Source organism: Pseudomonas sp. 910_23 (genome assembly GCF_052850795.1).
In genome coordinates this window covers 1-56692 of the sequence record NZ_VXCZ01000022.1, presented here as the reverse complement: position 1 = coordinate 56692, position 56692 = coordinate 1, and the positions used below count along the sequence as shown (strand labels likewise).

General features: G+C 59.4%; 54 protein-coding genes and 1 pseudogene (1 of these 55 cut by a window edge). 37 read left to right on the top strand and 18 right to left on the bottom strand.

The window, feature by feature from the left end; all coding sequences use genetic code 11:
• The 13 genes from ccmA to FW800_RS23175 all read left to right on the top strand — a co-directional run.
• Positions 1 to 155, top strand: partial view of a cytochrome c biogenesis heme-transporting ATPase CcmA gene (gene ccmA, locus FW800_RS23235; protein WP_223018405.1) — the 3' portion only. It extends 481 nt beyond the left edge of the window; the window shows 155 of its 636 coding nt (coding positions 482–636); its start codon lies off the left edge, out of view; it ends in the stop codon at positions 153 to 155.
• Positions 152 to 820, top strand: coding sequence for a heme exporter protein CcmB (gene ccmB, locus FW800_RS23230; protein ID WP_005786500.1), 669 nt, complete (start codon positions 152 to 154; stop codon positions 818 to 820). Before ccmA ends, ccmB begins: the two co-directional genes overlap by 4 nt.
• An 88-nt stretch (positions 821 to 908) precedes the next feature.
• Positions 909 to 1664, top strand: a complete 756-nt coding sequence (locus FW800_RS23225; protein WP_248133341.1) for a heme ABC transporter permease — start codon at positions 909 to 911, stop codon at positions 1662 to 1664.
• Positions 1661 to 1837: a heme exporter protein CcmD gene (gene ccmD, locus FW800_RS23220; protein WP_446438544.1), complete on the top strand. Its 177-nt coding sequence runs from the start codon at positions 1661 to 1663 to the stop codon at positions 1835 to 1837. The genes FW800_RS23225 and ccmD overlap by 4 nt, the downstream gene beginning before the upstream one ends.
• Positions 1834 to 2292: a cytochrome c maturation protein CcmE gene (gene ccmE, locus FW800_RS23215; protein ID WP_005786506.1), complete on the top strand. Its 459-nt coding sequence runs from the start codon at positions 1834 to 1836 to the stop codon at positions 2290 to 2292. Before ccmD ends, ccmE begins: the two co-directional genes overlap by 4 nt.
• 3 nt (positions 2293 to 2295) lie before the next feature.
• A complete protein-coding gene (locus tag FW800_RS23210) occupies positions 2296 to 4284 on the top strand; it encodes a heme lyase CcmF/NrfE family subunit (RefSeq protein ID WP_032877111.1) in 1989 nt (662 codons plus the stop codon).
• On the top strand, positions 4281 to 4817 hold the full coding sequence (locus tag FW800_RS23205; RefSeq protein ID WP_446438543.1) for a DsbE family thiol:disulfide interchange protein: 537 nt from the start codon (positions 4281 to 4283) through the stop codon (positions 4815 to 4817). Before FW800_RS23210 ends, FW800_RS23205 begins: the two co-directional genes overlap by 4 nt.
• Positions 4814 to 5287 (top strand): cytochrome c-type biogenesis protein, encoded by a 474-nt coding sequence (locus FW800_RS23200; RefSeq protein ID WP_005786512.1) that lies wholly within the window; start codon positions 4814 to 4816, stop codon positions 5285 to 5287. Before FW800_RS23205 ends, FW800_RS23200 begins: the two co-directional genes overlap by 4 nt.
• Complete coding sequence (gene ccmI, locus FW800_RS23195; RefSeq protein WP_446438542.1) at positions 5280 to 6470, top strand: c-type cytochrome biogenesis protein CcmI; 1191 nt, start codon at positions 5280 to 5282, stop codon at positions 6468 to 6470. The genes FW800_RS23200 and ccmI overlap by 8 nt, the downstream gene beginning before the upstream one ends.
• Positions 6471 to 6480: 10 nt before the next feature.
• On the top strand, positions 6481 to 6876 hold the full coding sequence (locus FW800_RS23190) for a hypothetical protein (RefSeq protein WP_005786516.1): 396 nt from the start codon (positions 6481 to 6483) through the stop codon (positions 6874 to 6876).
• Positions 6877 to 7121: 245 nt separating this feature from the next.
• Positions 7122 to 7709, top strand: a complete 588-nt coding sequence (phnN, locus tag FW800_RS23185) for a phosphonate metabolism protein/1,5-bisphosphokinase (PRPP-forming) PhnN (protein WP_446438541.1) — start codon at positions 7122 to 7124, stop codon at positions 7707 to 7709.
• Positions 7710 to 8115: 406 nt separating this feature from the next.
• Positions 8116 to 9597, top strand: a complete 1482-nt coding sequence (locus tag FW800_RS23180; protein ID WP_446438540.1) for a M10 family metallopeptidase C-terminal domain-containing protein — start codon at positions 8116 to 8118, stop codon at positions 9595 to 9597.
• Positions 9598 to 9776: 179 nt separating this feature from the next.
• Entirely contained in the window at positions 9777 to 10181 is a 405-nt protein-coding gene (locus tag FW800_RS23175) for a type II toxin-antitoxin system HicB family antitoxin (protein ID WP_446438539.1), read from the top strand.
• On the opposite strand, the gene FW800_RS23170 is transcribed toward FW800_RS23175, so the two are convergent.
• The 9 genes from FW800_RS23170 to gcl form a co-directional block, all read right to left on the bottom strand.
• A complete protein-coding gene (locus FW800_RS23170; protein ID WP_446438538.1) occupies positions 10178 to 11374 on the bottom strand; it encodes an MFS transporter in 1197 nt (398 codons plus the stop codon). The genes FW800_RS23175 and FW800_RS23170 overlap by 4 nt on opposite strands.
• A gap of 242 nt (positions 11375 to 11616) precedes the next feature.
• Positions 11617 to 12618, bottom strand: a complete 1002-nt coding sequence (locus FW800_RS23165; protein WP_446438537.1) for a sulfate ABC transporter substrate-binding protein — start codon at positions 12616 to 12618, stop codon at positions 11617 to 11619.
• A gap of 94 nt (positions 12619 to 12712) precedes the next feature.
• A complete protein-coding gene (locus FW800_RS23160; RefSeq protein ID WP_005786531.1) occupies positions 12713 to 13537 on the bottom strand; it encodes an ion transporter in 825 nt (274 codons plus the stop codon).
• 31 nt (positions 13538 to 13568) lie between these two features.
• On the bottom strand, positions 13569 to 14444 hold the full coding sequence (locus FW800_RS23155) for an urea transporter (protein ID WP_446438536.1): 876 nt from the start codon (positions 14442 to 14444) through the stop codon (positions 13569 to 13571).
• A gap of 119 nt (positions 14445 to 14563) precedes the next feature.
• Positions 14564 to 15979 (bottom strand): pyruvate kinase, encoded by a 1416-nt coding sequence (gene pyk, locus FW800_RS23150; protein WP_446438535.1) that lies wholly within the window; start codon positions 15977 to 15979, stop codon positions 14564 to 14566.
• Positions 15969 to 17249: a glycerate kinase type-2 family protein gene (locus FW800_RS23145; protein WP_005786538.1), complete on the bottom strand. Its 1281-nt coding sequence runs from the start codon at positions 17247 to 17249 to the stop codon at positions 15969 to 15971. Before FW800_RS23145 ends, pyk begins: the two co-directional genes overlap by 11 nt.
• Before the next feature lie 179 nt (positions 17250 to 17428).
• On the bottom strand, positions 17429 to 18319 hold the full coding sequence (locus FW800_RS23140; RefSeq protein ID WP_446438534.1) for a 2-hydroxy-3-oxopropionate reductase: 891 nt from the start codon (positions 18317 to 18319) through the stop codon (positions 17429 to 17431).
• 128 nt (positions 18320 to 18447) lie between these two features.
• Positions 18448 to 19230 (bottom strand): hydroxypyruvate isomerase, encoded by a 783-nt coding sequence (hyi, locus tag FW800_RS23135; RefSeq protein WP_032877100.1) that lies wholly within the window; start codon positions 19228 to 19230, stop codon positions 18448 to 18450.
• A gap of 10 nt (positions 19231 to 19240) precedes the next feature.
• Positions 19241 to 21016: a glyoxylate carboligase gene (gene gcl / locus FW800_RS23130; RefSeq protein ID WP_446438533.1), complete on the bottom strand. Its 1776-nt coding sequence runs from the start codon at positions 21014 to 21016 to the stop codon at positions 19241 to 19243.
• Between the two features lie 255 nt (positions 21017 to 21271).
• Between gcl and FW800_RS23125 the strand changes: the two genes are divergently transcribed.
• Positions 21272 to 21712, top strand: coding sequence for a GlcG/HbpS family heme-binding protein (locus FW800_RS23125; protein WP_005786547.1), 441 nt, complete (start codon positions 21272 to 21274; stop codon positions 21710 to 21712).
• Between the two features lie 131 nt (positions 21713 to 21843).
• On the opposite strand, the gene FW800_RS23120 is transcribed toward FW800_RS23125, so the two are convergent.
• Both FW800_RS23120 and FW800_RS23115 read right to left on the bottom strand, forming a co-directional pair.
• Positions 21844 to 22302, bottom strand: a complete 459-nt coding sequence (locus FW800_RS23120) for an REP-associated tyrosine transposase (RefSeq protein WP_032877097.1) — start codon at positions 22300 to 22302, stop codon at positions 21844 to 21846.
• Positions 22303 to 22505: 203 nt separating this feature from the next.
• Positions 22506 to 23111 carry a TetR/AcrR family transcriptional regulator gene (locus tag FW800_RS23115; RefSeq protein WP_032881048.1) on the bottom strand — a complete coding sequence of 202 codons (606 nt, stop codon included), beginning with the start codon at positions 23109 to 23111 and terminating at the stop codon, positions 22506 to 22508.
• 134 nt (positions 23112 to 23245) lie between these two features.
• Between FW800_RS23115 and FW800_RS23110 the strand changes: the two genes are divergently transcribed.
• On the top strand, positions 23246 to 24160 hold the full coding sequence (locus FW800_RS23110) for a DUF808 domain-containing protein (RefSeq protein WP_078820720.1): 915 nt from the start codon (positions 23246 to 23248) through the stop codon (positions 24158 to 24160).
• Positions 24161 to 24215: 55 nt separating this feature from the next.
• On the opposite strand, the gene FW800_RS23105 is transcribed toward FW800_RS23110, so the two are convergent.
• Positions 24216 to 25004: an MlaA family lipoprotein gene (locus FW800_RS23105; RefSeq protein WP_005786555.1), complete on the bottom strand. Its 789-nt coding sequence runs from the start codon at positions 25002 to 25004 to the stop codon at positions 24216 to 24218.
• The gene (locus tag FW800_RS23100) at positions 24997 to 26295 is read right to left on the bottom strand and encodes a serine/threonine protein kinase (RefSeq protein ID WP_032877094.1); all 1299 of its coding nucleotides are present in this window, start codon (positions 26293 to 26295) and stop codon (positions 24997 to 24999) included. Before FW800_RS23100 ends, FW800_RS23105 begins: the two co-directional genes overlap by 8 nt.
• 234 nt (positions 26296 to 26529) lie before the next feature.
• On the opposite strand from FW800_RS23100, the gene FW800_RS23095 reads away from it, so the two are divergent.
• Positions 26530 to 26898, top strand: a complete 369-nt coding sequence (locus tag FW800_RS23095; protein ID WP_005786559.1) for a hypothetical protein — start codon at positions 26530 to 26532, stop codon at positions 26896 to 26898.
• Positions 26899 to 27004: 106 nt separating this feature from the next.
• On the opposite strand, the gene FW800_RS23090 is transcribed toward FW800_RS23095, so the two are convergent.
• Positions 27005 to 28558, bottom strand: a complete 1554-nt coding sequence (locus tag FW800_RS23090) for a glycoside hydrolase family 17 protein (RefSeq protein ID WP_446438532.1) — start codon at positions 28556 to 28558, stop codon at positions 27005 to 27007.
• A gap of 333 nt (positions 28559 to 28891) precedes the next feature.
• Here FW800_RS23090 and FW800_RS23085 point away from each other — a divergent pair, with 333 nt between their 5' ends.
• From FW800_RS23085 to FW800_RS23075, 3 genes are all read left to right on the top strand, one after another.
• Positions 28892 to 29743: a glycine betaine ABC transporter substrate-binding protein gene (locus FW800_RS23085; RefSeq protein ID WP_032877092.1), complete on the top strand. Its 852-nt coding sequence runs from the start codon at positions 28892 to 28894 to the stop codon at positions 29741 to 29743.
• A gap of 258 nt (positions 29744 to 30001) precedes the next feature.
• Entirely contained in the window at positions 30002 to 30313 is a 312-nt protein-coding gene (locus FW800_RS23080) for a DUF485 domain-containing protein (RefSeq protein ID WP_005786564.1), read from the top strand.
• On the top strand, positions 30310 to 31968 hold the full coding sequence (locus tag FW800_RS23075; protein WP_005786566.1) for a cation acetate symporter: 1659 nt from the start codon (positions 30310 to 30312) through the stop codon (positions 31966 to 31968). Before FW800_RS23080 ends, FW800_RS23075 begins: the two co-directional genes overlap by 4 nt.
• Positions 31969 to 32205: 237 nt before the next feature.
• Here the strand turns inward: FW800_RS23075 and gltA are convergent, their stop codons facing one another.
• Complete coding sequence (gltA, locus tag FW800_RS23070) at positions 32206 to 33495, bottom strand: citrate synthase (protein ID WP_446438531.1); 1290 nt, start codon at positions 33493 to 33495, stop codon at positions 32206 to 32208.
• Between the two features lie 365 nt (positions 33496 to 33860).
• Here gltA and sdhC point away from each other — a divergent pair, with 365 nt between their 5' ends.
• The 11 genes from sdhC to FW800_RS23015 all read left to right on the top strand — a co-directional run bounded on the left by sdhC (position 33861) and on the right by FW800_RS23015 (position 47977).
• On the top strand, positions 33861 to 34235 hold the full coding sequence (gene sdhC, locus FW800_RS23065; RefSeq protein WP_003190005.1) for a succinate dehydrogenase, cytochrome b556 subunit: 375 nt from the start codon (positions 33861 to 33863) through the stop codon (positions 34233 to 34235).
• Positions 34229 to 34597, top strand: a complete 369-nt coding sequence (gene sdhD / locus FW800_RS23060; protein WP_003172805.1) for a succinate dehydrogenase, hydrophobic membrane anchor protein — start codon at positions 34229 to 34231, stop codon at positions 34595 to 34597. The genes sdhC and sdhD overlap by 7 nt, the downstream gene beginning before the upstream one ends.
• A gap of 3 nt (positions 34598 to 34600) precedes the next feature.
• Entirely contained in the window at positions 34601 to 36373 is a 1773-nt protein-coding gene (gene sdhA, locus FW800_RS23055; protein WP_005786572.1) for a succinate dehydrogenase flavoprotein subunit, read from the top strand.
• Between the two features lie 11 nt (positions 36374 to 36384).
• On the top strand, positions 36385 to 37089 hold the full coding sequence (locus tag FW800_RS23050; RefSeq protein WP_005786573.1) for a succinate dehydrogenase iron-sulfur subunit: 705 nt from the start codon (positions 36385 to 36387) through the stop codon (positions 37087 to 37089).
• 261 nt (positions 37090 to 37350) lie between these two features.
• The gene (locus tag FW800_RS23045; RefSeq protein ID WP_005786575.1) at positions 37351 to 40182 is read left to right on the top strand and encodes a 2-oxoglutarate dehydrogenase E1 component; all 2832 of its coding nucleotides are present in this window, start codon (positions 37351 to 37353) and stop codon (positions 40180 to 40182) included.
• Between the two features lie 44 nt (positions 40183 to 40226).
• A complete protein-coding gene (odhB, locus tag FW800_RS23040) occupies positions 40227 to 41456 on the top strand; it encodes a 2-oxoglutarate dehydrogenase complex dihydrolipoyllysine-residue succinyltransferase (protein ID WP_032877091.1) in 1230 nt (409 codons plus the stop codon).
• A gap of 99 nt (positions 41457 to 41555) precedes the next feature.
• Positions 41556 to 42992, top strand: a complete 1437-nt coding sequence (gene lpdA, locus FW800_RS23035) for a dihydrolipoyl dehydrogenase (RefSeq protein ID WP_005786578.1) — start codon at positions 41556 to 41558, stop codon at positions 42990 to 42992.
• Between the two features lie 204 nt (positions 42993 to 43196).
• Complete coding sequence (gene sucC / locus FW800_RS23030; RefSeq protein ID WP_003190011.1) at positions 43197 to 44363, top strand: ADP-forming succinate--CoA ligase subunit beta; 1167 nt, start codon at positions 43197 to 43199, stop codon at positions 44361 to 44363.
• On the top strand, positions 44363 to 45244 hold the full coding sequence (sucD, locus tag FW800_RS23025) for a succinate--CoA ligase subunit alpha (protein WP_003190013.1): 882 nt from the start codon (positions 44363 to 44365) through the stop codon (positions 45242 to 45244). Before sucC ends, sucD begins: the two co-directional genes overlap by 1 nt.
• 422 nt (positions 45245 to 45666) lie before the next feature.
• Positions 45667 to 46980: a branched-chain amino acid transport system II carrier protein gene (gene brnQ, locus FW800_RS23020; protein WP_148852276.1), complete on the top strand. Its 1314-nt coding sequence runs from the start codon at positions 45667 to 45669 to the stop codon at positions 46978 to 46980.
• A gap of 256 nt (positions 46981 to 47236) precedes the next feature.
• Positions 47237 to 47977 (top strand): DUF599 domain-containing protein, encoded by a 741-nt coding sequence (locus FW800_RS23015; RefSeq protein WP_005786585.1) that lies wholly within the window; start codon positions 47237 to 47239, stop codon positions 47975 to 47977.
• 83 nt (positions 47978 to 48060) lie between these two features.
• Here the strand turns inward: FW800_RS23015 and FW800_RS23010 are convergent, their stop codons facing one another.
• On the bottom strand, positions 48061 to 48318 hold the full coding sequence (locus FW800_RS23010; protein ID WP_005786587.1) for a hypothetical protein: 258 nt from the start codon (positions 48316 to 48318) through the stop codon (positions 48061 to 48063).
• A gap of 156 nt (positions 48319 to 48474) precedes the next feature.
• On the opposite strand from FW800_RS23010, the gene FW800_RS23005 reads away from it, so the two are divergent.
• The 4 genes from FW800_RS23005 (at position 48475) to FW800_RS22990 (ending at position 52188) form a co-directional block, all read left to right on the top strand.
• Entirely contained in the window at positions 48475 to 48951 is a 477-nt protein-coding gene (locus tag FW800_RS23005; protein WP_005786588.1) for a PaaI family thioesterase, read from the top strand.
• Positions 48948 to 49400, top strand: coding sequence for a PaaI family thioesterase (locus tag FW800_RS23000; RefSeq protein WP_005786590.1), 453 nt, complete (start codon positions 48948 to 48950; stop codon positions 49398 to 49400). The genes FW800_RS23005 and FW800_RS23000 overlap by 4 nt, the downstream gene beginning before the upstream one ends.
• An 89-nt stretch (positions 49401 to 49489) precedes the next feature.
• Positions 49490 to 51394 (top strand): molecular chaperone HtpG, encoded by a 1905-nt coding sequence (gene htpG / locus FW800_RS22995; protein WP_005786592.1) that lies wholly within the window; start codon positions 49490 to 49492, stop codon positions 51392 to 51394.
• Positions 51395 to 51459: 65 nt separating this feature from the next.
• Positions 51460 to 52188, top strand: coding sequence for a dienelactone hydrolase family protein (locus FW800_RS22990; protein WP_248091845.1), 729 nt, complete (start codon positions 51460 to 51462; stop codon positions 52186 to 52188).
• Between the two features lie 98 nt (positions 52189 to 52286).
• Here FW800_RS22990 and FW800_RS22985 read toward each other — a convergent pair whose 3' ends face one another.
• Together FW800_RS22985 and FW800_RS22980 are read right to left on the bottom strand one after the other, a co-directional pair.
• The gene (locus FW800_RS22985; RefSeq protein ID WP_032877088.1) at positions 52287 to 53153 is read right to left on the bottom strand and encodes a pirin family protein; all 867 of its coding nucleotides are present in this window, start codon (positions 53151 to 53153) and stop codon (positions 52287 to 52289) included.
• A 64-nt stretch (positions 53154 to 53217) separates the two neighbouring features.
• Positions 53218 to 53634: an OsmC family protein gene (locus FW800_RS22980; RefSeq protein WP_005786596.1), complete on the bottom strand. Its 417-nt coding sequence runs from the start codon at positions 53632 to 53634 to the stop codon at positions 53218 to 53220.
• A gap of 137 nt (positions 53635 to 53771) precedes the next feature.
• Between FW800_RS22980 and FW800_RS22975 the strand changes: the two genes are divergently transcribed.
• The 3 genes and pseudogenes from FW800_RS22975 (at position 53772) to FW800_RS22965 (ending at position 56517) form a co-directional block, all read left to right on the top strand.
• Complete coding sequence (locus tag FW800_RS22975; RefSeq protein WP_446438530.1) at positions 53772 to 54794, top strand: amidohydrolase family protein; 1023 nt, start codon at positions 53772 to 53774, stop codon at positions 54792 to 54794.
• A gap of 67 nt (positions 54795 to 54861) precedes the next feature.
• A pseudogene (locus FW800_RS22970) lies at positions 54862 to 55662 on the top strand (MCP four helix bundle domain-containing protein); the annotation flags it as partial.
• Positions 55654 to 56517 (top strand): methyl-accepting chemotaxis protein, encoded by an 864-nt coding sequence (locus FW800_RS22965; RefSeq protein WP_371920281.1) that lies wholly within the window; start codon positions 55654 to 55656, stop codon positions 56515 to 56517. The pseudogene FW800_RS22970 and the gene FW800_RS22965, both read left to right, overlap by 9 nt.
• The last annotated feature ends 175 nt before the right edge of the window (positions 56518 to 56692 follow it).

Sequence of the window (56692 nt, the reverse complement as noted above, 5' to 3'; positions counted from 1 at the left end):
TCACCGCTCTCGACAAACAGGGCGTAGCCCAACTCGAAGAGCACCTGGCCCGGCATTGCGAGCAGGGCGGCCTGGTGGTGCTCACCACCCACCATACCCTGGCGCGCAAGCCGGGTGGTTACCGGGAGCTGGATCTCGGACGGTGGTCGGCATGAGTGTGTTTGCCCTGTTGGTGGCCCGTGAAGCGCGGCTGTTGTGCCGTCGCCCGGCCGAGCTGGCCAACCCGCTGGTGTTCTTTGCGATTGTGATCGCGCTGTTTCCGTTGGCGGTCGGCCCGGAGACTAAACTGTTGCAAACCTTGTCCCCGGGACTGGTGTGGGTCGCGGCGCTTTTATCGGTCCTGCTCTCGCTGGACGGGCTGTTTCGCAGTGATTTCGAAGACGGATCCCTGGAGCAGTGGGTCCTTTCGTCGCACCCCCTGCCACTTCTGGTACTGGCCAAGGTACTGGCACACTGGGCTTTTTCCGGTCTGGCGCTAGTCTTGCTCTCGCCGCTGCTGGCGATGATGCTGGGCTTGCCCGTCGAATGCCTGCCCGTGTTGCTGGTGTCCTTGTTGCTCGGTACGCCGGTGCTCAGCCTGTTGGGGGCGGTGGGCTCCGCCTTGACTGTGGGCCTGAAAAGGGGTGGCCTGCTGCTGGCTCTGTTGATTCTGCCTTTGTATATCCCGGTGTTGATCCTGGGCAGCGGCGCTTTGCAAGCCGCGCTCATGGGGATGCCGGCGACCGGTTACCTCTTGTGGCTTGGTAGCCTGACCGCCCTGGCGGTAACCCTGACACCCTTTGCTATAGCCGCCGGCCTGAAAATCAGCGTCGGTGAATAATGAGGTCTGACTCGGCGTTAATGACGTTGAGTCAGTAAAGACCCTAAGCTTTTCGCCACGACGAAAAGCACCCGTGATGGAAAATGCAATGAACTGGACCTGGTTTCACAAGCTCGGCTCGCCCAAATGGTTTTATGGCATCAGTGGCAAGCTGCTGCCGTGGTTGAGCGTCGCCGCCGTATTGCTGATCGGCACCGGCCTGGTCTGGGGCCTGGCCTTCGCGCCGCCGGACTACCAGCAAGGCAACAGCTTTCGCATCATCTATATCCACGTCCCAGCCGCGATGCTGGCCCAGTCCTGCTACGTGATGCTGGCGGTTTGCGGCATCGTCGGCCTGGTGTGGAAGATGAAACTGGCCGATGTGGCCCTGCAATGCGCTGCACCTATAGGTGCGTGGATGACCGCCGTGGCGCTGGTCACCGGCGCGATCTGGGGCAAGCCGACCTGGGGTTCCTGGTGGGTGTGGGATGCACGCCTGACCTCGATGCTGATCCTGCTGTTCCTGTACTTCGGCCTGATTGCCCTGGGCAACGCCATCAGCAATCGCGATAGTGCCGCCAAGGCCTGCGCGGTGCTGGCGATTGTCGGCGTGATCAACATCCCGATCATCAAATACTCGGTAGAGTGGTGGAACACCCTGCACCAGGGCGCCACCTTCACCCTCACCGAAAAACCGGCGATGCCCGTGGAAATGTGGGCGCCACTGCTGCTGATGGTGCTGGGGTTCTACTGCTTCTTCGGCGCCGTGCTGTTGCTGCGCATGCGCCTTGAAGTGCTCAAGCGCGAAGCTCGCACCAGTTGGGTAAAAGCGCACGTGCAAACCAGCCTGGGAGCGCGGGGATGAGCTTTGCTTCTTTCAGTGATTTTCTCGCCATGGGCCACCACGGCCTGTATGTCTGGAGCGCCTACGGCATCTGCCTGGCGGTGCTGGCCCTCAACGTTGCCGCGCCGATCCTGGCCCGCAAGCGTTACCTGCAACAAGAGGCGCGACGTCTGCGCCGGGAGATCGAAAAGTGAATCCGCTGCGTAGAAAGCGTCTGTTGATCATCCTTGCCATCCTGGTCGGCGTCGGCATTGCCGTGGGCCTGGCCTTGAGCGCCCTGCAGCAGAACATCAACCTGTTCTACACCCCCACCCAGATCGCCAACGGCGAAGCCCCGCTGGACACGCGCATCCGCGCCGGCGGCATGGTGGAGCAGGGCTCGTTGAAGCGTTCCGGCGATTCTCTGGACGTGACCTTCGTGGTCACCGATTTCAACAAGGCCGTGACCATCACTTACCGCGGCATCCTCCCGGACCTGTTCCGCGAAGGCCAGGGCATCGTCGCTCTGGGCAAACTCAACGCCGATGGTGTGGTAGTGGCGGACGAAGTGCTGGCCAAGCACGATGAAAAGTACATGCCGCCCGAGGTCACAAAGGCCCTGAAAGACAGTGGCCAGTCCGCGCCCGCGACCCCAGCCAAGGAGGGCTAAGTGATGACGTCCGCATTGTTTATTCCTGAACTGGGCCAACTGGCGATGATCCTCGCCCTGTGCTTTGCCGTGGTCCAGGCTGTGGTGCCGTTGCTCGGTGCCTGGCGCGGCGATCGTTTGTGGATGAGCCTGGCGCAGCCGGCCGCCTGGGGTCAGTTTGCCTTCCTGCTGTTCGCCTTCGGTTGCCTGACCTATGCCTTCATGACCGACGACTTTTCCGTCGCCTATGTCGCGAACAACTCCAACAGCGCCTTGCCCTGGTACTACAAGTTCAGCGCCGTGTGGGGCGCCCACGAAGGTTCGTTGCTGCTGTGGGCGCTGATCCTCGGCGGCTGGACCTTTGCCGTGTCGGTATTCTCGCGCCAACTGCCGCAAGTGATGCTGGCGCGAGTCCTGGCGGTGATGGGCATGATCAGCATCGGCTTCCTGCTGTTTCTGATCATGACCTCCAATCCATTCAGCCGCATCCTGCCGCAGATCCCCGCAGACGGGCATGACCTCAACCCACTGTTGCAGGACATCGGCCTGATTGTGCACCCGCCGATGCTCTACATGGGTTACGTGGGCTTCTCCGTAGCTTTTGCGTTTGCCATCGCGGCCTTGCTTGGCGGGCGGTTGGATGCGGCGTGGGCGCGTTGGTCACGGCCATGGACCATCGTCGCCTGGGCTTTCCTCGGTATCGGTATCACCTTGGGTTCGTGGTGGGCCTACTACGAACTCGGCTGGGGCGGCTGGTGGTTCTGGGACCCGGTGGAAAACGCGTCCTTCATGCCCTGGTTGGTGGGCACGGCGCTGATTCACTCCCTGGCAGTGACCGAAAAGCGTGGCGTATTCAAAAGCTGGACGGTATTGCTCGCCATCGCCGCGTTTTCCCTCAGCCTGCTCGGCACTTTCCTTGTGCGTTCGGGGGTGCTGACGTCAGTGCATGCGTTTGCCTCCGACCCCGAACGCGGCGTGTTCATCCTGATCTTCCTGCTGTTTGTGGTGGGCGGTTCCCTGACCCTGTTCGCCCTGCGCGCGCCGGTGGTCAAGAGCCAGGTCGGTTTCAACCTGTGGTCGCGCGAAACCCTGTTGCTGGGCAATAACCTGGTACTGGTGGTAGCCGCGTCAATGATCCTGCTCGGCACCCTCTACCCGCTGGTGCTGGATGCCTTGAGCGGCGCCAAGCTGTCCGTGGGCCCGCCGTACTTCAATGCGTTGTTCATCCCGTTGATGGGCCTGTTGATGGTAGTGATGGCGGTCGGTGTGCTGGTGCGCTGGAAAGACACCCCGGTGAAATGGCTGGCAGGCATGTTGATGCCGGTGCTGTTGGGCAGCGTGGCCCTGGCAGTGATCGCCGGGTTCGCCTACGGCGACTTCAATTGGGCGGTACTCGCCACGTTCCTGCTGGCAGCCTGGGTGTTGCTGGCCGGCGTGCGGGACATCTTCGACAAGACGCGCCACAAAGGCCTGATCAAAGGCTTGCCCACCCTGACCCGCAGTTACTGGGGCATGCAGATCGCTCACATTGGCATCGCCGTGTGCGCTTTGGGCGTAGTGCTCTCCAGCCAGAACAGCGCCGAGCGCGACCTGCGCCTGGCGCCGGGTGAGTCCATGGACCTGGCCGGTTACCAGTTCATCTTCGAAGGTGCCAGGCACTTCGAAGGGCCGAACTTCACCTCGGATAAAGGCACCGTGCGCGTAGTGCGCAATGGCAAGGAAATCGCCGTATTGCACCCTGAAAAGCGCCTGTACACAGTGCAAAGTTCAATGATGACCGAAGCCGGTATCGACGCCGGTTTCACCCGTGACCTGTATGTGGCGCTGGGTGAACCCTTGGGCGACGGCGCCTGGGCTGTGCGGGTGCATGTCAAACCCTTCGTGCGCTGGATCTGGTTCGGCGGGTTGCTCACAGGCTTTGGCGGTTTGCTCGCCGCGCTGGATCGGCGTTATCGGGTCAAGGTCAGCAGCCGTGTGCGTGAAGCATTGGGCCTTTCAGGAGCGGCAGTATGAAACGTTGGTTGATGGTGGTGCCGCTGGCATTGTTTCTGCTGATGGCAGTGTTCTTGTATCGCGGGCTGTACCTGAACCCGGCCGAGTTACCCTCGGCGATGATCGGCAAGCCGTTTCCCGCGTTCAACCTGCCGACGGTGCAGGGTGACAAGACCCTGACCCAGGCAGACTTGCAGGGCAAACCGGCGTTGGTCAACGTGTGGGCCACCTGGTGCATCTCCTGCCGCGTCGAACACCCGGTGCTGAACAAGCTGGCCGAGAAGGGCGTGGTGATCTACGGCATCAACTACAAGGACGACAATGCGGCGGCCTTGAAATGGCTGGCCGAGTTTCATAACCCTTACCAGCTCGATATCCGTGATGAAGACGGCAACCTGGGTTTGAACCTGGGCGTCTATGGCGCGCCGGAAACCTTCTTCATCGACGCCAAGGGCGTGATCCGTGACAAGTTCGTCGGCGTGATCGACGAGGTAGTCTGGCGTGAGCAACTGGCCGCCAAGTACCAGGCCCTGGTCGATGAGGCCAAGCCATGAAGCGTTGGTTGACCGCTGCTGTTTTAGCCCTGGGCCTGGCCGGTGTGGCCCATGCCGCCATCGACACCTATGAATTTGCCAATGACGCCGAGCGTGAGCGTTTCCGCGACCTGACCAAGGAACTGCGCTGCCCCAAGTGCCAGAACCAGGACATCGCCGACTCCAACGCGCCCATCGCCGCTGACCTGCGCAAAGAAATCTTCCGCATGTTGGGGGAGGGCAAGGATAACCAGCAGATCATCGACTTTATGGTCGACCGCTACGGTGATTTCGTGCGCTACAAACCGGCCCTTACCGGCAAAACCGCGCTGCTCTGGTTCGGCCCCGCCGGGCTGCTGCTGGCCGGCGTTGTGGTGATGGCGGTGATCGTGCGCCGTCGCCGCGCCGCGCCTACCGATGGTTCCGATGCGCTGTCCCCTGAAGAGCGTAAACGCCTCGACCAATTGCTGGACACCAAGACTGATGATTGATTTCTGGCTCGCAGCCGGCTTGCTGCTTCTGATTGCCCTGAGTTTCCTGTTGATTCCTGTACTGCGTGACCGTCGCGCCCAGCGTGAAGAGGATCGTACCGCGCTGAACGTGGCGCTGTATCAGGAACGCGTCGCCGAGCTGCAAGTGCAGCAGGACGAAGGTGTATTGAACGCCGTGCAACTGGATACGGGCCGCGCCGAGGCGGCTCGCGAGTTGCTGGCCGATACCGAGGGCGTGGAAAAGCCCCGTGAATCGCGCCTGGGCAAACCGCTGCCGTTTTTGGCGGCGTTTCTGGTGCCGGTGCTTGGCGTTGCGCTGTACCTGCATTATGGGGCAAGCGACAAGGTCGAACTGACCCGTGAATTCTCACAGCCTCCGGTGTCCATGGCCGACATGACTCAGCGCCTGGAGCGTGCCGCGGCAGCCCAGCCGGATTCGGCCGAGGGCCTGTATTTCCTGGGGCGCGCCTACATGGCTCAGGACCGTTCCGCCGATGCCGCCAAAGTCTTTGAACGCACCGTAGCCTTAGCCGGGCGCCAGCCGGAATTGCTTGGCCAGTGGGCCCAGGCACAATACTTTGCCGACAATAAACAGTGGTCGCCCAAGGTGCAGGCGCTGACCGACGAGGCGTTAAAGCTCGATCCCAAGGAAGTCACCAGCCTTGGCCTGTTGGGGATCGCGGCTTTTGAAGGCCAGCGTTATCAGGAAGCGATCGATTACTGGAACCGTCTGCTGGCGCAACTGCCACCGCAGGACAACTCCCGTGTAGCGCTGCAAGGCGGTATTGACCGGGCTGGCGAGAAGCTTAAAGAGAGCGGCGGTACGGTCGCGCACAAGGCGGTAATGACCGTGCACGTGGACCTGTCCGCCGAAGCGAAAGCCAAAGCCTTGCCGACCGACACTGTGTTCATCTTCGCCCGTGCAGTCAGCGGCCCACCGGCACCCTTGGCGGCCAAGCGCGTCACCGTTGCCGAACTGCCCATCACCGTCGAACTGGGCGATGCCGACGCGATGATGCCGCAGTTGAAACTGTCCAACTTCCCCGAAGTCCAACTGGTTGCGCGCATATCCCGGGCCGGCCAACCGACCACTGGCGAATGGATCGGCCGCAGCCAACCGCTGGCCAGCAGCACCACTGCCCTGCAGCAATTGACCATCGACACTCCGGACAAGTCATTCTGAGGAAACGCCCATGACCGCATTTGCACGCATCACCCTGCTCAGCCTGGTACTCGGCCTGAGCGCCTGTGCGGTCCACCGCCCACCTGCGGCACCCACCGGCCCGACCATCCCGCCATCGGGCCCGTCGACTCAGCCGAGTACCAAGCCTTCCGGCCCGGTGACCCCGCCGCCAAAGCCACTGCCAAGCAAGTCACCCACCTTTGCTCCACCACCGGGGGCTGCCAGCCACTGGGACGGCAAGATGCAGGTGTACGTGCTCGACGACCAGCCCGACACCTTCTACCGCCAGCGTACCTACTACCGCTGGAGCAACGGCTGGAGCCGTTCCATCAGCCCCAACGGGCCCTGGGAAGAAACCAATGTGCAAGGCGTGCCGCCGGGGTTGAGCAAGCAGTACGCGCAATGACCTGTGGCGAGGGAGCAAGCTCCCTCGCCGCAGTTGCCAGTTCTGTCTTAACTGACTTGCATCAGGGCTTGCCCCCTCCCACAGGTGCGCGGCAGCGCGCACTCGGGTAATGTGGCCGCCGCCGGCCTGGCTGGCGAAAAATTGCTGGATATACTTTCCAGTGGCCGCTACCTGGCGCAGGTCGGTTGCTGCGAAGCGTTGCCGGGGGCGCAACAAGCCTGGAGACAAGCCAAGAGGGTGTTTTGATGACGGGCAGGTTGATCTATCTCATCGGGCCATCGGGTTCGGGCAAGGACAGCCTGCTGGATGCCGCACGCCTGCGCTTGCAGGCGCGTGGTTGTCGCATGGTGCGCCGGGTGATCACACGCTCCGCGGAGGCAGTCGGCGAAGCGGCGCAAGGGGTGAGCCCGCAGGAGTTTGCGCGGATGGACGCCGAGGGCGCGTTTGCCTTGAGCTGGCAGGCCAATGGCTTGTCGTATGGCATCCCCAGGGAAATCGACGAGTGGCTGGCCGCAGGGGACGATGTGCTGGTCAATGGCTCTCGCGCCCACCTGGCGCAGACCCGTGAGCGTTACCCGACATTGTTGGTGTTGCTGCTGACGGTCGATCAAGCCGTATTGCGCCAACGTTTGATCGCACGCGGGCGTGAGTCATTGGCGGACATCGAAGAGCGATTGGCGCGCAACGCGCGATTTACCGCTGAGCTGATTGCCGGAAACGGCGCAGGTTTGTTTGTGTTGGATAATTCCGGGCCCTTGGAGCATACCGTCGAACGCTTGCTGTGCTGCCTGGATCAGGCGCACTCGGTAGCTGCGGGCAATCAAGTTGTGTAGGCATTGATCATGTTTCAGATCAGATAAAGGCCTTCACCTCAAGCGTGTTTTCTTCGGTATGTTTGAGTGGGTTTCTTGATGTTGTTAAGTAAAACTCTTGATTGAATTAAGTTGATTTGTTGAAGTCTGTTTCTTCTGTTGCTTAACGCTTTTGTGGCGATTGATATGTAGGGGTGTGTCGATCCGATTAATACTTGTACGGACTTTTTGCTGTTGTGTTTAATAAGCGCTTTCGCAAAAAAATAATGGTAGTTAAGGTGTTTTTGATATGGGATTTTTATCGGGCTGGCCACGGATAAGTCAGTGTCGGTAATTCATGTATGGACGGTTAACTCTTCACTGTTCAGAGTATCAATACACCATGCAAATCCCTGTTAGGCATTCTTCCCGTACGCGCGCTTCGGCGATGTCGCAGTCCCGTTTATCAGCCGCTGAGAACGCAGTTGTTCTCTGGGCAAACAATAAAAAAACCTTCACCACGGATCAGGCGGCGAAACATATTACGCGCAGTGGTTCCAAGTTTCATGATCTCAATAAAGATGGCAAGGTTATCGTCGGTTTTAACTTCGCCGGCGGTTTCAATGCCGCGCAGAAAGAGCGAGCCAGACAAGCCCTGCAATACTGGGCGGATGTCGCCAATATCGAGTTTGTCGAAAACGGCTCGAACACCGATGGCACCATCAGTATCAGGGGCACGTCGGGTTCGTCAGGCAAGGCGTGGCTGCCTAACAGGCATTACTCCAGAGTCCAGGCCAACATCGGCACCAGCGGTGCGCAAAACCCGACAATGGGCAGTCAATTCCTGGGTTTGTTGATCCATGAACTGGGGCACACCCTCGGGTTGAGTCATCCGGGTGGATACGATGGTGGTGGCTTCAATTACGAGCGCTCTGCCGAATATGCCCAGGACACCAAGGCACGCAGTGTCATGAGTTATTGGGCGGAGACTTATCAGCCTGGGCATAATTTTGCCAGGCACAGCCCGGTAGCGCCGATGATGGATGATATCGCCGCTGCCCAGCGGCTTTACGGGGCGAATAGCAAAACCCGCAATACCGATACCACCTACGGCTTCAACTCCAACTCCGCTCGGGAGTTCTATAGCCTCAAGCGCGGGAGTGACAAACCGATTTTCACCGTTTGGGACGGCGGTGGTAACGACACGCTCGACTTCTCCGGGTTCACCCAGAACCAAACCATCAGCCTCAAGGCCGAAACGTTCTCGGATGTAGGTGGCTTGCGGGGGAATGTGTCGATTGCCAAGGGCGTGAGCGTGGAAAATGCCATTGGTGGTTCCGGCGACGATACATTGATAGGCAACGAAGCTGGCAATCGTCTTACGGGCGGCCGGGGGGCGGATAAGCTTCACGGTGGTGCTGGGGCGGACACGTTCGTCTATCACCGTGTCGTCGATTCAACGCCGCAGAACCCGGACATCATCCAGGACTTCCAAAGCGGGATCGACAAGATTGACCTGACCGGAGTGCTTCAGACTGCGCAGCTCAAGTCGCTGAATTTCTCCGACCGATTCAAAGGCCGGGCGGGGGATGCGGTGCTCGGGCATGACTCGGCGACGGGGCGTTTCACCCTGGCGGTGGATACGACTGGCACTGGCACAGCTGATCTGTTGGTGACCAGCCAAGGCCAGATCAAACAGACGGATGTGGTGTGGAGCGGGCAGGCCCCAACGGTGATTCCTTTCCCCGCCCCTGAAACCATTGTCGCGCCTGTTCCAGAACCTCTCCCGATGCCCATTCCAGAACCGACTCCGACTCCAGACACAGACCAGCCGCACGAACCGGGTCCCAGGCCAGGGGGGAGCTTTATCCAGAACGTTTTTTCATCGTTCACGGGTTTAATAAGCAGGCTGTTTTCGATTTTTTCGTGAGTTTTCAACATTCGGTAAAACAGTCGCCAGTCCGGGCGATGCTTTTTGTGCTTGAGTAATGGTAACTCTAGGGTTACTTTTATTCAGGCCAAGCCAAGGAGGCAGCGGTGCAGAGCAGGCTATTGATCAAGGAGTTGCAGGAAGCGCGCCGGGTTGTTTCAGTTTTAAGGAGAGCATTCATGCAATACCCAATCTGTATCGAATGGGGCGATGATTTCACCGCCACCGGTATCCAGATCCCTGATATCCCAGGCGCGGTCACTGCCGGGGACAGTTTCGAAGAAGCCTACAATGCCGCCATGGAAGTGGCGCATATCCTTTTGCAGGAAATCGCCGCAGAGGGTGGGGTGATTCCGATGCCAACCTCGGTCGCCACTCATCACGCTCATGAAGACTATCTGGGCATGGGCTGGGGCATGTTGGAACTGGACATCTCGCCTTATCTTGGCAAGACCGAGAAGGTCAATGTGACCTTGCCCGGCTATGTCATTCAGCGCATTGACCGTTATGTGCGCGAGCACAAGGTCAAAAGCCGGTCCTCCTTTCTGGCGGATGCGGCGCTGGAGAAGTTGGTGCGCTCTTAGGCGGTTGCCACCTTCACCTGGCGCGATGCAGAAAGGAAACGCAACAACGCCACCAGTGGGAAAGCGCTGCCTACCAGCATCACGCTCAGCCAGCCGCCGTGTTCATACACGCTGCTGGCAATTGCCGAACCGAACGCACCGCCGATGAAGATGCTGGTCATGTACAGCGCGTTCAGGCGGCTGCGGCTGTGGGCATCGAGGGCGTATACAGCGCGCTGGCCGAGGACCATGTTCATCTGCACGCAGAAGTCCAGAACCACGCCGGTCACTGCCAGGCCGATCACGCTGTACAATGGATGCACGAACGCGGGCAGGAAACTCAACGCGCCAAACAGCATTGCCAGCAGCGAGGCGCGGTGGGTGTGGCCGGCATCGGCCAGGCGACCGGCGATGGGCGCGGCGATGGCGCCCAGGGCACCCACCAGGGCGAACAGCGCGATTTCACTTTGGCTCAGGCCATGGTTGCGCGCCAGCTCCAGTGGAGCAGCGGTCCAGAACAGGCTGAAGGTGGCAAACATGCACGCCTGGTAAAACGCACGCTGGCGCAATACCGGCTGCTCACGCAGCAAGGTGCCCAGGGAGCGCAGCAATTGGGCGTAGCTGGCGCTGTGATCGGGTTGACGCTTGGGAATGGTCAGCATCAGCACCACGCTGATAAACGCCATCAAGGCGGCGGCGGCCATAAACATCGCACGCCAGCCGAAGTGGTCGGCCACCACGCTGGACACCGGCCGCGCCAGCAGAATGCCCAGCAGCAAGCCGCCCATGATGCTGCCGACCACACGACCACGGGACTCGGCAGGGGCCAGGTGCGCGGCGAGCGGGATGAGGATCTGCACCGATACCGAACTGAAACCGATCAGTAGCGACACCAGCAAGAACAGGTTGGGCTGTTCGGTGAACGCTGCGCCCAACAGGCTCGCGATAGCCACCACGGTGGTGAAGATCATCAGCCTGCGGTTTTCCAGCAAATCACCCAACGGCACCAGGAAGAACAGGCCCAAGGCATAACCGATTTGTGTCAGCGACACGATCAGGCTGGCCATCGCCGGTGTCAGGCCGATGTCCGGGGCGATCAGTTCGATGATTGGCTGCGCGTAGTAGATGTTGGCGACGATGGCGCCGCAGCAAAACGCGAACAGCATGACCATGCTCCGGGTCATGGTGCCTGTGGCGTGAGAGGTAGCGTTCATGGCGTGGCTCGTAAGGCGAAGGACGATGGGGTGAGAGAGTAAAGGCAAGGGCCGGCAGTGAGTAGGCCGCTTGGCGTGATAACTGTCATGCCGCGAAATAATGACTCAATGCAAAACCCAATGTGGGAGGGGGCTTGCTCCCGATAGCAGTGCATCAGCCAAGACATAGGCTAACTGGCACACCGCTATCGGGAGCAAGCCCCCTCCCACAATTTTGATCGAGTCTATTCAGTCAAGATCATTCACTGGCCGGAGTAGATCTGGTCAAACACCCCACCATCGTTGAAGTGGGTCTTCTGCACCGTGCGCCAGTCACCAAAGGTTTTCTCCACCGACAGGAAGTCCACCTTCGGGAAGCGGTCGGTGTATTTGGCCAACACCTTCGGATCCCGTGGGCGCAGGTAGTTGTTGGCCGCAATTTCCTGACCCTCTGGCGACCACAGGTACTTCAGGTAGTCTTCAGCGGCAGTACGGGTGCCTTTCTTTTCGACCACTTTGTCGATCACCGAAACGGGCGGCTCGGCTTCGGCGGAAACGCTTGGATAGATCACTTCGAACTGATCGCGGCCAAACTCACGGGCGATCATTTCTGCTTCGTTCTCAAAGGTCACCAGCACGTCGCCGATCTGGTTGGTCATGAACGTGGTGGTCGCGGCACGCCCACCGGTGTCCAGCACGGGCGCTTGTTTGAACAGTTTGCCGACGAAGGCCTTGGCCTTCTCTTCGTCGCCGCCGTTCTTGAGCACATAACCCCAGGCCGACAGGTAGGTGTAGCGGCCGTTACCCGAGGTTTTCGGGTTGGGCACGATCACCTGCACGCCGTCCTTGAGCAGGTCCGGCCAATCTTTCAGGGCTTTGGGGTTGCCTTTGCGCACGATGAATACGGTCGCAGAGGTAAAGGGTGCACTGTTGTTCGGCAGGCGCGTGACCCAGTTGTCCGGCACCAGCTTGCCATTGTCGGCCAGGGCATTGATGTCGGTGGCCATGTTCATGGTGATCACATCAGCCGGCAGGCCGTCGATTACCGAACGCGCCTGTTTGCTGGAGCCGCCAAAGGACATCTGCAGGGTCAACTTGTCGTTCGGGTGCTCGGCTTCCCAATGCTTCTGAAATGCGGCGTTGTAGTCCTTGTAGAAGTCGCGCATCACGTCGTAGGAGACGTTGAGCAGGGTGGTCGCTGCCTGGGCAGAGCCCGCCAGGGCCAGGCCGGCGGCCAGAAGAGAGGCGCTGAGGATTTTTTTCACTGCTCATTCCTTGTTGTTCGAGAAGAGGGGAGGCAATTTGCCAGCGACTATAGCCGGGCCTGCATAGACCTTTAAAGATTAAAACGAACTTTGCTTATTCCAGTTTATGGAAAAGATTGCTGCCACAGCGCGAGCAAAACGCGGCGTTGGGTTCGTGGCTGTCTTTCTTGCACGCCGGGCACTCGGTACGCAGCTGTTCACCACGCATGGCACTGGCCAGCTCGGCGGTAAAAATGCCCGTGGGTACGGCAATGATCGAATAACCGGTGATCATGACCAGCGATGAAATCACCTGGCCCAGCGGTGTCTTGGGCACGATATCGCCGAAGCCCACGGTGGTCAGGGTCACGATGGCCCAGTAGATGCCCTTGGGAATGCTGGTAAACCCGTGTTCCGGGCCTTCGATCACGTACATCAAGGTACCGAACACCGTCACCAGCGTGCACACGCTGACCAGGAACACCACGATCTTCTGCTTGCTGCCGCGCAGCGCCGCCATCAAATAATTGGCTTGCTTGAGGTACGGGCTGAGCTTGAGTACGCGGAAGATTCGCAGCATCCGGATGATGCGGATGATCAGCAGGTACTGCGCATCGCTGTAGTACAGGGCGAGGATGCCGGGGACGATGGCCAGCAGGTCCACCAGGCCATAAAAGCTGAAGGCATAGCGCAGCGGCTTGGGCGAACAATACAGGCGCAGGCCGTACTCGATGGCGAAGATCAGCGTGAAGCCCCATTCGATATAGGCCAGCACGTCCGCGTAGTTCTGGTGGATCTGGTCGATGCTGTCGAGCATCACGATCACCAGGCTGGCGAGGATGATCAGCAGCAGGATGCCGTCAAAGCGCCGCCCGGCGACGGTATCGCTTTGAAACACCATGATGTAGAGCCGCTGGCGCCAGTCGTTGTTGCTGTCCATAAATCCTGCCTGAAGCGAATATCGAGCAAGCCTAGGGGGATTCGAACGGGCTGTCCATGCGGGGTTTGTGAAGCAACCGGTGGCCGGCGCGCACCAGCCAGCAGGCGAGGATAAACGGTGCAGTCAGTGCGGGCAGGTGCAGGGCGGTGAAGCCCGGCGTGAGCAGGATGGCCAGGCCGATGCCCAGCAGCGGTAACCAGGGCTGGCGACGTAACGGGCTCAGGGCCAGGGCCGCCAATGCCGGGTTATAGCTGTGCAGACCGAGCAGGGCACCGGAAGGCTCATTCAACCACAGGCCGGCCAGCACACCGAGGCTGGCGCCGATCATGGCCCATGCGGCGGCACGGCGGTCAGCCAGCAGCAAACCCAGGGCGATTAAAAGACCCGCCAGGGGCTGCTCCAGCAGCATGATTTGCCCAAGACCGGAAAAGGGCGCCGTGAGTACCGCGAACATGTCGGCCTGGGCCGGCGCAAGCGTAGTTTGAGGTACATGGCCGAGCAGCAGCCAGCCGAGGCCAACAAAGGGAGCGGTGTAGGCGGGCAAATCGTGGGGTTGGCTGGCGTGTTTCAACCATTGCCGGGTGAGGATCGCACTCAAGCCGCCGCCCGCCAGGATCAACGGCGGCACCAGCGCCGACCAGGCAAAGTGCTGGCTGATCAACAAGCCCAGCAGTACGCCGTTGTAGCTATAGAGCCCGGCCTGACGCTCAGCTTTGGGATACCCACGGCGCTGGGCGGTGAGCAACCCCGCGACACCGCCCAGCAACGCACCGCCCAGCAAGGTCGGGGCGCCGATCAGGATCGCCAGCAGGCACAGCAGGCCGCACAGCGGCTGGCGCTGCAGGAAAATCTGGCTGAAACCATTGAGCAGGGCTTCGGCCCAGTCGGGGCAGGTGTGGTTGTGCATGATAGGTATTCAATGAGACCGAGTTGTCCCCATCGCAGGCAAGCCAGCTCCCACATTTGACGGTGTTCACACATCCAAATGTGGGAGCTGGCTTGCCTGCGATGAGGCCCCTACAGGCGCTAGAGCAATGTCTCGATACGCAGCGAGTTGGTCGACCCCGGCTGCCCGAACGGCACCCCTGCGGTAATCACCAAGGTATCCCCACGCTGCGCCATACCCTGGGCCTGGGCAATTTCCAGCGCGGTGGAACACACCTCGTCGACCTGACGCAAACGATCATTGACCACCGAATGCACGCCCCACGCCACGCTCAAGCGTCGCGCCGTGGACAGGTTCGGCGTGAGGTTGAGGATCGGCGCCACCGGGCGCTCCCTTGCGGCGCGCAAGCTGGAGCTGCCAGACTCGCTGTAGTTCACCAGTACCGCCACCGGCAGGATGCTGCTGATGCGCCGGATTGCGCAGCTGATGGCGTCCGACACTGTGGCATCCGCCTTGGGCCGGCTGACGTCCAGTTGCGCCTGGTAATCCGGGCCATTTTCCACCTGACGGATGATCTTGCTCATCATCTGTACCGCTTCCAGCGGGTACTCGCCCGACGCGGTTTCGGCCGACAGCATCACCGCGTCCGCGCCTTCGGCCACGGCGTTGGCGACATCGGTGACTTCGGCACGCGTCGGCGCCGGGGAGAAGCGCATGGATTCGAGCATCTGCGTGGCGACCACTACCGGCTTGCCCAGTTGGCGGCAGGTGCTGATGATGTCTTTCTGGATCTGCGGCACGCTTTCGGCCGGCACTTCCACGCCCAGGTCGCCTCTGGCCACCATGATCGCATCGCTCAACTCGGCGATTTCCCGCAGGCGCTGCACGGCTGAGGGCTTCTCGATCTTGGCCATCAGGAAGGCCTTGTCGCCAATCAGCTCGCGGGCCTCGCGGATATCTTCCGGGCGCTGCACAAAGGACAGCGCCACCCAGTCCACGCCCAGCTCCAGGCCAAAGCTCAGGTCGCGGCGGTCCTTGGCGGTGAGCGGGCTGAGTTCCAATAGCGCTTGTGGGACGTTTACGCCTTTACGGTCGGACAGCTCGCCGCCGTTGAGCACGGTGGTGTCGATGGCATCGGCGTGTTTGGTGATCACCCGCAGGCGCAGCTTGCCGTCGTCGAGCAGTAGGTCCATGCCCGGTTCAAGGGCTGCGATGATCTCTGGGTGGGGCAGGTTGATGCGGCGTTGGTCGCCGGGTGTCGGGTCGAGGTCCAGGCGCAGAGCCTGGCCGCGAATCAACTGTACCTTGCCTTCGGCAAAACGTCCGACCCGCAGCTTCGGCCCTTGCAGGTCCATGAGGATGCCCAGCGGGTAATTCAGCTGGCGCTCCACTTGGCGAATCCACTGGTAACGCTGCGCATGGTCGGCGTGCTCACCGTGGCTGAAGTTGAGGCGGAAGATATTCACCCCGGCTTGCACCAGCTCGCGAATGTCATCGATACCGTCGGTGGTCGGGCCCAGGGTGGCGAGGATTTTGACCTTCTTGTCAGGCGTCATGGTTGGCAGTCTCAAGGATCAGGATGGCGCGGAAATCGTTGACGTTGGTGCGGGTCGGCTCGGTGACGATCAAGTCGCCCAGGGCGGCGAAATAGCCGTAGCCATTATTGTTATCCAACTCGTCGCTGGCGCTCAGGCCGAGGGCTTCGGCACGGCGGTAGCTGCAGGGGGTCATGATCGCGCCGGCATTGTCTTCCGAGCCGTCGATACCGTCGGTGTCGCCGGCCAGGGCGTAAACGCCGGGCATGCCCTTAAGGCTATCGGTGAGGCTGAGCAGGAATTCGGCATTGCGTCCGCCACGGCCGTTGCCGCGCACGGTGACGGTAGTTTCGCCGCCCGAAAGGATCACGCACGGCGCTGCCAGGGGCTGGCCGTGCTGCACAATCTGCCGGGCGATGCCGGCATGCACCTTGGCCACCTCCCGCGCTTCACCTTCCAGGTCACCGAGGATCAGTGGGCTGAACCCTGCCCGGCGGACCTTCACGGCCACGGCTTCCAGGGATTGCTGGGGGCGGGCGATCAATTGGAAGTGGCTGCGGGCGAGCACCGGGTCGCCAGGCTTGACGGTTTCCGAGGCGGGGTTTTGCAACCAACTGCGCACCGAGGCGGGAGCGTCGATGCCATAGCGCTTGAGGATTGCCAGGGCTTGTTGCGAAGTGCTCGGGTCACCGACGGTTGGGCCCGAGGCGATCACCGTGGCCTGGTCGCCCGGCACATCGGAAATTGCGTAGGTGTACACGGTAGCCGGCCAAGCGGCCTTGGCCAGTCGCCCGCCCTTGATCGCCGAGAGGTGCTTGCGCACGCAATTCATCTCGCCAATGGTGGCACCGGATTTGAGCAGGGCTTTATTGATGCTTTGCTTGTCGGCCAGGCTGATGCCTTCGGCGGGCAAGGCCAGCAGCGCCGAACCGCCGCCGGACAGCAGGAAAATCACACGGTCTTCTTCGCCCAGGTTGCTGATCAGCGCCAGTACGCGCTGGGCCACAGCCAGGCCGGCAGCATCCGGCACCGGGTGGGCCGCTTCGACCACCTCGATTTTTTTGCACGGCGCACCGTGCCCGTAGCGGGTGACCACCAGGCCCGATACCTCTCCCTGCCAGCAGTCTTCGACGACCAGCGCCATGGCGGCCGCGGCCTTGCCGGCGCCGATCACGATCACTCGGCCACTGCGGTCAACAGGCAGGTAGGGTTCAAGGACTTGCCGGGGGTGGGCGGCGTCGATGGCTGTGGCAAACAGCTCGCGAAGCAGGTGTTGCGGATCGACCGACATAAGCGGGCTCCCGGGGGATTCTTGTTGTTAGGAGTGCAGCCATTTCAGATTTGAAATGCGGTCAAAATGTGGGAGGGAGCTTGCTCCCGATAGCGGTGTATCAGTCGACATAGTGGTTGAATGACCGATTGCTATCGGGAGCAAGCCCCCTCCCACACTGGATTGCATTCCAAGGTGGGTTACTTGTCGCGGATGGAGAAATTGGCCATGTGCTCCAGGCCCTTGATCAGTGCCGAGTGGTCCCAGTTACCGCCGCCAATCGCCGTGCAGGTGCTGAACACTTGCTGGGTGCCGGCGGTGTTCGGCAGGTTGATCCCAAGTTCCTTGGCGCCGGCCAATGCCAGGTTCAGGTCTTTCTGATGCAGGTTGATGCGGAAGCCCGGATCGAAGGTGCCCTTGATCATGCGTTCGCCATGTACTTCCAGAATCTTCGACGACGCAAAGCCACCCATCAACGCTTCCCGCACCTTGGCCGGGTCGGCACCGTTTTTCGAGGCAAACAGCAAGGCTTCGGCCACCGCCTGGATGTTCAGCGCGACGATGATCTGGTTGGCGACCTTGGCGGTCTGGCCATCGCCGTTACCGCCCACCAGGGTGATGTTCTTGCCCATGGCCTGGAACAGCGGCAATGCGCGTTCGAACGTCTGCGGTTCACCACCGACCATGATACTCAAGGTACCGGCCTTGGCGCCGACTTCACCGCCAGACACCGGTGCATCCAGGTACTGCGCGCCGGTTTCGTTGATCTTCGTCGCGAACGCCTTGGTGGCGGTGGGGGAGATCGAGCTCATGTCGATCACTACTTTATTGGGTGACAGACCGGCGGCCACGCCATCGGCGCGCAACAGCACGTCTTCGACCTGTGGGGTGTCGGGCACCATGACGATGATGAATTCCGATTCCTGGGCGACCTGCTGCGGGTTGGCCAAGGCGATGGCGCCGGCAGCAAGCAGCTCGGCGGGCGCTTTGCCGTGGTGCTCGGAGAGAAACAGTTGGTGACCGGCTTTCTGCAAGTTGGCGGCCATGGGTTGGCCCATGATGCCGGTGCCGATAAATCCGATTTTAGCCATGATCAAAATCCTCTTTTAATGTGGGAGCTGGCTTGCCTGCGATGGCATCAACCGGACCTGACTGATACACCGAGGTGTTTGCATCGCAGGCAAGCCAGCTCCCACATTGTTTTATGTTGTGTCAGTTGTCAGATGGCGTTATGGGTCTTGAGCCAACCCAAACCCGCCTCGGTCGTGGTCAACGGCTTGTACTCACAGCCGACCCAACCTGCGTAACCAATGCGGTCCAGATGCTCGAACAGGAAGCGGTAGTTGATCTCACCGGTACCTGGCTCGTTGCGCCCCGGGTTGTCTGCCAGCTGGATATGGTTGATCTCACCCAGGTGCGTTTGCATGGTCCGCGCCAGGTCGCCTTCCATGATTTGCATGTGGTAGATGTCGTATTGCAGGAACAGGTTGGCGCTGCCCACTTGCTCGCGAATCGACAGAGCCTGCGCCGTGTTGTTGAGGTAGAAGCCCGGAATGTCGCGGGTGTTGATCATCTCCATCACCAGCTTGATACCCGCCGCCTGCAGCTTCTCGGCGGCGTACTTGAGGTTGGCGACGAAGGTTTTTTCCACGGTCTCGTCATCGACGCCTTGTGGCCGGATACCCGCCAGGCAGTTGACCTGGGTGTTGCCCAATACCTGGGCATAGGCGATGGCCAGCTTGACCCCGGCGCGGAACTCCTCGACCCGGTCCGGGTGGCAGGCCAGGCCGCGCTCGCCCTTGGCCCAATCACCGGCCGGCAGGTTGAACAGCACCTGGGTCAGGCCGTTGGCATCGAGCTGTGCCTTGATATCGGCAGAGCTGAATTCGTACGGGAACAGGTATTCCACACCTTCGAAGCCGGCATCGGCGGCTGCCTTGAAGCGAGCAAGGAAGTCCTGTTCGGTAAACAGCATGGACAGGTTGGCGGCAAAGCGCGGCATAGGGTTCTCCTTAATCGAGCAGGGAAATGGCAGTCGGCGCATCGTTGCCGACCAGGGCCAGGTCTTCGAATTCGTTGACGGCGTTGATCTCGGTGCCCATGGAAATATTGGTCACTCGCTCCAGAATAATCTCAACGATCACCGGCACTTTGAATTCTTCGATCATTTCCTGAGCCTTGCGCAGGGCCGGTTGGATCTGGCCCGGCTCGAACACACGCAGCGCCTTGCAGCCCAGTCCCTCGGCGACGGCCACATGGTCGACGCCATAACCGTTGAGTTCCGGGGCGTTGAGGTTGTCGAAAGACAGCTGCACGCAGTAGTCCATTTCAAAGCCGCGCTGGGCCTGGCGGATCAGCCCCAGGTAAGAGTTGTTCACCACCACGTGGATGTACGGCAGCTTGAACTGCGCGCCCACCGCCAGTTCTTCGATCATGAACTGGAAGTCGTAGTCGCCTGACAGCGCCACCACCTTGCGGCTCGGGTCGGCCTTGACCACGCCGAGTGCCGCCGGAATGGTCCAGCCCAGCGGGCCCGCCTGGCCGCAGTTGATCCAGTGGCGTGGCTTGTACACATGCAAAAACTGCGCACCGGCAATCTGCGACAGGCCGATGGTGCTGACGTAGCAGGTGTCTTTGCCGAACACCTGGTTCATCTCTTCGTACACGCGCTGCGGCTTGACCGGCACGTTGTCGAAGTGCGTCTTGCGGTGCAGCGTGGCTTTGCGTTGCTGGCAGTCATGCAACCAGGCGCTGCGATCCTTGAGCTTGCCGGCGGCTTTCCATTCGCGGGCGACTTCAATGAACATCGTCAGCGCGGAACCGGCGTCGGAGACGATACCCAGGTCCGGGGTGAACACGCGGCCAATCTGCGTCGGCTCGATGTCAATGTGAATGAATCTGCGCCCTTCGGTGTACACCTCCACCGAGCCGGTGTGACGGTTGGCCCAGCGGTTGCCGATACCCAGCACCACGTCCGACTTGAGCATCGTCGCGTTGCCATAACGGTGGGACGTCTGCAGGCCGACCATGCCTACCATCAGCGGGTGGTCATCGGGAATGGTGCCCCAGCCCATCAGGGTCGGAATCACCGGGATGCCGGTCAACTCAGCGAACTCCACCAGCAACTCGCTGGCGTCGGCGTTGATCACGCCACCACCGCTCACCAGCAATGGGCGTTCAGCCTGGTCCAGCATCGCCAGGGCTTTCTCGACCTGGATACGGGTGGCCAAGGGCTTGGCCAGGGGCAGTGGCTGGTAGGCGTCGATGTCGAATTCGATCTCGGCCATTTGTACGTCGAACGGCAAGTCGATCAGTACCGGGCCTGGGCGCCCGGAACGCATTTCATAGAAAGCCTTCTGGAACGCGTAGGGCACCTGGCCGGGTTCGAGCACGGTGGTGGCCCACTTGGTCACGGGCTTGACGATGCTGGTGATATCGACGGCCTGGAAGTCTTCCTTGTGCATCCGTGCACGTGGCGCTTGCCCGGTGATGCACAGGATCGGAATCGAGTCGGCCGAGGCGCTGTACAGGCCGGTGACCATGTCAGTGCCCGCCGGGCCCGAAGTGCCGATGCACACGCCGATATTGCCGGCCTTGGTGCGGGTATAGCCCTCGGCCATGTGCGAGGCGCCTTCAACGTGGCGAGCAAGGACGTGATCGATGCCACCCACCTTCTGCAAGGCTGAATACAGCGGGTTGATCGCGGCGCCCGGGATACCGAAGGCGGTATCCACACCTTCACGGCGCATCACCAGGACAGCGGCTTCGATTGCTCTCATTTTGCTCATGATTTTGGTGCCTCTTGCGTTTTGTAATTGTATACAAGTGGTGTCTGTCCAAAGTGTATTCACGGCGGACTGCGCAGGTCAATGCATTTTATGAAACGGCCTTTGCGTTCGTCGGAACGGCTTTTTTCGACGTATGGAGCCTTTGTTTGAAAATATTGTATACAAAAACAAATTTCATTGTGTTCTATTTATTCGATCGAGCATCTGATCAAACAGAACTCCACCGCTTTCCAATAACAAAAGAAGGACGGCACCATGAGCGCTTTAACCTTGAAACTCGCCACCCAATTGGCCGGCCAAGCCATCGCCGCAGGCCGCACGATTTCTGCAGCGCCGCTGACCATCGCGGTACTCGATAGCGGGGGGCACTTGATTACCTTGCAGCGCGAAGACGGCGCCAGCCTGCTGCGCCCGCAAATCGCCATCGGCAAGGCCTGGGGGGCGATTGCCTTGGGCAAGGGCTCACGTTTACTAGCACTGGATGCGCAGCAGCGGCCGGCGTTTATCGCAGCGTTGAACAGCCTGGGGCAGGGCAGTGTGGTGCCGGCGCCGGGCGGGGTGTTGATACGGGATCAGTCGGGGGTGGTGTTGGGGGCGATTGGAATCACCGGGGATACGTCGGATATTGACGAGCAGTGTGCGATCACTGCGATTGAGGGGGTGGGGTTGATGGCGGATGCGGGGGTGTCGGCTTGAGTCGTTCTGACTGTGAGTAAGCTATCGCAGGCAAGCCAGCTCCCACATTGACGGTGTTCACAGATCTAACTGTGTGAGCCCACTCAGTGTGGGAGTTGGCTTGCCTGCGATGCAGTCGACTCGGTCTACAGTCAAACCCAAATGGCATCCCATAGCGGATAGTCGCCAAATTTCTTTACCAGCCCGGCCCTGAGTGGATTGGCTACGATGTAACGTGCAATCCCCTCAAGGCTTTCCTCTCGACGCACGGCATGATCATGAAAGCCCGGCTGCCAGAGGCGACCTTGGCGGCCCGCCACCGCATTCACCACTCGGGTGCTCTTGGATTTAACTTGGCGCATCAAGTCGGCAAGCGAACCTTTCTCCAGAGAAACAAGCCAATGGAAATGATCAGGCATCACTACCCAGGCCAATGATGTTGCGAGCCCTTTATATTGAGCGATCCTGAATTGTTGTACGACCAGGCGGCCGAGTTTGAAGTCGCTGAAGATGGGCTCGCGTTCAAGGGTGTTGGTGGTGAGCAGGTAAATGCGGTTGGATTCGTTATAGCGTCCGATGCGCAGGCGATTTGAAGCAGGGAGATCGGGCATTCCTTGGCCTCTCTTCAGATGGTGTTCTGAGAGGCTAGACTGAGGGGCGAAGGCTGATCGGCAGGCTTTTAGCAGGATGTGTCTGGATGGGCGCTATCGCGGGCAAGCCCGCTCCCACAGGGGATTGTGACCACTTTACATTTTGTGTTCGGCGCAAATCCGTGTGGGAGCTGGCTTGCCTGCGATAGCCTCGCCGCGGTCTATCAATCCGGCTCACACCCCTTGAGCACCAGCCGGATAATCGTCTGCGCCGCCGCCTCATAATCGGCTTCATCCAACTTGGCCTTGCCGGTAACGGCTGAGATCTGCCAGTCAAAGTCCGCATAGGTCTGGGTCGCCGCCCAGATGCTGAACATCAGGTGATTAGGGTCGATAGCCGCAATCAACCCACGATCCACCCAGTTCTGGATGCAATCGATATTGTGCTTGGCCTGGGCATTGAGCTGTTCAACCTGCTCGGCGCTCAGGTGTGGGGCGCCGTGCATGATTTCGCTGGCGAACACCTTGGAGGCGAACGGCAGGTCGCGGGAGATGCGAATTTTGGAGCGGATGTAGTTGCTCAATACTTCCTTGGGCTCCCCTTCGGGGTTGAACGGCGTGGAAGCGGCCAGGATCGGCTCGATAATGCTTTCGAGCACCTCGCGGTAGAGGTTGTCCTTGGACTTGAAGTAGTAATAGACGTTGGGCTTGGGCAGCCCGGCCTTGGCGGCGATGTCGCTGGTTTTGGTCGCGGCGAAGCCCTTGTCGGCAAACTCCTCGCTCGCCGCCCGCAGGATTTTTTCTTTGTTGCGCTCGCGAATGCTGCTCATAAACCAGACGTTTCCTTGCCATGACAGGCGGTTGCGCATGGTAGCACCGGCCATCAGCAGGCCTCAACAATCTGGCCGCAAGGCCGTGCGCCGGGCTATGCTCGCGTCATCTCTCTCTAACGGAAGTCCGGTTCATGGCAGGAAGCAGCTTATTGGTGTTGATCGACGATATCGCGGCGGTACTCGATGACGTCGCGCTGATGACAAAAATGGCCGCCAAGAAGACATCGGGCGTGCTGGGCGATGACCTTGCACTGAACGCCCAGCAGGTCTCCGGCGTGCGCGCCGAGCGGGAAATCCCGGTGGTGTGGGCGGTGGCCAAGGGCTCGTTTATCAACAAGTTGATCCTGGTGCCGACGGCCCTGTTGATCAGCGCCTTCGCTCCGTGGGCGGTGATACCACTGTTGATGCTCGGCGGCGCCTACCTGTGTTTCGAGGGCTTCGAAAAACTCGCCCACAAATTCCTGCACAGCAAGGCTGAAGATCAAGCCGAACACGCGCAGTTGGCTGAAGCGGTGGCCGACCCGGCAACCGATCTGGTGGCGTTCGAGAAAGACAAGATAAAGGGCGCGATCCGTACCGACTTCATTCTGTCGGCCGAGATCATTGCCATCACCCTCGGCATCGTCGCCGATGCGCAACTGACGCAGCAAGTGATCGTGCTGTCGGGTATCGCCATTGTCATGACCATCGGCGTATATGGATTGGTGGCCGGTATCGTCAAGCTCGACGACCTGGGGCTGTGGCTGACGCAGAAGCCGGGTCAGGTGGCGCGCAGTATTGGCGGCGCGATCCTGAGTGCGGCCCCCTACATGATGAAGAGCCTGTCAGTGATCGGCACGGCGGCGATGTTCATGGTCGGTGGCGGCATCCTCACCCATGGCGTGCCTGTGGTGCATCATTGGATCGAAACGGTAAGCCAAAGCACGGGGGCGCTGGCATGGTTGATGCCGACGTTGCTGAATGCGGTGGCGGGGATTATTGCCGGGGCTGTGGTGCTGGCGGCGGTCAGCATCGTGGGCAAGGGCTGGAAAGCACTCAGGGCATGACGTAGCACGTACAAAAAAGGCCATTCAATCGAATGGCCTTTTTCATGGGGGCGAATTACTCGGCAATCTGCAACTTGCGCGATTCCGTGTAGATATACCGCACCTTTTCATACTCGAACGGCGAGTTCATCTGACCATAGCGAAAGCTGGTCTGGTAGCGCTTGTCCACTGCGCGCAGGGCCCAGACTTCCGGGTGGTTGGAGCTGACTTCGGACACGTTGAGGAAGTTGATCTGCGATTCTGCCGTGTAGTCCACCAGCAAGCCGGTGGTATCACGCAGGTTCGACGGGCCAAAGATCGGCAACATCACATAGGCACCGCCCGGTACGCCGTAGAAGCCCAGGGTCTGGCCGAAGTCTTCACTCTGGCGTGGCAGGCCCATGGCCGTTGCCGGGTCCCACAGGCCGGCGACGCCGATGGTGGTGTTGACCAGCAGGCGCCCGGTGGTTTCCAGGGAGCGATGGCCCTTGAGTTGCAACAGGCTGTTCAACAGATTGGGCACATCGCCCAGGTTGTTGAAGAAGTTGCTCACACCGGTGCGCAGGAAGCTCGGCGTGACGTAGCGGTAGCCATTGACCACCGGCAGGAACACCCATTGGTCGAAGCGGTAGTTGAAGTGGTAAACGCGGCGGTTCCACGACTCCAGCGGGTCGTAGACGTTGAGCGCGGTAAGCGTGGAACGCTCGAATTCACGCTGGTCCAGGCCCGGGTTGAACTTGAGCTTGGTCAGCGGCTCCTTGAAGCCGTCGGCATCGACCTTGATGGGCTCTTGAGCCTTGCTGTTGTCGGCATTGGCCACGCCTGCGCACATCAGTGCGGCGAGCAGCAGAAGATATTTAGCCACGGAAGAACTCCAGCATGGCGTCGGCGTTGACGCGGTAATTGAGGTTGCCGCAGTGGCCGCCCAGCGGGTAGACGGTCAAGCGATCGCCGAAGGTTTTACGCAGGAAACCCAGATCGCCAGGGCCGAGGATCACGTCATCGGCGTTATGCATTACGGCGATTTTCGGGCTGTCGCGCAGGTAGTCCTTGAGGGCGTACAGGCTGACCTGATCGATCAGTTGCAGCAGGCTGCCGCCGTCGGAACGGGCGCGCCACATCGGGATCACTTGCTCGGTGAGGTAGCAGTCGAAGTCGCATTGCAGGGCACGCTTGAGGAACGGCGTGAGGCTGGTGCCTTCAGTGATCGGGTATTTAGGCGGAATGATCAGGCCACGGCGATTGATCAGGTCCGAGGTGAAGGCAATGTCGGCAGCCGAGAAGCGGAACGAGGTGCCGATCAACATGGCCATCTGTTCATTGCTCAGGTGCTGCTTGGACTGCTGGAAGTCATAGAGCAGCGCATCGTTGAGGTCGATGTAGCCTTTTTGCTGGAAGTAGCGGGTCAGTTTGCTCAACACCAGTTCATAGAAAGTGGTGGTGTTGTTGATGCCCTTGACCTCGGTCTGTACCAGCTTGTCGAGGTTGGTGATCGAGGTGTAGAGGTTGACCGGCGGGTTGAGCAGCAGCACTTTCTTGAAATTGAAGGTGCGGCGCGTCTCATCGAGCTTGCTGACGAACGCCGCATCCAGCGCCCCCAGGCTATAGCCGGTGAGGTAGAAGTCGGTGACCGGCAGCGAGGCGTTCTGCGCGCGCACGGCTTGCATCACGCGGTACATGTCTTCGGCGTCTTCCTGGGTGATACCCGGGGTGGCGAAGCGCGAGGCAGCGCTGATGAAGTCGAAGCTGGTGGGCGATGACAACTGCACCACGTGGTAGCCGGCCTGGTAATACAGCTTCTTCAGGTATTCGTTGATGCTGCTGTCGAACCGCGCACCGGTGCCCGCGATCAGGAAGATCAGCGGCGCGGCGCGGTCCTGCTTGGCGATGCGATAGGTGAGCTTCTTCACTGCCCAGAAGTTATCGGGCAGGCTGAACTCACGCTCGGGGCGCATATTCAGGGTGTAATCGGATTGGTTGATCTCATCATCGGTCGGCAAGGTTGGCCGAAGGTCGGGAGGCGTGGTGGCGATGGTCGCTTCGAACGGGTTGGTCAAAGGGTAGCCATAGCTGGCCTGGTCGATATCGACGGCCAGTGCTGACGCACTCAAAAATAGGCTGCCCAGCAAGGCAGCACAGCGCAAGGAACGGAGCATGACTTAATCCCTAAGAGGAAACGTGCTGAATGAAATTCGCAGGCTATGACCACCGCGTTGCCACCGAAGTGCCAGGCAGCGGCACGAAAAGTCGGAAAAAACGTCGGAATCGGGGTAATAGTAGCCAGACGATACACTTTGCCATGCATTGTTGAACAGATATCTGCGCGAACACCTTGCTAACGGCCGCGGTGGGATTAAGCTGAGCGCCGTTTTTGCCTATCGGAGTGCCCCATGTCCCGCCGCTTGCCGTTGATTTTGCTGCTTGTTGCTCTGCCGTTATGGCTGGCTGCCAGTTATGCCGCACGTTATGGCTTTATGGAGGATGGGCAGTGGGTCGGCCTCTGCGCAGAGGAGGCCAGCCGCTGGGAGTGCCAGGTGCGTGCGAACCTGGGGTTGATGATTCACTTCAAGGTGCTGGGCTGGGCGGCGTTGATCACCTCGGTGCTGGGCTTTTTTGTACCGGGGCGTGCGGGGTGGGGCTTGGCGGTGCTGGGGATGGTGTTCGGGTTACCGGCGCTGGCGTTGTACAACACGACGTTTGCGGTGTTTGCGGTGGTGATTGCGGGATTACGGTTGGTCAGGAAGCCTGGCGGCGCCTGATGTAGCCTCATCGCAGGCAAGCCAGCTCCCACAGTTGATTGGGTTCACACATTTCTATCTGTGAGCACGATCAAATGTGGGAGCTGGCTTGCCTGCGATAGCGATCTTAAGCCTTGCGCACTCGCAAGCAACGCCACAAAGCCGCAACCATCAGCACGCTGACCACTGCCCAACCCCAGGCCTGCTGATTCAATAGCCCTTCGCGGTACAACTGCGGCGCAATGCCGGCACCGATAATGAAGGCCAGCAGCGCAATCTCCCGACGCGGCCCGGTCACCGGGCGCACCAGGTACACCAGGGCTGGCAGCACCAGCGCCGCGCTTGGAAAGCTGCGATAACGCGGGTCAAACACCAGCGCCAGCATCATCACCGCCCCCGCAAACCCGGCAATCGCCACCAGCCAGCCAGCGCGTTGCTCCAGCCAGTTGAATGCACGCTCGCGCCAGCCGTCACGGGCGCTGAGGGCCAGGGCGGCGTGGGCCAGCACCAACAGGTTCAAGGCCACCAGCAAGCCTGCCCATACCCATTCATCGTTGAAACGCGCAGTGACGCGGGTCAGTTCGGCCCAGGTGCCGATGGAGCAGGCAGCAACCGCACCGAGCAGTGGCAGGAGCACCGCGGAGCGCTTGCTGCGAATGCGGCCACCGAGCGCCAGGGTACCGAGCAGAATCACGGCGCCTACGCCCAGCCACAACGACCAGTACGGCACATTGGTCACCGGCCCTGCGAGGATGCCCTTGTCCTGGCGGTCTGCATCGAACAGCCCCCAATACCCGCCGACGGCACCTTCACTGGCGCGCTTCCAAGGTTGGTCAAACGCTTCGATCAGGTTGTAGCGCCAGCCATTGGCTTCGGCCATGGCGACAAAGCCGCGCATGAACCTGGCTTCATTCCCCCGGCTCGGCACGGCAGTCTCACGCTGACGGCCTTCGCTGGGCCAACCGGTCTCGCCGATCACGATGTCCTTGGGCGCGAACTTGTGGCCGAAGGTCTGGCGTACGTCGCCTACATGCTTGAGCGCCTGGTCGATGCCGGACGGCTCATCTTCCCAGTACGGCAGCAGGTGAATGGTCAGGAAGTCCACCGCCGGCTCGATTTCCGGGTGTTGCAGCCAGAACTCCCACACATCGGCATAGGTGACCGGTTGCTTGATCTGGCTTTTGACTTGATGGATAAGCGCCACCAGTTGCTTGGCCGTGACTTCCTTGCGCAGCAGCGCCTCGTTGCCGACGATCACCGAAGTGACGATATCGGGATTGGTGTTGGCCGCCGCGATCAGTTCGTTGATTTCTTTCTGGGTCGCCACCGGATCACTGCTGACCCAGGCGCCGGCCATGACCTTCAAACCATGCTTGCGCGCCATGTCCGGCAAGGCTTCCAGGCCGGTCATGGAGTAGGTGCGGATGCATTCAAAGCGTGTGGCCAGCAAGGCCAGGTCGGCATCCATGCGTTCGGGACGCAGCTTGAATGGCTGGTCAAACGGCGACTGGTCCTTGTCGAAGGGCGTGTAGGACGCACACTGCAACTTATGACTGGCGCTCGCCACATCCGGCAGCACTACCGGCCGGCCGAGGCCATACCAGTAGCCGGCGAGGGCAAGCACACCAAGGATCAAGGCAAGAAAATAGGGCAGGGCAGGAAAGCGGGCAGTCGCGGGCATGGTCGGCTTATCTGGGGGAGCAAAGGCGCGCATCTTACCCGGATTTGGCGCGTGCCAGTGCGGCTGCATAATTTTGACATGCAAACTTCGGGCGGGATTCTGAGGATAACTCCTACAAAACGTCCTGCTGGCGATGTGATGTCGTTTCTTGCTCAACCAAGGTCGCCCACAGAGCAGGGCAAAGACCTACGCAGGTTGATGATAAAACTGTCAGTACTCCACTGATGCCTCAGCAACCGGATCGATGCGCGTGAAGGGGGCGCGGTGCACCGCATAACAACAGGTTGATGTCGCTCGGCATCCGTCGGGCGCAGCACTTTCGGGGAAGTACATATGAAGATGCGACGACTCTTGGGCGCAGCTGCCACGCTGGTAGTTGCGATGGGCTCCACACTGGTCAGTGCCGACAGCAAAACCCTGAGCATCGGTTACGTGGACGGTTGGTCCGACAGCGTTGCCACAACCCATGTGGCGGCGGAAGTGATCAAGCAAAAGCTCGGTTATGACGTGAAACTGCAAGCGGTCGCCACGGGGATCATGTGGCAGGGCGTCGCCACCGGCAAGCTCGATGCCATGCTGTCTGCCTGGCTGCCGGTGACCCATGGTGAATACTGGACCAAGAACAAGGACAAGGTGGTCGACTACGGCCCCAACTTCAAGGATGCAAAAATTGGCTTGATCGTACCGGAGTACGTCAAGGCCAAATCCATCGAAGACCTCAAGACCGACACCACCTTCAAAAACAAGATCGTCGGCATCGACGCCGGTTCAGGCGTGATGCTCAAGACCGACGACGCCATCAAGCAATACGGCCTGGACTACAAACTGCAAGCCAGCTCGGGCGCGGCGATGATCGCTGAACTGACACGTGCCGAAGACAAGCAGGAATCCATTGCGGTAACCGGTTGGGTGCCCCATTGGATGTTCGCCAAGTGGAAACTGCGTTTCCTGGACGACCCAAAAGGGATTTATGGTGCTGCTGAAACCGTCAACAGCATCGGCAGCAAGGGCCTGGAAAAGAAAGCGCCGGAAGTGGCAGCTTTCCTGAAAAAATTCCAGTGGGCCTCCAAGGATGAAATCGGTGAAGTCATGCTCGCTATCCAGGAAGGCGCCAAACCAGACGCCGCGGCCAAGGATTGGGTGGCCAAGCACCCTGAGCGCGTCGCTGAGTGGACCGCTAAATAAAAGCCACTGATGCACCCCTGTGGGAGGGGGCTTGCTCCCGATAGCGGTAGGTCAGCCACAGATTTTTTGACTGGCACATCGCTATCGGGAGCAAGCCCCCTCCCACATTGGTTTCGCACCGCCTCAAATCTTCCTGCGCTTTGGCCATCCCTCGCTACACTCGATCTACTACTAAGGTCGTCTGGAACCTCTTCCGCAGCCGCATACAGTGGATATGTTCCAAAATAATAAAAAAGCTGTGCTGCGAGGATAAAAACAATGAACGACAGCATTTACCTCTCGATTCAAAACAGCCCGCGTTTCAAGGAGCTGGTCAGGAAAAGGGAAAGATTCGCCTGGATTCTCTCGGCGATCATGCTAGGGCTTTACTCCGCTTTCATCCTGTTGATTGCCTACGGGCCACAAATACTGGGGGCCAAGATCAGCCCCGGTTCCTCGATTACCTGGGGCATTCCCCTGGGCGTCGGGCTGATTGTGTCTGCCTTCATTCTCACTGGCATCTACGTACGCCGGGCCAACGGCGAATTTGACGACCTGAACAATGCGATTCTCAAGGAGGCTGCGCAATGATCCGGCGTCTATTGGCTATATTCGGCGCTTCGCTGTTTGCTCCGGCCGTCTGGGCGGCGGACGCATTGACCGGTGAAGTGCACAAGCAACCGCTGAACGTCTCGGCCATCGTGATGTTCGTCGCGTTTGTCGGCGCCACCCTGTGCATCACGTATTGGGCGTCCAAGCGCAACAAGTCGGCGGCTGACTACTATGCAGCAGGCGGCAAGATCACGGGTTTCCAGAATGGCTTGGCGATTGCCGGTGACTACATGTCGGCCGCGTCCTTCCTGGGGATTTCCGCGCTGGTGTTCACCTCCGGCTACGATGGCCTGATCTACTCGATCGGCTTTCTGGTGGGCTGGCCGATCATTCTGTTCCTGATCGCCGAGCGCCTGCGTAACCTGGGCAAGTACACCTTTGCCGACGTGGCGTCCTATCGCCTGGGGCAAACCCAGATCCGCAGCCTGTCGGCCTGTGGCTCGCTGGTGGTGGTGGCGTTCTACCTGATCGCGCAGATGGTTGGCGCGGGCAAGTTGATCCAGCTGCTGTTCGGCCTGGACTACCATGTGGCGGTGATCCTGGTCGGCATCCTGATGTGCCTGTACGTGTTGTTCGGCGGCATGTTGGCGACCACCTGGGTGCAGATCATCAAGGCAGTGCTGCTGCTCTCCGGTGCTTCGTTCATGGCGCTGATGGTGATGAAGCACGTCAACTTCGACTTCAACACGCTGTTTGCCGAGGCGATCAAGGTTCACCCTAAAGGTGAAGCGATCATGAGCCCGGGTGGGCTGGTGAAAGACCCGATCTCGGCATTCTCCCTTGGCCTGGCCCTGATGTTCGGTACCGCCGGCCTGCCGCACATCCTGATGCGCTTCTTCACGGTGAGCGACGCCAAGGAAGCACGTAAAAGCGTGCTGTATGCGACCGGCTTCATTGGTTACTTCTACATCCTGACGTTCATCATCGGCTTCGGCGCGATTCTGCTGGTCAGCACCAACCCGGCGTTCAAGGATGCAGCAGGCGCCTTGCTTGGCGGTAACAACATGGCGGCGGTGCACCTGGCCAACGCGGTGGGCGGCAGTATCTTCCTGGGCTTCATCTCGGCCGTGGCCTTCGCCACCATTCTTGCAGTGGTTGCCGGCTTGACGCTGGCCGGCGCTTCGGCGGTGTCCCATGACCTGTATGCCAGCGTGATCAAGAAAGGCAAGGCCAACGAGAAGGATGAAATTCGCGTATCGAAGATCACCACCATCGCCCTGGCGGTGCTGGCGATTGGCTTGGGCATCCTGTTTGAAAGCCAGAACATTGCGTTCATGGTCGGCCTGGCGTTCTCGATTGCCGCCAGCTGTAACTTCCCGGTGTTGCTGCTTTCCATGTACTGGAAAAATCTCACCACCCGTGGCGCCATGATCGGCGGCTGGCTGGGCTTGATCAGTGCCGTGGGCCTGATGATCCTCGGCCCGACCATCTGGGTGTCGATCCTGCACCATGAAAAAGCCATCTTCCCGTACGAGTATCCGGCGCTGTTCTCGATGATCATTGCGTTCATCGGCATCTGGTTCTTCTCCATCACCGACAAATCGGCGGCGGCAGAGAAAGAGCGTGCGCTGTACTTCCCGCAGTTTGTGCGTTCGCAGACTGGCCTGGGGGCGAGTGGGGCGGTTAATCACTAAGTCGTCAGATGCATAAGAGATACCTCGGTCGCAAGGCCGGGGTATTTTTTTGCCTGGGTCTTTTGTGTTGCCTGGGCTGGCCTCATCGCGGGCAAGCCCGGCTCCCACAGGTTGACTGTGTGAACCCGATCGACTGTGGGAGCTGGCTTGCCTGCGATGGCGGTAGATCAGGCCACACAAACAAAAACGGCCTCCGCTAAGGGAGGCCGTTCTCATGACAAACAAGCAGTTAAGTGCTTATTTGCGATCTTCCAGCTTGGTAATGTCACGCGACTCGTAGCCGGTGTACAGCTGGCGTGGGCGGCCAATCTTGTACGGGCTGGAGAGCATTTCCTTCCAGTGGGAAATCCAGCCCACGGTCCGCGCCAGGGCGAAGATCACGGTGAACATGCTGGTTGGAATGCCGATCGCCTTGAGGATGATCCCCGAGTAGAAGTCGACGTTCGGGTACAGCGAGCGCTCGATGAAGTACGGGTCGGTCAGGGCGATCTCTTCCAGGCGCATGGCCAGTTCGAGTTGCGGATCGTTCTTGATGCCCAGTTCCTTCAGCACTTCGTCGCAGGTCTGCTTCATGACGGTCGCGCGAGGGTCGCGGTTCTTGTAGACCCGGTGACCGAAGCCCATCAGCTTGAATGGATCGTTCTTGTCCTTGGCCTTGGCGATGAACGTATCGATGTTGGATACATCGCCGATTTCATCGAGCATGGTCAATACGGCTTCATTCGCACCGCCGTGGGCAGGGCCCCACAGTGCGGCGATACCGGCGGCGATACAGGCAAACGGGTTGGCACCCGAAGAGCCGGCCAGGCGGACGGTAGAAGTGGAGGCGTTTTGTTCATGGTCGGCGTGGAGGATGAAGATCCGGTCCATTGCCTTGGCCAGCACCGGGCTGATCGGTTTGATCTCGCACGGGGTGTTGAACATCATGTGCAGGAAGTTTTCCGCGAACGTCAGATCGTTGCGCGGGTACATCATGGGCTGGCCCATGGAGTACTTGTAAACCATTGCGGCCAGGGTCGGCATCTTGGCAACCAGGCGGATCGCGGAAATTTCGCGATGCTCGGCGTTATTGATGTCCAGGGAGTCATGATAGAAGGCCGACAGGGCACCGACCACGCCGCACATGACGGCCATCGGGTGGGCGTCGCGACGAAAGCCGTTGAAGAAGGTCTTCAACTGCTCGTGAACCATGGTGTGGTTCTTCACGGTGCTGACGAACTGGGCCTTTTGCTCGGCTGTTGGCAATTCGCCATTTAGCAGCAGGTAGCAGGTTTCCAGGTAGTCCGACTTTTCAGCCAGTTGTTCGATCGGGTAGCCGCGATGAAGCAGAATGCCATTGTCACCATCGATATAGGTGATCTTCGACTCGCAGGAAGCGGTCGACATGAAGCCTGGGTCGAAAGTAAAACGGCCCGTGGCCGTCAGGCCCCGTACGTCGATAACATCGGGACCAACGGTGCCGGTTAAAATGGGCAGCTCGACGGGGGCTGCGCCCTCGATGATCAACTGCGCTTTTTTGTCAGCCATGTGGCCTCCTATTTATGCTTCAAATCATCAGACAGACCCCCCACGCAGGGCCCGCACCACTATATTGATATAAATCCAGATGTCAATTTGCCTAAAGTCTTGCGCCAGAAGGCTTTAACCGTACTTTTTCGTCGAAATTGCCTGCCATTTACGCCTTTTATCCCGCCAGCGCAATCAGCTATTAGGGTGAGGTGTGCGCGTTGTCATTAGTAACCTAACTGTCTATACTCGGCCACCGACCGCCAAGGGCTTTTGGGCTTGCTTTCATTGGGGGTCGCACTCCCTGGGTGGTGCTTACCTGACCAGTCGCACTCCCCAACAACTTTGCCCTGATTGTTAGGGGCTCTTCAGTGTGAAAAAAAGCCGTGAATAGCCAACGACCTGTAAACCTAGACCTAAGGACCATCAAACTCCCCATCACCGGCGTTACGTCGTTCCTGCACCGTGTTTCCGGCATCATCCTGTTCCTGGGCTTGGGCATCATGCTTTATGCATTGAGCAAATCCCTGGGTTCCGAGGAAGGTTACGCCGAGGTGAAGGCATGCTTGACCAGCCCGCTGGCCAAGTTCGTAGCATGGGGCCTCCTGTCCTCTCTTCTGTATCACCTGGTAGCCGGTGTGCGCCACTTGATCATGGACATGGGCATCGGTGAGACGCTGGAAGGCGGCCGCCTGGGCTCGAAAATCATCATCGCCATTTCCGTGGTGCTGATCGTTCTGGCAGGAGTTTGGATATGGTAACCAGCGTAACGAATCTGTCGCGTTCGGGCCTCTATGACTGGATGGCACAGCGTGTGTCTGCGGTCGTTCTCGCGGCTTATTTCATTTTTCTGATCGGATACCTCGTCGCAAACCCGGGCATCGGCTATGAGCAGTGGCACGGCCTGTTTTCCCACAATGCGATGCGAATCTTCAGTCTGCTGGCCCTTGTAGCCCTGGGCGCACACGCCTGGGTTGGCATGTGGACCATCGCGACCGACTACCTGACGCCGATGGCGCTTGGCAAGTCCGCGACTGCAGTACGTTTCCTCTTCCAGGCAGTATGCGGCGTCGCGATGTTCGCTTACTTCGTCTGGGGTGTGCAGATTCTTTGGGGTATCTGATTCATGGCTAACATTCCAACTATTTCATTCGACGCCATCATTATTGGTGGCGGCGGTGCGGGCATGCGCGCTGCGCTGCAGCTGGCCCAGGGTGGTCACAAGACTGCCGTGATCACCAAGGTGTTCCCGACGCGCTCCCACACCGTATCGGCCCAGGGTGGCATCACCTGCGCCATCGCCTCCGCCGACCCGAACGATGACTGGCGCTGGCACATGTACGATACCGTCAAGGGTTCCGACTACATCGGTGACCAGGACGCTATCGAGTACATGTGTCAGGAAGGCCCGGCCGCAGTGTTCGAGCTGGACCACATGGGTCTGCCGTTCTCGCGTACCGAGCAAGGTCGTATCTACCAGCGTCCATTCGGCGGGCAGTCGAAGGATTACGGTAAAGGCGGGCAGGCTGCCCGTACTTGCGCTGCGTCCGACCGTACCGGTCACGCGCTGTTGCACACCCTTTATCAGGGCAACCTGAAAGCCGGTACCACGTTCCTGAACGAGTACTACGCTGTTGATCTGGTGAAGAACGGCAAGGGCGAGTTCGTCGGCGTGATCGCCATCTGCATCGAAACCGGTGAAACCACCTACATCCGCGCCAAGGCTACCGTGCTGGCGACTGGCGGTGCAGGCCGTATCTACGCCTCGACCACCAATGCCCTGATCAACACCGGTGACGGCGTCGGCATGGCACTGCGTGCTGGCGTACCGGTGCAAGACATCGAAATGTGGCAGTTCCACCCCACCGGCATCGCCGGCGCCGGTGTACTGGTAACCGAAGGTTGCCGTGGTGAAGGTGGTTACCTGATCAACAAGCACGGCGAGCGTTTCATGGAGCGTTATGCTCCGAACGCCAAAGACCTGGCTGGTCGTGACGTCGTGGCCCGTTCGATGGTTAAAGAGATCATCGCCGGTAACGGTTGTGGCCCGAATGGTGACCACGTACTGCTCAAACTCGATCACCTCGGTGAAGAAGTGCTGCACAGCCGCCTGCCAGGTATCTGCGAGCTGTCCAAGACCTTTGCTCACGTTGATCCAGTGGTTGCTCCGGTTCCGGTTGTTCCGACCTGCCACTATATGATGGGCGGCGTACCGACCAACATTCACGGCCAGGCGATCACCCAGAATGCCGAAGGCGTGGACGAGATCATCCATGGTCTGTTCGCGGTAGGTGAGGTGGCTTGTGTATCGGTTCACGGTGCCAACCGCCTGGGCGGCAACTCGTTGCTCGACCTGGTAGTGTTCGGTCGCGCGGCCGGCCTGCATCTGGAAAAGGCGCTGACCGACGGCATCGAATACGATGACGCCACCGACGCCAACATCGAAGCGGCCCTGGCGCGCCTGAACGCTCTGAACGAGCGTACAGATGGCGAAGACGTGGCAACCCTGCGTCGCGAGCTGCAAAACTGCATGCAGAACTACTTCGGTGTGTTCCGTACTGGCGAATACATGCAGAAAGGTATCGCCCAGTTGGCTGACCTGCGCAAGCGTATCGCCAACGTCAAGATCAACGATAAGAGCCAGGCGTTCAACACCGCTCGTATCGAAGCCCTTGAGCTGCAAAACCTGCTGGAAGTGGCTGAAGCGACGGCGATCGCCGCCGAGGTTCGTAAAGAATCCCGTGGTGCTCACGCTCGTGAAGACTTTGAAGATCGCGATGACGAAAACTGGTTGTGCCACACCCTGTACTTCCCGGGTGACAAGCGCGTAACCAAGCGTGCCGTGAACTTCTCGCCGAAGACGGTGCCGACGTTTGAACCGAAGATTCGGACTTACTAAGGGTGGCTGCCATGTTGAAAGTCAGTGTTTATCGCTACAACCCTGATCAGGACGCTGCGCCGTTCATGCAGGAGTTCCAGGTCGATACCGGTGGTAAAGACCTGATGGTGCTGGATGTACTGGCACTGATCAAAGAGCAGGACGAAGGTTTCTCCTATCGTCGCTCTTGCCGTGAGGGTGTTTGCGGCTCCGACGGCATGAACATCAACGGCAAGAATGGCCTGGCGTGCATCACGCCGCTGTCTGCTGTTGTCAAAGGCAACAAGCTGATCGTTCGTCCTCTGCCAGGTTTGCCGGTTATCCGTGACCTGGTCGTCGATATGAGCATCTTCTACAAGCAATACGAGAAAGTTAAGCCGTTCTTGCAGAATGACACGCCGGCTCCGGCCATCGAGCGTCTGCAATCCCCAGAAGAGCGCGAGAAGCTCGACGGTCTGTACGAGTGCATCCTGTGTGCTTGCTGCTCGACGTCGTGCCCGTCTTTCTGGTGGAACCCGGACAAATTCCTGGGTCCAGCTGCACTGCTGCAAGCGTACCGCTTCCTGGCAGACAGCCGTGACACCAAGACGTCCGAGCGTCTGGCTTCGCTGGATGACCCGTTCAGCGTATTCCGCTGCCGCGGGATCATGAACTGCGTCAACGTGTGCCCCAAAGGCCTGAACCCGACTAAGGCCATTGGTCACATCCGTAACATGCTGCTGCACAGCGGCGTGTAACTGACGTTGTAGTAAAGCAGGACCGTTGTGCCCGTAAATGCTGCGGCGCAGGCTTCAACCGGCGCCGTAGTTTTAACTTGAGCAGCGACTTACAAAGCCGCGGCTCTTATTTTGAAGAAATGAGACAAGCAGGGGCATTCGGGTTGGTACCCGAACTATCAGCGTGATCCTAAGTGGCTTGTTTTGGTCGCTGCACTTGGCCTTTTGCAAGCAAACTCGGTGTTTTCGCCGGTGGTGTCCCCAAATCGAGGGTGACCAAGCATGCAAGAAAGCGTGATGCAGCGCATGTGGAACAGCGGCTATCTTTCAGGTGGTAACGCTGCCTATGTGGAAGAGCTTTATGAGCTCTACCTGCACGACCCTAACGCTGTGCCAGAAGAATGGCGCACCAAATTTCAGACGTTGTCTTCAGACGGCAACGCTGCCACCGATGTATCGCACGCAACAATTCGCGATCAGTTCGTGCTGCTGGCAAAGAACCAGCGCCGCGCCCAACCGGTTTCCGCCGGCAGCGTGAGCAGTGAGCACGAGAAGAAGCAAGTTGAAGTACTGCGACTGATCCAGGCCTACCGTATGCGTGGCCACCAGGCAGCCCAGCTTGACCCGCTGGGGCTGTGGCAGCGTCCTGCACCTGCAGACCTGTCGATCAATCATTACGGCTTGACCAATGCCGATCTTGATACGACCTTCCGTGCCGGCGACCTGTTCATCGGCAAAGAGGAAGCGAGCCTACGCGAAATTCACGAAGCGTTGCAGCAGACATATTGCCGCACCATCGGCGCTGAATTCACGCACATCACCGATTCCGAGCAGCGCCAGTGGTTCCAGCACCGCCTGGAAGGCGTGCGTGGCCGTCCGGTCTTGTCCGCCGATGTTCGCAGCCACTTGCTGGAGCGCGTGACCGCGGCCGAGGGCCTTGAGAAATACCTGGGTACCAAATACCCGGGCACCAAGCGTTTCGGCCTGGAAGGCGGCGAAAGCCTGATTCCGATGCTCGACGAGCTGATCCAGCGTTCCGGTTCCTACGGCACCAAGGAAATCGTGATCGGCATGGCTCACCGTGGTCGCTTGAACGTGTTGGTCAACACCTTCGGCAAGAACCCGCGCGAGCTGTTCGACGAGTTCGAAGGCAAGAAGAAGGTCGAGCTGGGTTCCGGTGACGTCAAATACCACCAGGGCTTCTCGTCCAACGTGATGACCACCGGCGGTGAAGTTCACCTGGCCATGGCGTTCAACCCATCCCACCTGGAAATCGTTTCGCCAGTGGTCGAGGGTTCGGTACGTGCGCGCCAGGATCGTCGTAACGATGCCACCGGTGAGAAGGTTCTGCCGATTTCCATCCACGGTGACGCGGCATTCGCCGGTCAAGGCGTGGTCCTGGAAACGTTCCAGATGTCGCAGACTCGCGGCTTCAAGACCGGCGGTACCGTTCACATCGTCATCAACAACCAGGTCGGCTTCACCATCAGCAACCCGTTGGACGCGCGTTCCACCGAGTACGCCACCGATGTTGCCAAGATGATCCAGGCGCCGATCCTCCATGTGAATGGCGATGATCCGGAAGCCGTGCTGTTCGTGACCCAACTGGCAGTCGACTACCGCATGCAGTTCAAGCGTGACGTGGTGATCGACCTGGTTTGCTACCGCCGTCGCGGTCACAACGAAGCGGACGAACCAAGCGGCACCCAGCCGTTGATGTACCAGCAGATCACCAAGCAGCGCACCACCCGTGAGCTGTACGCCGAAAGCCTGACCAAGGCCGGCGTGGTTGACGATGCGCGTGTTCAGGCGAAAGTCGATGAATACCGCAACGCGCTGGACAATGGCCTGCATGTAGTGAAAAGCCTGGTCAAGGAGCCGAACAAAGAGTTGTTCGTTGACTGGCGTCCGTACCTGGGCCACACCTGGACTGCACGTCACGATACATCCTTCGATTTGAAGACGTTGCAGGAACTGTCCGCCAAGCTGCTGGAAATTCCCGAAGGCTTCGTCGTACAGCGCCAGGTGGCGAAGATCTACGAAGATCGTCAGAAGATGCAAGCCGGCGGCCTGCCGATCAACTGGGGTTACGCCGAAACCATGGCGTACGCGACCCTGGCGTTCGAAGGTCACCCGATCCGCATGACCGGCCAGGACATCGGCCGCGGTACGTTCTCGCACCGCCATGCTGTATTGCACAACCAGAAAGATGCGGGCACCTACATCCCGTTGCAGAACCTGTACGAAGGCCAGCCACGTTTCGACCTGTACGATTCGTTCCTGTCTGAAGAAGCCGTACTGGCGTTCGAATACGGCTACTCCACCACCACGCCTAATGCGCTGGTGATCTGGGAAGCCCAGTTCGGCGACTTCGCCAACGGTGCCCAGGTGGTTATCGACCAGTTCATCACCAGCGGCGAGCACAAGTGGGGCCGCCTGTGCGGTCTGACCATGCTGCTGCCACACGGTTATGAAGGCCAGGGTCCGGAGCACTCTTCGGCCCGTCTGGAGCGTTACCTGCAATTGTGCGCCGAGCACAACATCCAGGTGTGCGTGCCGACCACCCCGGCGCAGATCTACCACTTGCTGCGTCGCCAGGTGATCCGCCCGCTGCGCAAGCCGCTGGTCGTGCTGACCCCGAAATCGCTGTTGCGTCACAAACTGGCCGTTTCGACCCTGGAAGATCTGGCCCAAGGTTCGTTCCAGACCGTGATTCCAGAGATCGATACACTGGACGCCGCCAAGGTCACTCGCCTGATCCTGTGCAGCGGCAAGGTCTATTACGATCTGTTGGAAAAACGCCGTGCCGAAGGCCGCGAAGACATCGCCATCGTGCGTATCGAGCAGCTTTACCCGTTCCCGGAAGATGACCTCATGGAGATCATCGCGCCTTACACCAACCTCACGAACGTGGTGTGGTGTCAGGAAGAACCGATGAACCAGGGCGCCTGGTACAGCAGCCAGCATCATCTGCGCCGCAGCATCGGCAACCACAACAAGGCCTTGGTCCTTGAGTACGCCGGTCGTGATGCTTCTGCTGCACCTGCGTGTGGCTATGCGTCTATGCACGCCGAGCAGCAGGAAAAACTGCTGCAAGATGCTTTCACTGTTTAACGCCTTCGCGCTGACTGAAACCGAATTTTAAGGACCTACAGATAATGGCTATCGAAATCAAAGCCCCGTCATTCCCGGAATCGGTTGCCGATGGCACCGTTGCCACCTGGCACAAGAAACCAGGCGAGGCCGTCAAGCGTGACGACCTGATCGTCGACATCGAGACTGACAAAGTCGTACTGGAAGTGTTGGCCGAAGCTGACGGCGTGCTGGGCGCGATCGTGGCTGAAGAGGGCGCTACCGTTCTGTCGAACCAGGTACTGGGTTCGATCGAAGAGGGCAGCGCTGCTGCAGCTCCTGCTCCTGCCGCCGCTGCTGCTGCACCGGCTGCTTCGGCGCCTGCCGCTGCACCGGCAGCCGGTGGCGAAGATCCAATCGCTGCACCAGCTGCGCGTCAACTGGCTGAAGAGAACGGCATCAACCTGGCTTCCATCAAGGGCACCGGCAAAGACGGCCGCGTGACCAAGGAAGACGTGGTTGCTGCGGTTGAAGCCAAGAAGAACGCTCCGGCTGCCGCGCCTGCCAAGGCTGCTGCTCCAGCGGCTGCTGCCCCGGTGTTCGCTGCCGGCGACCGTACCGAGAAGCGCGTACCGATGACTCGCGTGCGTGCTACCGTGGCCAAGCGCCTGGTTGAAGCGCAGTCGAACATGGCGATGCTGACCACGTTCAACGAAGTCGACATGACCGAAGTCATGGCCCTGCGCTCCAAGTACAAGGACCTGTTCGAGAAGTCCCACAACGGCGTGCGCCTGGGCTTCATGTCGTTCTTCGTGAAAGCGGCCACCGAAGCACTCAAGCGCTTCCCGGCAGTCAACGCTTCCATCGACGGCGGCGACATCGTTTACCACGGCTATGCAGATATCGGCGTTGCCGTGTCCAGCGACCGTGGCCTGGTGGTTCCAGTGCTGCGTAACGCCGAGCTGATGAGCCTGGCCGAAATCGAAGGCGGCATCGCCGGCTTCGGCAAGAAAGCCCGTGACGGCAAGCTGACCATCGACGAGATGACCGGCGGTACCTTCACCATCACTAACGGTGGTACCTTCGGTTCGATGATGTCGACGCCGATCGTCAACCCACCGCAAGCCGCGATCCTGGGCATGCACAACATCATCCAGCGTCCGATGGCCATCAACGGCCAGGTCGTGATCCGCCCAATGATGTACCTGGCATTGTCTTACGATCACCGCCTGATCGATGGTAAAGAAGCCGTGACGTTCCTGGTGACCATCAAGAACCTGCTGGAAGACCCGGCTCGCCTGCTCCTGGACATCTGATAGAAGCAGCTGCAAGTTGCGAGCTACAAGCTGTAGGAAAAAGCAGCTTGGCTTGCAGCTTGTGGCTAGAAGCTTGTCGCAAATAGAGGATCTATTTTCATGACACAGAAATTTGACGTTGTAGTGATTGGTGCAGGCCCTGGCGGCTATGTTGCCGCCATTAAGGCTGCGCAACTGGGCCTCTCGACTGCTTGCATCGAAAAGTACACCGACAAGGAAGGCAAACTGGCGCTGGGCGGTACCTGCCTGAACGTTGGTTGCATTCCTTCCAAGGCGCTGCTGGACAGCTCCTGGAAATTCCACGAAGCCCAAGACGGCTTCGCGATCCACGGCATCAACCATGCTGGCGTGACCATGGACGTGCCAGCAATGGTCGGCCGTAAAGCCAACATCGTCAAAGGCCTGACTTCCGGCGTTGCCACCTTGTTCAAGGCCAACGGTGTGACTTCCATTCAAGGCCACGGCAAGCTGCTGGCCGGCAAGAAAGTCGAAGTCACCAAGCCAGACGGTTCGGTTGAAGTCATCGAAGCCGAAAACGTGATCCTGGCACCTGGCTCGCGTCCAATCGACATTCCGCCTGCCCCAGTTGATAACAACGTGATCGTTGATTCGACCGGCGCCCTGGAATTCCAGGCTGTGCCTAAGCGCCTGGGCGTGATCGGCGCTGGCGTAATCGGTCTGGAACTGGGTTCGGTATGGTCCCGTCTGGGCGCTGAAGTCACCGTGCTGGAAGCCCTGGACACGTTCCTGCTGGCGGCCGACACTGCAGTCTCCAAAGAGGCGCTGAAAACCCTGACCAAACAAGGTCTGGACATCAAGCTCGGCGCCCGTGTCACCGGCTCCAAGGTCAACGGCGAAGAAGTCGTGGTGACCTACACCGATAAAGACGGCGAGCAGACCATCACCTTCGACAAGCTGATCGTTGCCGTTGGTCGCCGTCCAGTGACCAACGACCTGTTGGCTTCCGACAGCGGCGTGAACATTGACGAGCGTGGCTTCATCCACGTTGATGATCACTGCGCAACCACCGTGCCGGGCGTATATGCGATCGGCGACGTGGTTCGTGGCATGATGCTGGCCCACAAGGCTTCCGAGGAAGGCATCATGGTCGTCGAGCGCATCAAGGGTCACAAGACCCAGATGAACTACGACCTGATCCCGTCGGTTATCTACACCCACCCGGAAATCGCATGGGTCGGCAAGAACGAACAGCAGTTGAAAGCTGAAGGCGTTGAAGTTAACGTCGGCACCTTCCCGTTTGCCGCTTCCGGCCGTGCCATGGCAGCCAACGACACCGGTGGTTTTGTCAAAGTCATCGCTGATGCCAAGACTGACCGCGTATTGGGCGTCCACGTGATTGGCCCAAGCGCTGCAGAACTGGTTCAGCAAGGCGCGATCGGTATGGAATTCGGCACCAGTGCCGAGGACCTGGGTATGATGGTCTTCTCCCATCCGACCCTGTCCGAAGCGTTGCACGAAGCAGCGTTGGCAGTGAATGGCGGTGCCATCCACATCGCCAACAAGAAGAAGCGCTAAGCGAGATAATAAGAAACCACGGCGGAGTTGCCCGTCGTGAGCCTTGCGCGCAAGACTCACCGCGGAATATCCGCTGGACGCAGCCTTGCGCAGCTTTACGGGCCATAAGCCCCGCAAGTTGCGCAAGCAGCAGTCACAGGTGGTGCGGCACTCATAATGAGCGCAGCGCCGAATGCGCAGTACCTAACGAAGACGGTAAAAAGCATGAATCTTCACGAGTATCAGGGTAAGCAGCTGTTCGCTGAATACGGCCTGCCAGTTTCCAAGGGCTACGCAGTAGACACCCCGGAAGCAGCAGCAGAAGCTTGCGACAAAATCGGTGGCAGCGAGTGGGTTGTCAAAGCCCAGGTCCACGCCGGTGGTCGCGGTAAAGCGGGCGGCGTTAAGCTGGTTCGCAGCAAAGAAGACGCCAAGGCCTTCGCACAGCAGTGGCTGGGCAAGCGTCTGGTTACTTACCAGACTGATGCCAATGGCCAGCCAGTCACCAAGATCCTGGTTGAATCGTGCACTGATATCGCTAAAGAGCTGTACCTGGGCGCTGTCGTTGACCGTTCGAGCCGTCGCATCGTGTTCATGGCTTCCACCGAAGGTGGCGTGGACATCGAGAAAATCGCTCACGAAACCCCAGAAAAAATTCTGAAGGCCACTATCGATCCACTGGTTGGCGCACAGCCGTTCCAGGGTCGTGAACTGGCGTTCCAGCTGGGTCTGGAAGGCAAGCAAGTTGCCCAGTTCGCCAAGATCTTCGTAGGTCTGGCCAAACTGTTCCAGGATCACGATCTGGCCCTGCTGGAAGTGAACCCGCTGGTGATCAAGGCTGACGGCGACCTGCATTGCCTTGATGCCAAGATCAACATCGACGCCAACGCCATGTACCGTCAGCCCAAGCTGAAGACTTTCCACGATCCGTCGCAAGACGATCCGCGCGAAGCGCACGCTGCCAAGTTCGAACTGAACTACGTGGCCCTGGAAGGCAACATCGGCTGCATGGTCAACGGTGCCGGCCTGGCCATGGGTACCATGGACATCGTCAACCTGCATGGCGGCAAGCCAGCCAACTTCCTCGACGTAGGTGGTGGCGCTACCAAGGAACGCGTTACCGAAGCGTTCAAGATCATCCTGTCCGACTCCAACGTCGCAGCAGTACTGGTCAACATCTTCGGCGGCATCGTTCGTTGCGACATGATTGCCGAAGGCATCATCGGTGCAGTGAAAGAAGTCGGCGTTAAAATCCCGGTTGTTGTTCGCCTTGAAGGTAACAACGCTGAACTGGGCGCTAAAGTACTGGCAGAAAGCGGTTTGAACATCATCGCGGCTACCAGCCTGACCGACGCTGCTCAACAAGTTGTCAAAGCTGCGGAGGGCAAGTAATGAGCGTCCTGATCAATAAAGACACCAAAGTTATCTGCCAGGGTATTACCGGTTCGCAAGGTAGTTTCCACACCCAGCAAGCCATTGAATACGGCACCCAGATGGTTGGTGGCGTAACTCCGGGCAAAGGCGGCACCGAGCACCTGGGCCTGCCAGTGTTCAACACCGTGAAAGAAGCGGTAGAAGCCACTGGCGCCACTGCCAGCGTGATCTACGTTCCAGCTCCTTTCTGCAAGGACTCGATCCTGGAAGCGGCATTCGGCGGCATCAAGCTGATCGTGTGCATCACCGAAGGCATTCCTACCCTGGACATGCTGGACGCTAAAGTTAAGTGCGACGAGCTGGGTGTAGTCCTGATCGGCCCTAACTGCCCAGGCGTGATCACTCCAGGCGAATGCAAGATCGGCATCATGCCAGGTCACATTCACTTGCCAGGCAAGGTCGGTATCGTTTCCCGTTCCGGCACCCTGACCTACGAAGCTGTGAAGCAGACCACTGACGCCGGTTTCGGTCAGTCGACTTGCGTCGGCATCGGCGGTGACCCGATCCCAGGCTCCAACTTCATCGACATCCTGAAGCTATTCCAGGAAGACCCGAAGACCGAAGCGATCGTGATGATCGGTGAGATCGGCGGTTCGGCTGAAGAAGAAGCGGCTGCCTACATCAAGGCACACGTGACCAAGCCGGTTGTCTCCTACATCGCTGGTGTGACTGCCCCTGCGGGCAAGCGCATGGGCCATGCTGGCGCAATCATCTCTGGCGGCAAAGGCACTGCAGACGAGAAGTTCGCTGCACTGCAAGACGCAGGTGTGAAAACCGTGCGTTCGCTGGCAGACATCGGCAAGGCCCTGGCCGAGCTGACCGGTTGGGCTGTCAAGTAAGCCTCGCGCTTAGCTGACGCGTCACCACACAAAGGCCACCTTCGGGTGGCCTTTGTGCATTCTGAAATAGAGTGAGGATGTACTTGGTCCCGTGTGGGAGCTGGCTTGCCTGCGATGCAGGCACCTCGGTGCATCAGACACATCGAGTCGATGCCATCGCAGGCAAGCCAGCTCCCACAGGGGCCAGCATTGCCCAATTAAGTATGAAAACGCGACATTCAAATGTCGCTTATCGGACAGTTCGCCCCGCAACAGTGCGTTTGTCAGCCTGATTCTGTACTCTAGCCGCCTCTTTATGCGTCCGCATCCCAAAAGGAAGCTGCGCGCTAGACCGGTCGGTCCCCATAAGGGCCGGCAGCATTTCCCTCATCCATAGGGAAGCCCTCTCTAAATTCCGATTCAGTAGTGTGGTATTTCCTCAAATGAAAGTGTTGAAAAGCCAGGATATCCTGGCGCTGGGCTTTATGACCTTTGCCCTGTTCGTGGGCGCTGGCAACATCATCTTCCCGCCTATCGTGGGTTTGCAGTCCGGGCCCCATGTCTGGATGGCGGCGCTTGGCTTTTTGATCACCGCAGTCGGTTTGCCGGTGGTCACCGTGATCGCCCTGGCCAAGGTCGGTGGTGGTATGGATGCGTTGAGCAGCCCGATTGGCAAGGTCGCCGGTGGCCTGCTCGCGGCAGCCGCGTACCTGGCGGTGGGACCGCTGTTTGCCACCCCGCGTACCGCGACGGTGTCGTTCGAAGTGGGCCTGGCGCCGCTGACGGGTGAAAGCCCGTTGGCGCTGTTCCTCTACAGCTCGGTGTATTTCCTGGTGGTGTTCTTTGTGTCCCTGTACCCAGGTCGACTGCTGGACACCGTGGGCCGCTTCCTCGCGCCGCTGAAGATCATCGCCCTGGCCATCCTCGGCATTGCCGCGTTTGCCTTGCCGGCCGGTGAAGTGGGCGTCGCTACGCCGGAATACGTGGCCGCACCGTTCTCCCAGGGCTTTATCAATGGTTACCTGACCATGGATACGCTGGGTGCGCTGGTGTTCGGCATCGTGATCGTCAACGCGATCCGTTCACGGGGTGTCGAGTCGCCCCAACTGATCACCCGTTACGCCATTATCGCCGGCCTGATTGCCGGCGTAGGCCTGGCGCTGGTGTACATCAGCCTGTTCCGCCTGGGTTCGGGCAGCCATGCCGTGGCTGCCGGTGCCAGCAACGGCGCAGCCGTACTGCACGCTTATGTGCAACACACATTTGGCTCCCTGGGCAGCGGCTTCCTCGCCGTGCTGATCTCCCTGGCGTGCCTGGTCACTGCCGTCGGCCTGACCTGCGCCTGCGCCGAGTACTTCAGCAAAATCCTGCCGCTGTCCTACAAGACACTGGTGGTGATTCTGGCGTTGTTCTCGCTGTTCGTGTCCAACCTGGGCCTGACCAAACTGATCGCGTTCTCGATTCCGGTGCTTACAGCGATCTACCCGCCGTGCATCGTGCTGGTAGCCCTGAGTTTCTGCAAAGGCTTCTGGCAGGAACAGGGCCGTATCGTCGGCCCGGTGATGCTGGTGTCATTCATCTTTGGTTGTATCGATGCACTCAAGGGCGCGGGCCTGGCGGGTTGGATGCCTACACAATTGGCAAACTTGCCGCTGAGCGAGCAAGGCTTGGCGTGGTTGGTGCCATCAGTGATGACGCTGGTGGTGGCCGTGGTGATCGACCGAATGCTGGGCAAGCGTAGCGAAGCCGTCGCATAACCCGTGGTTTGTGCTGCACTGAAATGCCCCGTATCAAACGATACGGGGCATTTTTTTTGAGTCGATGGCAGTGTCTTTTTTTTGGGGATGGCGTCAAAAATCTCAAGTTGAAAACACCGGTCGGTGTGGAAGCTGGCTTGCCTGCGATGGCGGTACATCGGTTGGCGCGGTGGTGACTGCAAAGACGCTATCGCAGGCAAGCCAGCTCCCACATTTGGACCGTGTCGGCCCTATCATCCTGTGTACAAGGACCCGCATGTCGTTCGTCGAAACCAATCAAGTCCATCTGCTTGCCGCCCTCTGGTTCATCTTGTGCTGGGGTGGCTACACCCGTTATGCCACCTGGAAAGCCCGGGATACGGCCTGCCTGGCCAGCGTATTGCACCTGTACCGCGAAGACTGGATGCGTCGCATGTTGTTGCGCGATAACCGCATCGCCGATGCCAGCGTGATCGGCAACCTGGAGCGTAATGCCTCGTTCTTTGCCTCCAGCACCTTGATCATCCTTGCGGGTATTCTGACCGTGCTCGGTGCTTCCGAGCGGGCGGTGTCGTTGCTGGCAGACATTCCTATGGTGCAGCAGGCCTCCCAAGGCATGTCGGAGATCAAGTTGCTGTGCCTGGCCCTGGTATTTGTCTATGCGTTTTTTACTTTCAGCTGGTGCATGCGCCAGTACAACTTCGCTGCGGTGCTGGTGGGCTCGGCGCCGATGATTGGTGAGCGGCACGTGTCGGAGCAGGAGCGCAATGCATTTGCCTTGCGGGCGGCGCGGGTGATTTCGATGGCGGCCAACCAGTTCAACTTTGGGCTGCGCGCTTATTACTTCGGCATGACCATGCTGGCCTGGTTTGTCAGCCCTTGGTTGTTCATGTTGATGAGCAGCGGGGTGGTATTGGTGCTTTATCGCCGCGAGTTTCACTCCGACGTCTTGCAGGTGATGGTGTATACCCCGACGAATATGCAAGCTTCGGATGCTGCAAAAGAGAGTGTTTCTTAAAGGCCGGATAAAACAGCAGGCAAAGAAAAGCCCGCTTTATAAGCGGGCTTTCTTTTGCAGCACTACAGGTTCACACCCGGCAATTACTGCTTGGCAGGTTCTGCAGGTGCGGCAGGTGCAGCTTCTTTTGCAGCTTCGGCGTTCGATTCAGCCTGAGCTTTGGCAGCTTCGGCGTTTTCTTTCGCAGCGTCGTTCACTTTATCCTGTGCTTTAGCCATGTCTTGCTGTGCTTGCTCAGAATGTGCAGCGGCATCTTGGGCTTTGTCTTCGGATTTCTTGTCGCAGGCAGCCAGACCGAGTGCAGCGGCCAGCATCATGGAAATAGCTAATGTCTTGCGCATGGGGTGTTTCTCCTTATTGAAGATATCTACTGGCCTTTCGAACCCAAGGGGCCAGCATTAGTTCCTTTTGTCCCACAGATATATAACGCTTTTCGCACAAAAACTTTTTCCGGCGATTTAGTCCGCTGCCTTCACACTAATAAGAGTCTAAAAACAATGACCGAAAACCCCTTGTTAGAGCGTGCCGCGCGCTTTGTCTCGGCGCTGCGCCATTGTCAGGTGCTGGGTGTGGCTGTCCACGCTGCAAGCGAGGAGGGCATGACCCTGGTGTTGCCGTATGGGCCACATCTTGTTGGTGATCCCGCAACCTGCGTGATTCATGGTGGCGCCCTGACCTCGTTGATGGACACAGCCTGCGGCATGGCCACCTTGTGCGTATTACCCGAATTCGAGGTGTGCCCGACCCTGGACCTGCGTATCGACTACATGCGTGCGGCCGAGCCGCACAAGCCGGTGTATGGCTTCGCGCAATGTTACCGGGTGACCACCGATGTGATCTTCACGCGCGGGTTCGCCTATCAGGATGACCCGCAACAACCCATCGCCCATGTGGTGGGCACGTTCATGCGTATGGGCAAGCGCCTAAAAGGCACGCAAGGGCTGGGCAGCACGATCAAGGGAGAGCAGGCATGACGCATCGATTCAAGACCCGTCTGGAGCAGGCTCTCGAGCGTGGCAACTACGACGCACTGCTGGGCTTGGTGCCCTACGCCAAGCTGATCGGCATCGAATGCACCCGTCTGGGAGATGAGCTGCTGTTTCGCCTGCCGGCCAACAAGGACAATATTGGTAACCCCATATTGCCGGCGTTGCACGGCGGGGTGATCGCCGGCTTCATGGAGCTGTCGGCGGCCCTGCATCTAAGGGTATTTACCGGGGCTCCGGGCCTGCCAAAAATCATCGATTTTTCCCTGGATTACCTGCGCGCCGGCCAGTTTCGCGACACTTACGCCAAATGCCAGGTGTGCCGCCAGGGCCGGCGCGTCGCCAATGTGGCGATCACCGCCTGGCAAACCACCGAGGCCGAGCCGATTGCCACCGCCCGCGCACATTTCAAGATTGAGGAATTGGCCCGCCCTTGAAATCCCGGTCTTAGCCCCCAACTTTGATGACAACCCGCCGCCAACCCTTTCGGGCGCGGCCACTGCCATCCAATTGGAGTTTGATGACCATGAGTGTGGAAACTCAAAAGGAAACCCTGGGCTTCCAGACCGAGGTGAAGCAACTGCTGCACCTCATGATCCATTCGCTGTATTCCAACAAGGAAATCTTCCTTCGCGAATTGATCTCGAACGCCTCTGACGCTGTCGACAAATTACGTTTCGAAGCCCTGTCCAAGCCTGAGTTGCTGGAAGGGGGCGCGGAACTGAAAATCCGTGTGAGCTACGACAAGGACGCCAAGACCGTCACGATCGAAGACAACGGTATCGGCATGAGCCGTGAAGACGCGATTACCCACTTGGGTACCATCGCCAAATCCGGCACCGCAGATTTCATGAAGAACCTGTCGGGCGACCAGAAAAAAGATTCTCATCTGATCGGCCAATTCGGCGTGGGCTTCTATTCGGCCTTCATCGTTGCCGACAAGGTTGAAGTATTCAGCCGTCGTGCCGGCCTCGACGCCAGCGAAGGCGTGCATTGGGCGTCCAAAGGCGAGGGCGAGTTTGAAATTGCCACTGTCGACAAGGCAGATCGCGGTACCCGCATCGTGCTGCACCTGAAATCCGGTGAAGACGAATTCGCTGATGGCTGGCGCCTGCGCAACATCATCAAGAAATACTCCGACCACATCGCTTTGCCGATCGAGCTGCCGAAAGAACAGACGGCTGCCGAAGGCGAAGAGAAGCCTGCCGAGGAATGGGAAACCGTCAACCGCGCCAGCGCCCTGTGGACCCGTCCGCGTACCGAGATCAAGGACGAGGAATACCAGGAGTTCTACAAGCACATCGGCCACGACTACGAAAACCCGCTGAGCTGGAGCCACAACAAGGTTGAAGGCAAGCTGGAATACAGCTCGCTGCTCTACGTACCGGCCCGTGCTCCGTTCGACCTGTACCAGCGCGAAGCGCCGAAGGGCTTGAAGCTCTACGTGCAGCGCGTGTTCGTGATGGACCAGGCGGAATCCTTCCTGCCGCTGTACCTGCGCTTTATCAAGGGCGTGGTCGACTCCAACGATCTGTCGCTGAACGTGTCGCGGGAAATCCTGCAAAAAGACCCGATCATCGACTCCATGAAGTCGGCGCTGACCAAGCGTGTGCTCGACATGTTGGAAAAACTGGCGAAGAACGAGCCTGAGCAATACAAGAGCTTCTGGAAAAACTTCGGTCAGGTGATGAAGGAAGGCCCGGCGGAAGACTTTGCCAACAAGGAAAAAATCGCCGGCCTGCTGCGTTTTGCTTCGACTCAGGGCGAAGACGGCGAGCAGGTTGTGTCCCTGGCTGACTACCTGGCACGCGCCAAGGAAGGTCAGGACAAGATCTACTACCTGACTGGCGAAACATACGCGCAGGTTAAAAACAGCCCGCACCTGGAAGTCTTCCGCAAGAAAGGCATCGAAGTGCTGCTGCTGACCGACCGTATCGATGAGTGGCTGATGAGCTACCTCACCGAGTTCGACGGCAAGTCGTTCGTTGACGTTGCCCGTGGCGACCTGGACCTGGGCAACCTGGATTCCGAGGAAGACAAGAAAGCCGCCGAAGAAGTCGCCAAGTCCAAAGAGGGCCTGGTTGAACGGATCAAGGCGTCCCTGGGCGAAGCAGTCAGTGAAGTGCGGGTTTCCCACCGCCTGACCGACTCCCCGGCGATCCTGGCCATTGGCGAGCAGGACCTGGGCATGCAGATGCGTCAGATCCTTGAAGCCAGCGGCCAGAAGGTCCCGGACTCCAAGCCGATCTTCGAATTCAACCCGGCTCACCCGCTGATCGAGAAACTCGATGGCGAGCAGAGCGAAGAGCGGTTTGGCGACCTGTCGCACATCCTCTTCGACCAAGCGGCTCTGGCCGCTGGCGACAGCCTCAAAGACCCGGCCGCCTATGTGCGCCGACTGAACAAGCTGTTGGTTGAATTGTCGGTTTAACACCGTTGTAGAAAAAACCCGCTTCGGCGGGTTTTTTCGTTAATCCTCCTCAACTGGAGAAAATGATGAGCCAAGTCACAGTACGTTCCGTGGTCTATCAGATTGATGGCCAGTCTTATGAAAGCCGCCTGGCGTTCGATGCCAGCCACAAGGGCCCGCTGCCGGGGCTGCTGATGGCACCGAACTGGATGGGCGTGAGTGCGGGTGCCGAAGAAATCGCCAAGAGTGTTGCCGGCAAAGGCTACGTGGTGCTGATTGCCGACTTGTATGGGCAAACTGTACGCCCGACCAATGGCGATGAAGCCGGCGCAGCGATGATGCCGTTGAAAAATGATCGTCCATTGTTGAACAAGCGTATGCAGGCGGCCTTCGAGCAACTGCAAGGCCAGACCGAGGCAGCCGTTGATAAGTCGAAGCTGGCAACCTTCGGTTTCTGCTTCGGCGGTTGCTGCGCTCTGGAATTGGCACGTACCGGTGCGCCGGTGAAGGCGGCTGTCTCTTTCCACGGTACCCTCGACACGCCGAACCCGGCGGATGCGAAAAACATCAAGGGTTCAGTGTTGGTATTGCATGGTGCGTCCGATCCATTGGTGCCCAAAGAGCAACTGCCAGCGTTCGAAGAGGAAATGAACGCAGCGGGTGTGGATTGGCAGTTGCTGAGCTACGGCGGCGCAGTGCATTCCTTCACCGATCCGCATGCCAATGTGCCAGGCAAGATGATGTACGACGCGAAGACCGCTGCGCGGGCTTTCCAGTCGATGCATAACTTGTTGGATGAAGTGTTCAAGGGCTGACTCTGCGGCGCCTGACCTGACGCCATCGCGGGCAAGCCCAGCTCCCACATTTAAAGGTGCACACCCACCCAGTGTGCGAGCTGGCTTGCCTGCGATAGCTATTTCACAGGCAACTCAATTCGTTCTGACTCCCCCGGCACCCTCGGCCAGTCCCCAGCAGCCCAGCGCTGTCTGGCGTGCTCGATCACTGCCGGATCGCTCGCCACGAAATTCCAGTTGATCCGCCGCGGCCCGTCCAGCGGCGCCCCGCCAAACACCACCACATGGCAGTCGGTTTCGGCAAACAATGTCATCTCTTGCCCTGGCGGCAATACCACCAGGCTATGCACTGCCAGCGGCTCACCGTCGAGCTGCGCCTCACCTTCCAGCACATACACCGCGCGCTCCTCATGCTCATCGGGGATCAGCAAGGTGGTGGCTGTTTGCATCTGCACCTCGGCATACAACGTCGGCGAGAGCACCGGCACTGGTGACTTGAGACAGAAACCATCACCGGCAATCAGGCGCACCTGCACGCCCAGGTTATCGCTCACCGGCAAGCTCGCCGCCGGGTGATGGCTGTAATGGCCGGGGCCGGTCTCGTGGTCCTTGGGGGAGGCCAGCCACACCTGCAGGCCGTGCAGGTTGAAACCACTGGCCTTGAGCGCTTCGGGGGTACGCTCGACATGGGCAATCGCGCTGCCAGCGGTCATCCAGCTGACATCGCCGGCCTGCACCACCTGATCCGAGCCGAGGCTGTCCTTGTGCTGCAAGGCGCCTTCAAACAGGTAGGTGAGGGTAGACAGGCCGATATGCGGATGTTGGCGGATATTCATGCCGGTACCCGGCGCATAGGCGGTGGGCAGCATATGGTCGAAAAACACAAAGGGCCCGACGCTACGGCATTCACGGGAAGGTAGCGGGCGCAGGATCGGCTGCCCTTCGACATCTTCGGCGCGGGGGCGGATCACGGTAAGGGTGGTCATGGTGCATCCCTGTCTGAGCGGGTTGGATGCGTCTGAGCATAACCCGCCCGATGGGACGTTGGCGCTATGCGCTGAAGGCACCTTCCGATAATTTTGTCTCGATGCTGATTTCGGCGGTGGTCATCAGCTTGTGTACCGGGCACTTGTCCGCAACGCGATGCAACTCCTCGCGCTGCTCATCGCTCAGCACACCCTTGAGGGTCAATTTGACGCTGAGTTTGTATTTGCCTTTCTGCTCTTCGGCGGCGTCGTGGGTCACTTCAACGGTCACGCCGGTGAGCGGGATATCTTTCTTCTGCGCGTAGAGCTTGACCGTCAAGGCTTTGCATGACGCCAGCGCAGCATCGAAATAGTCGTGGGGAGAGGGCGCCGAGTCGTCGCCACCCAGGCTCTTTGGCAGGTCGGTAAACAGTTCGTGGTGATTGATATTGACGCTGTGACGGAAGTTTTCAGCGTTCAATGTATTAACGGTAACAGGCATGGCGAACCTCTCAAGGGGCAGGATGAAGGTCATGCAGTTATAGAGCATGCTGGCGCCCAAGTGTTCCAGTTTTTCTGCGCTGAACCTCGAAGGTAGGCGCAAGGTCTACCCGTATCAGCCCTGATTGAGGTTTCACCGTGCTTCGGACCCTCCTGAGTCTTGCCTTGTTGCTCGCTGCCAGCAGCCTTGCCGCGCAGGCCCGCGACTATGCCTACAGTGACGCGCACATGCATTACGTGGATTTTTTCCAGGAAACGGCAGGCATGGACAAGCTGCTCAAGGCGATGTCCGAGAACCGCATCGAACATGTAATGATTTCCGGCATCCCCGTGGCCAAGAAATGGCACGAAGACGAGCCCAAGCGCCCCCGCTACTACGCTGGTGATGACGCCGATGCCTATTGGTACAGCGCCACCGATGTGATTGTCGCGGCAGCGGTCAATAAGCTGACCCCCGAGCAGCGCCAGCACTTTCACCCGTTCCTGGCCGGCTTCAACCCCAACGACAAGAACTCCGCTGCTCATATCCAGCGCATGATCGACCTCAACCCCGGGCTGTGGCAGGGTATCGGTGAAGTGTTTACCCGCCATGACGACCTTACCGCCCTGACCTCAGGCGACACGCCCCGCGCCAACAACGAAGCCATGACGCGTATCTACCACCTGGCCGCCGAAAACGACCTGCCCGTGATGCTGCACTCCAACATCACTTCCAAGCGAGAGCGTAACCCACTGTACCTGGCGGAAGTCGAAGAGCCGTTGCGTAACCACCCGCATACGCGCTTTATCTGGGCCCATGCTGGCACCAGCAAGGAAATTCACCGGCATCAGGTGCAGATGGACTTTTTGCTGCCCACCTTGAACCGCATGCTCGAGGCGTACCCCAACCTGTATATCGACCTGTCCTGGAGCATGCTCACGCCCTATCTGCTGGATGAGGCGGGTCGGCCTCGGCAGGAGTGGGTGAAGCTGGTGGAGCGCTTCCCTGAGCGCTTTATGCTGGGATCTGACGTGGTAGGGCGTTTCAATAAGTTAGGTAAGGAGATGCGTCGCTTCGAGCCCTTCCTCGATGCATTACCCGAGGAGGTGGCGCACAAGGTGGCGCGGGATAATTTCCTTGCCATCCTGCCCAAGCCGCCTGGCAATGGTCAGGTGCATTGATATCGCGTTTTCGTCTTACATAAATGGCGGAGGGTGCCGATAACTTCCAAGACCACACTGCAGGTGGATGCAGTACTTTTTTGGAAGGAATCCAGGCATGAATATCCGTAGTTTGAATATCGCGCCTCGCGCCGGCTTGGGCTTTGGCGTGCTGGCCTTGATGGTATTCGCGTTGGGCGGCTTTGCCCTGTTGCAGATGGCCAATATGCGCCAGCAGTCGGACCAGGTGGAGAACAACTGGTTGCCCAGCGTCATGGCGGTGGGGGAGATGAATCAGGACCTGCTGCGCGTGCGTGCGCTGACCCTGCGCTTGTTGGTTAACCGCGATCCGCAGGCGCTGGCACAAAACGAGCAGAAACTGACCGACCTCAAGAATGGCATGCCCCATGCGCAAGCCCTCTACGAAGGGCTGATCGTGCTCCCTGAAGAGCGCACGCTGTTCGATCGTTTCAAGGCCCAGGAACAGCAATACCTGCAACTCCAGGAGCAGGTCATGGGGTTTTCCAAGGCCAACCGGCTCGATGAGGCGATCAAAGTGGCCAACGGTGAGATGAATCAGCTCGCCGATCAAATCGCCGTCACGTTGCGCGATCTGGTCACCCTCAATAAAACCAGTGCCAACCAGGCGGCCAGCCTCGCGCAAAGCGTTTTCAGTCAGTCGCGTACCGGGGTGATTGGCATGATCATCCTAACGGCATTGATCACCATTGGCCTGGCGGTCTGGCTGACCCGCAGCATCGTGCTGCCGCTGGCCCAATCGCTGAAAGTAGCTCAGGGCGTGGCCAGCGGCGACCTGACCGGTGAGATCCACGTGAGCGGCAGCGATGAGCCGGCGCGTTTGCAGCAGGCTCTCAAGGGCATGCAAGAGAATCTGCGCGATACTATCCGGCGCATTGCTGAATCGTCCAACCAATTGGCTTCTGCTTCCGAAGAACTCAGTTGCGTGACGGAGGATGCCACGCGCGGCCTGCATCAGCAGAACCAGGAGATCGAACAGGCGGCCACGGCGGTCAACCAGATGACGGCGGCGGTGGAAGAGGTGGCGAGCAACGCGGTGGCCACGTCCCATGCTTCACGCGATTCTGACCGCATTGCCCAGCAGGGCCGTGAGCAGGTGCAGCAGACGGTGGTGTCGATTGAAGCCCTGGCTACCGATGTGACCGCCAATGTGACCCAGGTCGAGGCGCTGGCGCAAAAGGTCTATGGCATCAGTAAAGTCCTGGACGTGATTCGCTCGATTGCCGAGCAAACCAACCTGCTGGCACTGAACGCGGCCATTGAAGCGGCGCGAGCCGGGGATGCCGGGCGCGGTTTTGCGGTGGTGGCCGATGAAGTGCGTGCCTTGGCCCATCGCACGCAACAGTCGACCCAGGAAATCGAGCAGATGATCAGTGGGATTCAGCAGGGCACCGACCAGGCCGTCAGTTCCATGCAACAGAGCAACACGCGGGCGCGTTCTACGCTGGATATCGCCAAGTCTGCCGGCACGGCGCTGGAAGAGATCGCCTCGGCATTCACCCTGATCAACGAGCGCAACCTGTTGATTGCCAGTGCTTCGGAGCAGCAGGCAGCAGTGGCGCGGGAGGTGGATCGTAACTTGACGAATATCCGCGACCTGGCGCACCAGACGTCTGCCGGGGCGAACCAGACCAGCGCGGCGAGCCAGGAGTTGTCGCGGTTGGCGGTGGACCTGAATTCGATGGTGGCGCGGTTTTCGGTGTAGGGCGGGGAACCGGGTTGACCCATTTGCAGGCAAGCCAGCTCCCACACTGGACTGCATTCCTTCAGGATGAACGCGATCGAAGGTGGGAGCTGGCTTGCCTGCGATGAAGGCGACGCGGTTTCAAATCAAAGCGCAAAAAAAAGCCCCGAACCAGTCGGGGCTTTTTCATGTGATC

Excerpts from the sequence above, each read along its gene's own strand:
- ccmB (WP_005786500.1), top strand. The coding sequence starts at position 152 with ATGAGTGTGTTTGCCCTGTTGGTGGCCCGTGAAGCGCGGCTGTTGTGC.
- FW800_RS23225 (WP_248133341.1), top strand. The coding sequence starts at position 909 with ATGAACTGGACCTGGTTTCACAAGCTCGGCTCGCCCAAATGGTTTTAT.
- ccmD (WP_446438544.1), top strand. The coding sequence starts at position 1,661 with ATGAGCTTTGCTTCTTTCAGTGATTTTCTCGCCATGGGCCACCACGGC.
- FW800_RS23210 (WP_032877111.1), top strand. The coding sequence starts at position 2,296 with ATGACGTCCGCATTGTTTATTCCTGAACTGGGCCAACTGGCGATGATC.
- FW800_RS23205 (WP_446438543.1), top strand. The coding sequence starts at position 4,281 with ATGAAACGTTGGTTGATGGTGGTGCCGCTGGCATTGTTTCTGCTGATG.
- FW800_RS23200 (WP_005786512.1), top strand. The coding sequence starts at position 4,814 with ATGAAGCGTTGGTTGACCGCTGCTGTTTTAGCCCTGGGCCTGGCCGGT.
- ccmI (WP_446438542.1), top strand. The coding sequence starts at position 5,280 with ATGATTGATTTCTGGCTCGCAGCCGGCTTGCTGCTTCTGATTGCCCTG.
- FW800_RS23190 (WP_005786516.1), top strand. The coding sequence starts at position 6,481 with ATGACCGCATTTGCACGCATCACCCTGCTCAGCCTGGTACTCGGCCTG.
- phnN (WP_446438541.1), top strand. The coding sequence starts at position 7,122 with ATGACGGGCAGGTTGATCTATCTCATCGGGCCATCGGGTTCGGGCAAG.
- FW800_RS23180 (WP_446438540.1), top strand. The coding sequence starts at position 8,116 with ATGTCGCAGTCCCGTTTATCAGCCGCTGAGAACGCAGTTGTTCTCTGG.
- FW800_RS23175 (WP_446438539.1), top strand. The coding sequence starts at position 9,777 with ATGCAATACCCAATCTGTATCGAATGGGGCGATGATTTCACCGCCACC.
- FW800_RS23170 (WP_446438538.1), bottom strand. The coding sequence starts at position 11,374 with ATGAACGCTACCTCTCACGCCACAGGCACCATGACCCGGAGCATGGTC.
- FW800_RS23160 (WP_005786531.1), bottom strand. The coding sequence starts at position 13,537 with ATGGACAGCAACAACGACTGGCGCCAGCGGCTCTACATCATGGTGTTT.
- FW800_RS23155 (WP_446438536.1), bottom strand. The coding sequence starts at position 14,444 with ATGCACAACCACACCTGCCCCGACTGGGCCGAAGCCCTGCTCAATGGT.
- pyk (WP_446438535.1), bottom strand. The coding sequence starts at position 15,979 with ATGACGCCTGACAAGAAGGTCAAAATCCTCGCCACCCTGGGCCCGACC.
- FW800_RS23145 (WP_005786538.1), bottom strand. The coding sequence starts at position 17,249 with ATGTCGGTCGATCCGCAACACCTGCTTCGCGAGCTGTTTGCCACAGCC.
- FW800_RS23140 (WP_446438534.1), bottom strand. The coding sequence starts at position 18,319 with ATGGCTAAAATCGGATTTATCGGCACCGGCATCATGGGCCAACCCATG.
- hyi (WP_032877100.1), bottom strand. The coding sequence starts at position 19,230 with ATGCCGCGCTTTGCCGCCAACCTGTCCATGCTGTTTACCGAACAGGAC.
- gcl (WP_446438533.1), bottom strand. The coding sequence starts at position 21,016 with ATGAGCAAAATGAGAGCAATCGAAGCCGCTGTCCTGGTGATGCGCCGT.
- FW800_RS23125 (WP_005786547.1), top strand. The coding sequence starts at position 21,272 with ATGAGCGCTTTAACCTTGAAACTCGCCACCCAATTGGCCGGCCAAGCC.
- FW800_RS23120 (WP_032877097.1), bottom strand. The coding sequence starts at position 22,302 with ATGCCCGATCTCCCTGCTTCAAATCGCCTGCGCATCGGACGCTATAAC.
- FW800_RS23115 (WP_032881048.1), bottom strand. The coding sequence starts at position 23,111 with ATGAGCAGCATTCGCGAGCGCAACAAAGAAAAAATCCTGCGGGCGGCG.
- FW800_RS23110 (WP_078820720.1), top strand. The coding sequence starts at position 23,246 with ATGGCAGGAAGCAGCTTATTGGTGTTGATCGACGATATCGCGGCGGTA.
- FW800_RS23100 (WP_032877094.1), bottom strand. The coding sequence starts at position 26,295 with ATGCTCCGTTCCTTGCGCTGTGCTGCCTTGCTGGGCAGCCTATTTTTG.
- FW800_RS23095 (WP_005786559.1), top strand. The coding sequence starts at position 26,530 with ATGTCCCGCCGCTTGCCGTTGATTTTGCTGCTTGTTGCTCTGCCGTTA.
- FW800_RS23090 (WP_446438532.1), bottom strand. The coding sequence starts at position 28,558 with ATGCCCGCGACTGCCCGCTTTCCTGCCCTGCCCTATTTTCTTGCCTTG.
- FW800_RS23085 (WP_032877092.1), top strand. The coding sequence starts at position 28,892 with ATGAAGATGCGACGACTCTTGGGCGCAGCTGCCACGCTGGTAGTTGCG.
- FW800_RS23080 (WP_005786564.1), top strand. The coding sequence starts at position 30,002 with ATGAACGACAGCATTTACCTCTCGATTCAAAACAGCCCGCGTTTCAAG.
- FW800_RS23075 (WP_005786566.1), top strand. The coding sequence starts at position 30,310 with ATGATCCGGCGTCTATTGGCTATATTCGGCGCTTCGCTGTTTGCTCCG.
- gltA (WP_446438531.1), bottom strand. The coding sequence starts at position 33,495 with ATGGCTGACAAAAAAGCGCAGTTGATCATCGAGGGCGCAGCCCCCGTC.
- sdhD (WP_003172805.1), top strand. The coding sequence starts at position 34,229 with ATGGTAACCAGCGTAACGAATCTGTCGCGTTCGGGCCTCTATGACTGG.
- sdhA (WP_005786572.1), top strand. The coding sequence starts at position 34,601 with ATGGCTAACATTCCAACTATTTCATTCGACGCCATCATTATTGGTGGC.
- FW800_RS23050 (WP_005786573.1), top strand. The coding sequence starts at position 36,385 with ATGTTGAAAGTCAGTGTTTATCGCTACAACCCTGATCAGGACGCTGCG.
- FW800_RS23045 (WP_005786575.1), top strand. The coding sequence starts at position 37,351 with ATGCAAGAAAGCGTGATGCAGCGCATGTGGAACAGCGGCTATCTTTCA.
- odhB (WP_032877091.1), top strand. The coding sequence starts at position 40,227 with ATGGCTATCGAAATCAAAGCCCCGTCATTCCCGGAATCGGTTGCCGAT.
- lpdA (WP_005786578.1), top strand. The coding sequence starts at position 41,556 with ATGACACAGAAATTTGACGTTGTAGTGATTGGTGCAGGCCCTGGCGGC.
- sucC (WP_003190011.1), top strand. The coding sequence starts at position 43,197 with ATGAATCTTCACGAGTATCAGGGTAAGCAGCTGTTCGCTGAATACGGC.
- sucD (WP_003190013.1), top strand. The coding sequence starts at position 44,363 with ATGAGCGTCCTGATCAATAAAGACACCAAAGTTATCTGCCAGGGTATT.
- brnQ (WP_148852276.1), top strand. The coding sequence starts at position 45,667 with ATGAAAGTGTTGAAAAGCCAGGATATCCTGGCGCTGGGCTTTATGACC.
- FW800_RS23015 (WP_005786585.1), top strand. The coding sequence starts at position 47,237 with ATGTCGTTCGTCGAAACCAATCAAGTCCATCTGCTTGCCGCCCTCTGG.
- FW800_RS23010 (WP_005786587.1), bottom strand. The coding sequence starts at position 48,318 with ATGCGCAAGACATTAGCTATTTCCATGATGCTGGCCGCTGCACTCGGT.
- FW800_RS23005 (WP_005786588.1), top strand. The coding sequence starts at position 48,475 with ATGACCGAAAACCCCTTGTTAGAGCGTGCCGCGCGCTTTGTCTCGGCG.
- FW800_RS23000 (WP_005786590.1), top strand. The coding sequence starts at position 48,948 with ATGACGCATCGATTCAAGACCCGTCTGGAGCAGGCTCTCGAGCGTGGC.
- htpG (WP_005786592.1), top strand. The coding sequence starts at position 49,490 with ATGAGTGTGGAAACTCAAAAGGAAACCCTGGGCTTCCAGACCGAGGTG.
- FW800_RS22990 (WP_248091845.1), top strand. The coding sequence starts at position 51,460 with ATGAGCCAAGTCACAGTACGTTCCGTGGTCTATCAGATTGATGGCCAG.
- FW800_RS22985 (WP_032877088.1), bottom strand. The coding sequence starts at position 53,153 with ATGACCACCCTTACCGTGATCCGCCCCCGCGCCGAAGATGTCGAAGGG.
- FW800_RS22980 (WP_005786596.1), bottom strand. The coding sequence starts at position 53,634 with ATGCCTGTTACCGTTAATACATTGAACGCTGAAAACTTCCGTCACAGC.
- FW800_RS22965 (WP_371920281.1), top strand. The coding sequence starts at position 55,654 with ATGCAAGAGAATCTGCGCGATACTATCCGGCGCATTGCTGAATCGTCC.